Origin of the sequence: Microbulbifer echini (assembly GCF_041447225.1) — a bacterium.
GTDB classification, from domain to species: Bacteria; Pseudomonadota; Gammaproteobacteria; order Pseudomonadales; family Cellvibrionaceae; genus Microbulbifer; species Microbulbifer echini.
The window spans coordinates 173,015-229,341 of the sequence record NZ_JBGMEL010000002.1 but is presented as its reverse complement, the minus strand read 5'-3'; the positions used below and the strand labels follow the sequence as shown (position 1 = coordinate 229,341).

Below are 56,327 nucleotides of genomic sequence, written 5' to 3'. Positions count from 1 at the left end.
CCAGGGAGAAGCTGGCACGTTTGGAGGACAAGGTGGAAATACTCGAGCAGGCACTCGCACAAAGGGAGCGCAAGTCCGAAGACTAATTGCCCTGAAGCCGCCACATCAAGGATGACAATGTGAGCCTTTCAGTTACCTATACACGCGCGCAACTCGGTGTCAGTGCCCCACTGGTCACCGTTGAGACCCACTTGGCCAATGGGCTACCTGCCTTTCATATCGTCGGCCTGCCAGAGGCCGCCGTCCGCGAGAGCCGCGACAGGGTGCGCAGCGCCCTGGTCAACAGCCACTTTGAATTCCCCCAGCGCCGTATCACCGTCAATCTCGCACCCGCCGACTTGCCCAAGGAGGGGGGGCGCTACGATCTCGCTATCGCCATTGGCATACTAACGGCCTCTGGACAGGTTCCTACTGGCCCTCTGGATCGCTATGAGTTTCTTGGGGAACTGGCACTTACCGGTGCACTGCGCCAAGTCAGTGGTGCACTTCCCGCAGCCATCGCCAGCGCTGCTGCAAAGCGTAAATTAGTTGTCCCCAGAGAGAACGGCAGCGAGGCCGCACTGGCCGGCAGCGAAGTCGGTAGTGCCAAATCACTACTGGAGGTATGCGCAGAATTGCACGGCAGAGAAAAACTGCCCCGCGCCGAACAACAGGCCGAGCAAGCAATCACTTACTGTGCAGACCTTGCAGATGTGCGCGGTCAACTCAAGGCGAGACGCGCCCTAGAAGTGGCTGCCGCGGGTGGCCACAACCTGTTATTTTACGGCCCGCCGGGAACGGGAAAGACTATGCTGGCGAGCCGCCTGCCCGGCATCTTGCCGGCACTAACCACCAGCGAATCGATAGAAGTTGCCGCAGTCTACTCCAGTGCCGGTTTGCCCCACCAGCGTCAAAGGCCATTCCGCGCACCGCATCACAGCGCCTCCCCGACCGCCTTGGTCGGCGGCGGCAGCACCCCCCGCCCCGGAGAAATCTCGCTGGCCCACCGCGGCGTATTATTCCTGGATGAGATGCCTGAGTTTCCACGTCACGCCCTGGAAATATTGCGTGAGCCTTTAGAAAATGGTGAAGTACGCATTTCCCGCGCACGCGCCCAGGTCACCTTCCCCGCACGCTTCCAACTGGTGGCCGCTATGAACCCCTGCCCCTGTGGCTATCTGGGAGAACCACGCTGTCGCTGCACACCGGATCAGATAGACCGCTATCGCAACAAGTTGTCCGGACCATTATTAGACCGCATCGATATGCAGGTGGAAGTTGGCGCAATGAGCGCGGTGCAACTGCAGGACACGCCTGCCGGCGAATCATCCGAGTTCGTAAGAGAGAGAGTCTGCGGCGCCCGGCAACAACAGATGCAAAGACAGGGCACAATCAATAGCCTGCTTAAAGGCGTCGAACTTGAGAAATACTGTGTACTAGGCGACAGGGAAAAACTTCTTCTACGGCAATCCGCAGAAAAGCTAGGGCTCTCCGCACGCAGCTACCACCGGGTACTCAAAGTGGCACGCACCCTCGCGGACCTAGCCAAATTGGAAAAGATTGGCACCGCGCAGATAGCCGAGGCTTTGGCCTACCGCAATCTCGACAGACGCCAGGCCGCTATCCCCACCCTCTAAGGTGAATTGCTAAAGCCATTCACCGCTAGTAAGGGCCTGCCCCCGTCTGCCTGAGTAGCTCTTTATGCATTAAGTCATTGACGCTTCAAAATATTTAGTTACCATGGTAATTAACATTAAGCTTACTGCGAAATAGCCATGAATAGCCATCTTTTCATCTTTGCCAGGATTTCACCTAAGCCTGAGTGCTTCGACAAAGCGAAACAAGCCATCCTTTCCATCGTTCCCGACACTTTAGAAGAAGAGGGTTGCCTCCAGTTTGTTGTACACGAGAATAGTACGAGCTTGCTTTTATACGAGGAGTGGCGCAGTCAGGAGGATCTCGACAAGCATTATGCTATGCCCTATATCACACCGATCTTCGAAGCCTATAAAGAATGGCTAATAGGGCCTGTAGAGATCAACAAATTACAGAAACTGGTGTAGCTCCCCTATGTTTTTTCTTAAAGAGTTACCCACACAACAGATGGTCGCGGGGTACGCAAAGACGTTCTCTGTAAAGGACCCCAACACCGTTCAGAATGCCCTGACCATGATGCGAGATGCGAGCCTGTTACTTCGGTCGCTTGAGAGCTATTTTACCGAGCACGCCACTTCCCAGCTGCGTTTCCTGGTAATGATCGTTATCGACCGGGAGCCAGAAAGGGATAGTTTACTGGCTTCTGAGATTGCGGAGCGTATCGATGTTTCCCGGCCGGTGATGACACGCACCCTGAAAAGTATGCTAGAGGATGGGCTTATTACCATGGAAGCAGATTCCAGTGATGGCCGGGCCAAATGTGTAGCTATCAGTAAAGACGGGAAGAAATTTTTAAAGCAAATATTGCCAGGATACTTCCAGACAATATCCAGTTTTATGAAGGATCTAAAACAATGAAGAAACCAATACTGCACGCCCTGTGTATATGGGCACTGGTCTACCCAATTGTCACTCTATTACTACTGGCGATACAGGCACTGGGACTACAAATTGCAGTCGGCTTCAAAGCCCTGATAATGACTGCAATTCTGGTACCTTTAATGTATTTTTATCTTGTGCCAAAGGTACATCAGTTTTTGGCCCGCTGGTAATTCAGCCAGGCCAATACCGTTAATACCAATTGCTAATTAACCGTAATTTTTTCGGCCGCCAGCTGTTGATTTAATTTTTCTTCCGCATTCTCGGCATATTGACGACAGCTCACTGGTGTTTTCTGAGCAGCTGTGTCTTTAAACTCCCAGCCACTGGCAGTTGCGTGAGGGGTCAGTAGTAAGTCACAGGGTAAATCGCGTACACGGGCATAACTGGCACGAAAATCTTCTACGATATTGGGGTAGCGAAGATTATCAATCAACTGGTAACCCGGAGCCGTAAGACTATCCACATAGGCAATATCAGTGACCTTACCCTCAACACTATCCTCCCAGGTCCAGGCCATACTGCCTGGAGTATGGCCTGGGATAAAGTGTACGCGGAGGCGCAAACCCCCGAGAACAACTTGCTCGCCATTAAGCAGGATACGATCCGCCTTTAAGGACGGATATAAAATTTTATCGGCAAAATGAATATCATTGGCGCCACCGCGCGCCATCAATACAGCAGATTCCGCATTTGTCACTATTTGAGCCCCAGTAACGCGCTTTAACTCAGCTAAAGCGCCTATATGATCTGCGTGGGCATGACTGTGCAAAATTAATTTCAAATCGGCGGGTGCGACTCCCAACCCGCGCATATTCTCCAATAAATGTTCAGCACTCTGTTCCATGCCACCATCTATTAGAATCGCGCCTTCTTTGGTTTTTAATAGCAATGAGGTAATTCCCTTAGTACCTATTTGCCATGTTTTGTCTGCAATCTTTAAAGGCGCTACCGGCTGGCGCCAGGACTCCGGCACTTTATAGGTTTCCAGTTGCGGCAGTACCGAAAAATCCTCCGCAGTGGTAATACTGGAAAATATTCCCAGCACCAGAGCCGCTATTTTATCTGTGAGGGCCATCTATTTTCCTCTTATTATTCCAATAAGTATATTATTCGGCGGTATCTGGAGTACACCCGGGTGCTCCATCGCGGACAGTAATCGCCAACCACCCAGCTATACGCTCAAATACTTGATTCCGGTGATTTACACCGTCGGTATCCGTCATATAGTGGTCGTAGCCCGGATATTCCCAATAGGTGAGTTCACAGCGCCCCGCTGAAGTGTACGCATCACGCGCCGCACGACCAGAACTGACCGGTGAAGACTTGTCTTCTGTGCCCTGGATTAACAAAACGGGGGAGTGACTCTTGAGTAAATCATTGACTGGCACCCGATCGACAACATCGGCCCACCAGCGCATAGAGTTTCCGCCCCAAACTTCTGCGCTTTTGGGGTTGGCTCGGGCAAAGTTGAGCTTGGCATCCACCTCTTTAGCCACATGGGGAGGAACCAAGCTCTTTAGCACTTTCGCAAATGATTCCCCCAGACCACTGGAAAAGACCACCGCGGCATCGGGATTCAATCTGGGCGCCAGTCGGGCAACCAGATCACCACCCTCGGAGCCACCGAAAAGCACCAGCTTGCCATTCCACCAATCGTCTCCCCGTAACTCATCAACCACCTGGACTACATCTAACGCACGCTGCTCAACCGTGTGGTTGGCTATGTAATCCTGGGAGCATTCTTTAAATTGATCCGTAGGGCTATCGGCATGGCTAACACCATATTTTTCCACCAGCAATATGGCATAACCCGGAGCTATTTCCTTGGCTTGCTGAATTGTTGAATTTTTAATAGCCGGAAGACAACCCGAGCCCTGGGCGATCAGAAACATACCCTGCTGCCCGCTACGCGATGGTCTCTCTACCGACCAGTGAAGCAATGAGCCATCCGGACGCTTGCTGACTTTCTGAATAGGTTCAGCAGAACTATGAATCGCAATACTTACTAAGAGCAAACCGATCGCTGAAACCAAGCCTGACCTTGCAGAAAACCACCGTTCCATAGCGAGAACTCCTTGCGCCCCGCCATAAGACTATGACGAGGACATTGTTAATTGATGTCTTGGAAAGAGGAGCGACAGAGAAAAGCCGCCCCCATCTCCGAACCCATCAAAATACAATGGTTCCCAGGCTTGTCGAAATATAAATTACCGCTGTGGAATTATTTAGTAGCGCACATCTTTTCCCACGCATTCGCGCTTATTCGGTACAAACAATGTTGCAAAAGGGGGTTTTCCGCTGGGACCTGTGGATGTGCAAAGACCAGAGAATCCCGCCGCATACCCAAGCGTTCCATTACCCTTTGGGAGCGAATATTTTGCAGAGGCGTAAAGGAAACCACTTCCGTGAGGTGCAGGGTATTAAATGCTACTTCCAGGGATGCGCGCGCGGCTTCGCTGGCATATCCCTTTCCCCAAAAAGGGTGCGCTAATCGCCAGCCAATCTCTACCGCCGGGGCGAAGGGCAGGTCATCGGTCACGTTTTTGATACCGACAAAGCCGATAAATTTGCCAGTTTCTCTAAGCGCCAACGCCCAGAAACCCCAGCCATATTTTTCAATATGGACCTTGCAGCGATCGACACCGGCATCACTCTCCTGTCGCGTCAGCAGTGCGGGAAAAAACTCCATCACCCTGGGATCGGCATTCAGTTCGGCAAATGCAGGTTTATCTTCCTCACGCCACTGGCGCAATTGCAAACGTTCGGTAATAGGTTGTATTAATTCAGGCATTGGAAAATTACTATTTCGTTTTTTCTTTCTGCAGGAAAACTTTAGACGGTGCGACCATAAAATCACACTGCTCCAGCCATTCACGTTGCCCTGGATATGCAGCCGCTACAAAGCCCAACTTCTCGTAAAGATTGCGTGCCGCAAAATTAGTACGCAGGACAAATAGGGAGCACTCGGTTGCATCCAGAGTTCTAGCACCGGTTTGTGCAAGCCGTATTATCAGGGCTCGCCCTATTCCGGCCCCACGATGATTCGGAGTGACAATTAAGCGGCTCAGATGGCATCGTCCCAAGTGTTGATAATACTGGCCGAAAGCCAGTGCATCGCCGCTGCTGTCCTGAAGCGTATAACTGGGCAGCTCCGGCCAGCGGCAATCCTCAAGGAAAGACGCCCTCTCCAAAGGGAAACGGAACTTAGGGCCGCCCCACTGTTGGCACTGCTCTCTATCCGGTAGCCAGGACATCAATGTTGGGAATTGCCACTCCTCTATGGGCTTCAGGCTTAAACTCTCCACGGCAATTCTCCTTAGACTTACTTGCGACTCTTAGCTAGCCACCGATCCAACTGGTCGGCAAAGGCTTTGCGGTCCGCCTGGTTCAGTGCCGGTGGGCCGCCAGTATGTACACCACTGGAGCGCAGGGTATCCATAAAATCCCGCATATTCAGGCGCGCGCGGATATTGGCTTTAGTGTAACGCTCACCCCGTGGATTGAGGGCCTCGGCGCCTTTGTCGATCACTTCCGACGCCAGTGGGATATCACTGGTGATAATCAGATCTCCCGCATTGCAGCGTTGTACGATTTCGTTATCGACCACATCGAAGCCGGCGGTAACCTGTAGGGAACGTATATAGCGAGATGGTGGTACCTTTACCGATTGGTTTGCCACCAAGGTCATTTCTGTGGCGGTGCGCTCGGCAGCGCGGAACAGAATTTCCTTGATGACTACCGGGCAGGCATCGGCATCGACCCAGATTTTTGTCATGGTTGTACAGCCTTACGGATTATGTCGGGCGGCGCGCCCTCATCGCACTTCTTGCAGTTCAGTGGATAGCCCAGCATGGAATCTCGCCCCTTTCCGGTAATCACCCAGGGCCTGCTGGTCCAGGGCGGATTGTGGCGCACATGCTGGAAATGGTCACAGGCAAGTTCGGCTACCCAGTGGTCTTCTTCATCCAGGTGATAGCCGGCGATGGGTTGCTGCATGGAACAAAAGATTCAGTGAATAAGGCGCAGTTATAGTCAATTCCACCAGCAAAGTACATCTGTGGCCGGGCGTTCGCACTCATGCTGGGAGGATTTGAGTCAAGGCTGATAGAATCCCCCGCTTTCTCGTCACGCAAAGATGCAACCCCATCTATGACCCAGCTCAACCCCCGCCAGTCTGAAGCCGTGAAGTATGTCGATGGTCCCTGCCTGGTGCTGGCCGGTGCCGGCTCCGGCAAGACCAGCGTGATCACCCGCAAGATCGCCTACCTGATCGAGCAGTGTGGCTACGCCGCACGCAATATCGCGGCCCTCACTTTCACCAATAAGGCCGCGCGGGAGATGAAAGAGCGGGTGAGCAAACTGCTGGCGGGCCCCGATGGCAAGCGCTCCAAGGCGAGTCACGGCCTCACCGTATCCACCTTCCACAACCTGGGTCTGAACATCCTGCGCAAAGAGCACCGTGCCGCCGGCTTTAAACCCGGCTTCTCCATCTTCGATGCCGAGGATGCCCGCGCCCTGATCAAGGAGTTGATGCTGCGCGATGGCGACCTGGATACCGACCTGCTCGACCGGGTGCAGAACCAGATTTCCAACTGGAAGAACGACATGCTTACCCCGCGCCGCGCCCTGGAACAGGCGCAGAGCCCTGGTGAACAGGCCATCGCCATCGCCTATGACCGCTACTGCGTAGCCCTCAAAGCCTACAATGCGGTCGACTTTGACGACCTGATCCTGCTGCCGGTACAGCTGTTCGACAAGGATCCGGAGTTGCTGCAACGCTGGCGTAAAAAGATCCGTTACCTACTGGTGGATGAATACCAGGACACCAACAATTCCCAGTACCTGCTGGTAAAACTGTTGGTGGGTGGACGCGGTGGCCTCACCGTGGTGGGCGACGACGACCAGTCTATCTACGCCTGGCGCGGTGCGCGCCCGGAGAATATGAGTGCGCTCAACACCGACTTCCCCAACCTGCGCCTGATCAAGCTGGAGCAGAACTATCGTTCCACCAGTCGTATCCTCAAGGTGGCCAACCACCTGATTGCCCATAACCCACACGACTTCGACAAAGCGTTGTGGTCCGATCGCGGCCTGGGTGAGGAGATTCGCGTGCTCAAGGTGGCCAATGAAACCGAAGAAGCGGAGCGGGTTGCCAACGAAGTCTTTCTGCAAAAGAGCCGCCGCGGCTGCAAGTTTATGGATTTTGCCGTGCTCTATCGCGGCAACCACCAGGCGCGCCTCCTTGAAATGAAGCTGCAAGAGCATCAGGTTCCCTACCAGATGTCCGGAGGCACCTCCTTCTTCGCCCGCGCCGAGATCAAGGACGTGATGGCCTATCTGCGCCTGCTGGTAAACCCTGACGATGACAATGCCTTCCTGCGTATTATCAACACCCCACGCCGCCAGATCGGCACCAGCAGCCTGGAGGCTCTGGGCAACTATGCCAAAGGCCGCGAGGTCTCCATGTTCAAAGCCTGCTCGGAGCTGGGCTTTAAGGAGCACATCAACGAGCAGGGCTACGAGCGCCTGAATCGCTTCGCCCTGTGGCTCGAAGGGGTGCAGCGCAACTGTCGCGATACCACCGCCAATGGCGCCCTGCGCGAAATGCTGGAAGATATCGACTACGCCGGCTGGCTCTCGCAAAACGCCAGCAGCGAGAAGGTGGCCGAGAAGCGTATGGAGAATGTGTATTGGCTGCTGGAAAGTCTCAACAAGATTATGGAAGGCACCGACGATGAGCTGGAGCAGGACATCCGCCTGGAACAGGCCATCTCCAAACTGATCCTGCGAGATATGCTGGAGCGCCAGGAGGAAGAGGAAGCCACCGATAAGGTCAGCCTGATGACCCTGCACGCCGCCAAGGGCCTCGAGTTCCCCCACGTATTTATGATCGGCATGGAAGAAAACTTGCTGCCGCACCGCAACAGTATTGAAGACGACAATATCGAAGAAGAGCGCCGCCTCACCTACGTGGGCATTACCCGCGCCCAACGCACCCTCACCATGACCCTGGCGGGCAAGCGCAAACAGTTCGGCGAAACCCAGGACACCACACCCAGCCGCTTTATTGACGAATTGCCAGAAGAAGATGTGTTGTTGGAAGGATTTGGTAAGGCGACGCCGGAGCAGAATCAGGCGAAGGGAGAGGAAACTTTAGGGTCTTTGTTGAGTATGTTTGATTGAGGCTGCAAATGCAGCCTCAACTTCAATGACTAAAAGCACTATTGGGAAATAATCACCATGGAGCCCGTTTTCTGATCAATTTCCACCACACTATTTGGAGCATTCGTTATCCCAAACAAGCGATCTCCATATTCAGCAAAACCTGATATCAAAATTGATACATTTGTTCCTGCATATGGCTTCTTTACTAACCGACTAGTTTTTAGGTTATATTCAAAATACCCTGTGTACTTATCTCTCGGAATAAATAACAGCCGCTCTTTGTCTTCGCTGAGGAAAATATGCTGGATATACGGAACATCTGACCACTGATCCTCACTGGCTAAAATTTTTCTATCCCCAGTATTTAAATCAACCTCATATAAAGTGGTAATTGCTCCAGTTTGATGTCCTAATGCATAAACAACCCCTGCATCAAAATTTGTTTCAATGTCACGCAGCCCATTCCAATCAGGACCAGAGCCAGCGCCCAAAAAACTACTAGATAAAATAGATTTTGTGCCCGTATTAACATCAACTTTAAGCAAATAATCCATATCATTAATAACAACAGCCGTTACGCCTTCAGGATCAACATCAATCGCATTTGATAATTCAATTACATTGCAACAACCAACGTCAGAACTAATAAAAACTTTTCTATCCCCAGTTGTAGCATCAACTTCTTTGAACGAATCATCGCCATAGTCAGCCACAAAAATTCGGCCATCACTTGTAATAGTTACATCTCTTAAATCAGAAAACTCAAGGCCAGATCCAGTATTTGGTCCGGATAAAATTTCTCGGTCTCCGCTATCAATATTAATTGATAACAATTTTCCACCAAAATCAGACCATATCGAAGAGTCGTGAACAATTAGGCGATTTAAAAAAGTATCGTATCTGATAGTTTTCTCAGCATTACCTGCTAATGCTGGACCTTGACCACGATAGCCAGAGGATACTTGTTTTAGTGATTTTTCTTTTAGATCAATGCTATATAAGTGGCCAGAACTGTAAGATAGTATATATGCCAAATCATTTTTATGATCAATTTGCAAACCAGAAGTTAGGAAATCTGCAAAAACCTCTTCCTCTGTCATCTGATCAAAAATTTTTTCGATCTTTTGTTTAGCCAAATCAAAGCTATATAAATTCTCAGCCCCCTTAGGAGTCAATTCAGACTTGGCTAATAGATATAATTTTGACTCTCTGGAATGAGAGTCAACAGATATGATCTCAGTAATCTTTTCATCAGACTCATACAAGTTAGAAAGCAGCGTACGATCACCTGTATCCTTATTTACTTGAATTAGGTCAGAACCAGAAATCGCGTAAATTAACTGATTATTTACTACAATCAATGCATCAGGATTTAACTCAGGGCCAGCACCCTTATCAAAATTAGATACAGTGTCAAAAATTCCTGTACTCGGATCAAAGGATTGGATACGACCATCTGCCCAATAAAGCTTCCCTGATATAGGATCAATATCAAGAGCAGAAATATAGGAGCTTCCTGCATAAAATTGCTGTAATACCTCTCCAGTCTGGTGAGATAATTCAACTAAATTATCGCCAGCCATTCCATAAGAAAAAGCCGATAAGAGGAAGGTGAGTTTTGCTTAGGAGAGAAACAAAAAAAGGCCGCTCAATAAGCGGCCTTTTCGATAGCGAATAAACGGCTTACTTACTATTGTCTACCATATAGTTCACGGCAGCCTTCACTTCGTCATCGCTGCAATCCATACACAGACCCTTAGGTGGCATGGCATTGATACCATTGATGGCATTGGTATAGAGAGTATCCATACCTTTAGCGATACGCGGAGCCCAGGCAGCGGCATCACCAAACTTGGGTGCGCCCGCGATACCTGCCGCGTGGCAAGTGGTACAGCTCTTGTTGTAGATATCTTCACCGCTGCGAGCACCGCCGCTCGCTGCTTCAGGAGCCGCCGCTACAGCCGCCGCGCACTCCTCACCTTTCATGCAGGTTTCACCCGCCGGAGCGATGCGCTCCGCAATTTCCTCATTCACAGACTGCTGGGCCACTGCCGCAGCCGCACTGACGGCCAGTACCGCCACAATACCTAAAATACTCTTCATGCAATTCCCCCAAAGGACCGAAGTGAAATGGCCCGTAGACTATCGATTTACTGCCGCAAACTTCTACGCCGCGCATTATAAGCACTGCGTCGCCCCCTGCCAAAGCTTACGTAACCCCGCCATAAGTCCTTTCGCACGCCCCTCCCCTTCTGTATAATCCGCCTCCCATTGGCACAGATAGCCAAATCCGCCCGTAGCTCAGCTGGATAGAGCGTCGCCCTCCGGAGGCGAAGGTCAGAGGTTCGAATCCTCTCGGGCGGGCCATATACAAGAAAGCCCGCTTATGCGGGCTTTCTTGTATATGGCTCACTCCCAGGCTTTGTTCGAACTCAGGTTCGACTCGGAGGCAGCAAAGCTGCCGCAGAGTAGCGAGCCCAAAGGGCGAAGCTAATCCTTGCCATGAAAAGTGCGGCTACCCCAACGGCACCCCCAAAGGCTCAATCACTACCTGCTCCCCAGCCTCCACACTGCCAGTCTCCTGCGCCAAAACAATAAAGCAGTTAGCCGCAGCCAGGCCGGTAAGAATGTGACTCCCCTGGGTACCAACCGGCTCTACCACCAGCACACCATTGCCATCGGTGTGGTAAACACCCCGTTGGAAATCGGTACGGCCAGGCTTTTTCTTTAGTGGTTGTAACAGCTTGGCCTGCAATGTATACGGGCCATTCCACTGATCGCCTTGCATGACGTGCAAGGCGGGTACGGCGAGCTGATAAAACGTCACCAGTGCAGAAACCGGGTTACCCGGCAGACCGAAGAATGGGGTTCCTTGCAGGAAACCGAAAGCGAAGGGTTTGCCGGGCTTCATCGCCACTTTCCAGAAACCGATATCGCCGAGTTCTTCCAACACTTCCCGCGTGTAATCCGCCTCACCGACGGAGACGCCACCAGAGGTAATAATGGCATCGGCCTCTTGGGCCGCGCGCCGTAAGGCATCGGTGATGGCCTGTTTGCTGTCCGGCAAAATACCCAGGTCCAACACTTGCAGATCCATTTGGGCGAGAGCCGCCAACAGAGCAATGCGGTTGCTATCGTAAATATCCCCTTTTGCCAGAGCTTCACCCGGCTGGCGTAGTTCGTCGCCGGTGGAGAAGAGCGCAATTACCGGTTTGCGCAACACGGTAACCGTACCGGCTCCGGCGGCGGCAAGCAGGGCGATATGGGCAACACTGATGCGCTCTCCGGCCTTCAATAGAATGGAGCCTTCAGGGACATCCTCGCCACAGCGGCGAATATGGTCGCCGGGACGGACTTCGCAGGTAATACGAATGGATTCGTCCTGGGCAGCGACATTTTCCTGCATCACCACGGTATCGGCCCCGGCGGGGAGAGCGGCACCCGTCATAATGCGCACGCAAGTACCCGGATTAACCACACCGTCGAAGGGCGCTCCCGCAAAAGACTTACCGATCAGTTCCAGCGGCAGGCCACTGGCCAGGTCTTCAAAGCGCAGGGCGTAGCCATCCATAGCGGAATTATCGCAAGGCGGCAGATTCACACTCGACGAAACCTCTTCGGCGAGTACTCGACCGGCCGCCTGGACCAGCGGTAGGGTCTCGGTACCATGAACAGGGCTCAGCGCCTGCAACAGTTTTTCGCGGGCATTCTCTATGGGCATCAGGCCCGGCTGACTACAGCAATCGGTGGTGGGCATAGGGATATTTCTCTTACTTCATTCCTTTGCAGTGGGGCGAAACGCGTCAGTGGCCTCGGTTTTGCGATTCCGGGCGCTTTTGATTGACCATCCACACGGCAGCTTCCACGCGGGAACGCATGCCCAACTTTTTCAGTAAATGTTTCACGTGAACCTTTACCGTGGCATCACTGATGTCCAGTTCACGGGCGATTAACTTGTTACTGAGGCCATCGGCGATCAATTGCAAGATCTGATATTCACGACTGGTGAGCGTGGAGAGGGTATCCGCACCAGAATTATCCGGTTTGCGCAGGGCCGAGGCGAGGATCTCGGTAAGGCGTTGGCTGATGGCGAGCTTGCCGTGGGTGGCTTGGATCACCTGGTCGAGAATATCCTCGGGCTCCATATCCTTGAGCAGGTAGCCATCGGCACCGGCGCGAATGCAGGACACTACGTCGGCATTGTTATCGGAAACCGTGAGTATCACGATACGCGAGGCCACATCGGCGGCACGCATCGCACGCAGGGTATCCAGCCCATCCATACCGCGCATATTCAAATCCAGCAGGATAAGGTCTGGCTCATATTGTTTGGCCAGTTCCAGGGCTTCCTCGCCGCTACTGGCCTCGGCCACCAATTCCAAACCGGGCTCCATGGCAAATAATTGCTTGAGACCTTTGCGGAACAGCGGGTGGTCATCGACCATCATTACCGTGGCAGAAGAAGTCATTGGATATCCTGCTTCATTGGTGAAATTGGTTTAAATCTGAACAGTGACTTTACCATAGCGTCCGGCGGCTGCGCTTACTCCCAAAGAGGTAGCCATTCGACGAGCACAAAGGGGTTACTTACTGTTGGTAATTGAGTAGGCTCATCCACCGGCCCATAGTGGCTGGACGAATCGTTTCGAGAAGGAGTGGCCGCCGTGTCTGACATTTACGAGTGGGCCCCGGAGGACAGCAAATTCTGGCAGTCCAAGGGCAAGAAAATAGCAAACCGCAATTTGTGGATATCCATTCCCAGTTTACTGTGCGGCTTCGCCGTGTGGCTTTACTGGGGCATCATTACCGTTCAAATGCTTAATCTCGGCTTTCCCTTTGCCAAAGCCGACCTATTTACTTTAATGGCCATCGCCGGTCTTACCGGGGCCACTCTGCGTATCCCCAGTAGTTTCTTTATCCGGCTGTTCGGTGGTCGCAACACCATTGTATTTACCACCGCATTATTGATGATCCCCGCCCTCGGTACCGGTATCGCACTGCAGAGCAAGGAAACCCCACTGTGGGTCTTCCAGCTGCTGGCACTGTTGTCTGGTATTGGCGGCGGTAACTTCGCCTCCTCCATGTCCAATATCAGCTTCTTTTTTCCCAAGGAGAAGCAGGGTTTGGCTCTGGGTCTGAATGCGGGTCTGGGTAATTTCGGTGTTACCACCATGCAGATTCTGGTTCCGCTGTTTATGACCGTTGGTGCTTTCGGTGCTGTCGGCGGCGATCCCATGACACTGGTAAGCAGCTCAGGCTCTCTGATTGGTAAGGTACCCGCCGGCTCAGAGGCCTGGATTCAAAATGCCGGTTTTGTGTGGCTGTTGTTTTTAATACCGCTGGCCTTTATCGGCTGGTTCGGTATGAACAACCTGCGCACCGAAGAAATTACTCCGGATGTGGGCAGTACCCTGGGCGCCGTCATCAAGATGACCTTAATGCTGGGCATCGGCCTGATTACGGCCGTAGTCGGTCTCTGGCTTTTATTGCCCGAAGCCGCCAACGGCTCGGGCTGGGGTGTGCCCAAAGAGATCGTGCTGGTACTGGTCATCACCGCCACCGTATTTGGTCTGAAGTTGCTGCCCGGCGAGATCCGAACCAGTCTGCAGCGCCAATATCGCATCTTCAATAACAAGCATACCTGGGTGATGAGTGTGATTTACACCATGACCTTCGGCAGCTTTATCGGCTTCGCCGCCGCCTTCCCACTAGCGATCAAGGTCATCTTCGGTTACAGCCACGTGATGGTGGATGGCGTTATGACCCACGACACCATCAACAGCAATGGTCCCAGTGCCCTGATGTACGCTTGGATGGGCCCCTTTATCGGCGCCCTGATTCGCCCAGTCGGTGGCTGGATTTCCGACCGTATCGGCGGTGCGCTGGTTACCCAGATCTGTGCGGTCGTCATGGTGGGTAGCGCCCTGGGTGTGGCGTATTACATGAAGGCCGCCTACGCCTCGGCCGCCCCGGAAGAGTTTTTCCTACCCTTCTTCCTGCTGTTCCTGCTGCTGTTTGCCGCTACTGGTATTGGCAACGGCTCTACCTTCCGCACCATCGCCATGGTATTTCCGAAGGAACAGGCCGGTCCGGTATTGGGGTGGACTTCTGCGGTCGCCGCCTACGGTGCCTTCTATATTCCCAAGGTTTTCGGTGAGCAGATCAAAGCCACCACTCCGGAATACGCACTGACGGGCATCGCCATCTTCTACGCGGTCTGTTTAGTGGTGAACTACTGGTTCTACCTGCGTAAAAACGGCGAATTCTATAACCCGTAATTCGTTTTCACTCACAGGACACCGTTGCTTCGGGGAGGTTTTTACCTCCCCTTTTTTATGGCACACACGCACCTTCTATAACTTTTTTACACGTGTACTTTGGCGTGGGGGATTATTGCGGGATCGAAAAAACCATCATAAACCGGCGGGGCTACCTGCCTTAAACTGGGCAAAGTAGGTAGAACCCTCACGCAGTTGCAAGCGCTCACAGGAGAGCTGGGAGATATCGGCGTAAAGCACTTGCTCAGCCAGCGTGAGTTGCAAGCGCGTGCGACCATCGGCAAGGTGCTTTTTACCGGTCAGGGTGACCGGCAGGCAATTGAGAATACTGGACAGGCCCGGTTTTTCTACGCTGAGGCTGATATCTCCAGCCTCCAATAAAAAAACAGCGGTATCGCCTTTGCGATAATCACCGGCCACTCTGTCTGCATAGATGGAAACGCCCCCCAATTCCAAGGTGAGCAAGCCACCACGCAGAGATTCCACTCGCGCCTCAATCCGACTGCGAAAGCTATCGCCCACAGCCTTAGAATCCAAGTACTTAGCAACCTCGAAGAGAGGGAGCGGAGCCGATAAATCTGCAGACTGCATCCACAGGCAGCGCTGGGCCAACAGTTGAACCTCATCGAAGTCGTGGCTGGTCCAGAGTACCAGCGCCGGATAGCGAGCCCAGAAATCCCGCAGGGTGGGCAGTAAGCTCCGCAAAACCTGAGCGCGATCCACCGCCGAGAGCGGCTCATCAAACAGCTGTAGTGGTGCATTGTGAAAAAGTTGGCGCAGCAGGGCCACCCGCTGCGCCTCACCGCCGGACAGCAGCTCTACCGGTTGGTGTAGAAGCGGAGCAATACCAAAAGCCTTCAGCAGCTGCTCACACTCCTCAGCGGGTAATGGCCTGTGGCTGTATTTACGAGCCAGGGCCAGGTTATCCGCCACCGATTGCCCGGCAAACAAGCGGCTGTCCTGAAAACCTAAAGAGGCAGCCCTTTTGTGGGTGGCCAGAGCGCGGCGACCGCGCTGCCAGACCGTATTGGCAAAAGTGATATTGCCACGGCAACGGCGCTGGCCAGCCAGGGCCGCCAGTAATGTGCTCTTGCCGCTGCCGGAGGGCCCGGTGAGACCAAAAACGCCAGTGGCCGGTAGTGTTAGTTCCCAGGGCGTAGCTGTATTTAACGAGGTCACCAGGCCCTCAACGCTGAGCCCGCAAGAGTCTGAGGTGGAAGTCGTGGTTCCGAACAGGGGTAAGGTGATTTCCATTAACCAACGACCCCCATAATCGGCTTAGCGTGTTCGCTGTTTGATCCACGCGGGGCCAAACTATGCCCCAGCCAACGGGCAGCGAGTAAGAGTACGGTGGTAATCCCCATCAACATCAAAGCCAGCCGGTGCGCCGCTCCATACTCCATCGCTTCCACATGCTGATAGAGGGCGATGGAAACCACCTGGGTTTCACCGGGGATCGCGCCACCAATCATCAACACCACGCCGAACTCGCCCAGGGTGTGGGCAAACGTTAAAGCGCAGGCACTGACAATCGCTGCGCGACTCGCGGGCAAGAGTACCTTCATAAGCGCCGCCCAGGGCGGAATACCCAGTGCGGCGGCGGCCTGGGTGAGGCGCTGGCCATTGGCACTAAAGGCGGCCAGCAGCGGTTGCACCATAAACGGTAGGGAATAAAGCACCGAGGCAAAAACCAAGCCTGTAAAAGAGAAAACCAAAGGACTGCCAAACAGTTGTGACAGCCACTGGCCGGTGGCGTAATTGGGGGAAAACAACAGTAATAAATAAAACCCCAATACAGTAGGTGGCAGCACCAGCGGCAGGGTGATTAAGACTTCAACCCCGTGACGCCAGCGGCTCTGCCACTGGCTCAACTTCCAGGCCAGGGGTACGCCGATGATAAACAGCAGTAAAGTGGTTAAGCCGGCCAGTTTCAGGGTCAGCCACAGGGCCTGCCAGTCGGCAGCGGCGATATTCACAATTCATCTCCTCCGGACTGCGCCGGTAGCAAGCCGTAACCCAACTGCTGCAATTGCGCCTGTACTTCGGCTGAGCGCAAATAATCGGCGAGAGCCCTCGCTTTTTCAGGTCGGCGACTTTGAGTGGGAATCACCAGCTGCTGTTCAATGGGGCTATACAGACGCTGCGGCAACAACCAAAAGTTATCCCGACCGGCTGCTTGCATCTGGCTGGCGGCGACAAAGCCCATCCGGGCATTGCCGGAATCCAGCATTAAATAAGCTTGTCCGGCATTGTGGGCGCGGGCTAACTGAAGTTGTTTTTTACTCCACATCCCCAGGCTTTGTAGGGCCTGCTGGGCGGCGCGACCAAAGGGCGCAACCTTGGGGTCGGCGAGGACAATTTTCTCCGGCCAGGTTTGTAATAACCGTTCGATATTCACTTCGGAATCTGGGTGCCAGAGCGCCAGTAATCCCAAGGCGTAGGTGTGGCGGCTTTCTGCCAGCGCGCCACCCCGCTTTTCCAGAAGCTCGGGCCGCTCGCGATCGGCGGAGAGGAATAAATCGAAGGGGGCGCGGTGTACTACTTGCTGGTAGAGCACACCGGAACTACCGCTACTGAGCTGCACCGAGCACTGGTCACTGCACTCAAATTCCGGCAACACCTGCTCCAGCGCCGGACGAAAGCTGGCCGCCACCGCAACACGCAGGGTACAGCTATCCGCGTTTACTGGCAGCGCATTCGCCACCAATAAACCACCTAACAACAGGATCAGCCGGCGGACCACTTTTCCATCTCCACGGCATCGCTTTCGCGGGCTTCGACCCAACGCTCGCTCTTGCCGGACGGATCTGAAACCGCTTCGCGTTTCCAGAAAGGTACCTCGGTTTTGAGACGGTCCATAAGGTACTGACAAGCGGCAAAGGCCGCCTGTCGATGGGGGCTGGTGACGCCGACAAAAACAATCTCGTCGTTAATCTGCATGGGCCCAACCCGATGAACAATAGCGATTCGGCCCAGGGACCAACGACTGCGCGCATCGCTAATAATGCGCTGCAGGCTTTTTTCCGTCATGCCCGGATAGTGTTCGAGGGCCAGGCCACAGACATCGCTACCGGCACTGAAGTCGCGCACTGTGCCCACAAACAGGGCGCAGGCGCCATCGCCACTGTTGCCCTGCAGGGCCGAATATTCAGCGGCCACATCGAGCGGCGTCTCACGCACTTCAATACGATCAACAGCTTTCATACCAACACCACTAACCGCCGGTCACCGGCGGGAAAAATGCAACTTCATCCCCGCTATTTACCATCGCCTCGGGCTCCGCCAGCTCCTGATTCAGTGCCATACGGATATCGTCCCGCTGCAGCTGAGCGCTCCAATCCGGGTGTTGCTCACAAAGGATTGTCCTCAGGTCGCCGAGACTGCCGGAAAAATCCCCGAGGGTAATTTCACCCGTACCCAACTGTTGGCGTAGGCGTGCGAAAAAAAGAACCTTTACCATATTGTTTACCTCTGAACTTTTTCCGCGTCTGCCGGCACATCACCGCGCCAATCGCCGCGCTTGCCACCGCTTTTCTGCAACAATCGCGTGGGGCCGATTTCCATCGCCGGGTCCACGGCTTTGCACATATCGTAAATGGTCAGCGCCGCTACGGAGGCCGCCGTTAAAGCTTCCATCTCTACACCGGTGCGCCCAGCCAAGCGACAGAAAGCGGTGATATACACGCTGTGTTTTTCTGGCTGCAATTCGAAGTCCACCCCTACCTTGGTCAGCGCCAGCGGGTGGCATAGGGGAATTAAATCCGAGGTTTTCTTCGCAGCCTGGATACCGGCGATACGAGCTACAGATAAGACATCGCCTTTCTTATGAGCCCCCTGGCTCAGCAATGCAAAAGCCTCCGCACTCATGCAAATACTGCTCTCAGCTAGGGCGCTGCGGTCGGTAATGTCCTTCTCGGTAACATCCACCATGCTGGCTTCGCCGCGCTGGTTTAAGTGGGTTAACTGGCTCACGAATTACCCTCGGCTCTCACAGGGCGCGCTGGTAAAACGCACATGGGGAATAAAGTTGCAGGGCTTATGGCGGGCATCCAGCTGCTCGAGCAATATACCCTCCCAGGCCGTGCGGCAGGCACCAGTGGAGCCGGGCATGCAGCACACCAGGGTGCGATTGGCGAGGCCAGCCAATGCGCGGGACTGCACCGTGGAGCTGCCGATATCCCCTAAAGAAATATGGCGGAACAGCTCGCCGAAGCCGTCGACGGTTTTATCGAACAGCGGCGTCAGGGCCTCGGGGGTGGAGTCGCGCTCGGTAAAGCCAGTGCCGCCGGTGACCAACACTACCTGTACTTTGGGGTCGGCAATCCAGGCGGAGGCCACCGCGCGCATCTGGTAAACATCGTCTGGGGTAATGCGTTTATCCGCCAGCTGGTGACCGGCAGAAGTCAGGGCTTCCACCAGATACTGGCCGGAAGTATCGGTCTGCTCGTTACGCGTATCGGACACGGTAAGCACCGCAATATTGAGCGGTACAAATTCTTTACTGGCGTGTGCGGACATAGTCAGTGTTCTCTTAAAAAACGGTTTTCGGATATTTTATCCGGCATCGTCAGGCCAAGATAATCCGCCGGCGTATTGATGTTGCGAGACCAATCGCCAGCATTTTTTATAGGAATGGAGTTGGCTTCCAGGTGACGCAGCAGTGCGCCGACGGAATTGCGCCTGCGGCCCTCGATAGCACCGCGCAAATAATCCAGGCACTTAGCGTTGAGAGGTAACCACAGCGGGAAAAAAAAGTGGTCAAAGTAACAGGGACGGCCGCTTCTCTGCCCCTCAGCCAATAATTCGGCGAGGAGGTCCCGACCCAGTAATGGCATATCCACCGGGATCACCAAGGCGGCATCGGCACCGGTCGCTTGGACCACCGAATAGAGTCCACCCAAGGGCCCCTGTTCCGGTACCAGATCTTCGATACCGCCGGGACGTGTACCGCTGGTCACCACTTGGGTTAGAGGCAATGCCCGCAAAAGCCCCTCGGCATGTTGCAGGAAGCTGCCTCGCTCAGGGTGTGCCAGCAGGGCCTTATCGCGGCCCATGCGGCTGGAGCGGCCACCGGCGAGCACCACGCCGATGGTCGATCCGTTGGGATTCACCTTGGCCATACCCCTAGCCCCCGAGCATTGCCAGGTTGCGGGTGGCACCGGTGAACCCCTCGTGTAACTGATGGCCGGCCGTCTTATCGACAATCAACTCGCGGATATGCGCCGCCAGGGCCTCGCTGTCGCCGGCGGCAATTATTTCGCGCATATCGAAGCCCTGATCGGCAAACAGACACAAATGCAGCTTGCCCTGGGCGGATATCCGCAGGCGGTTGCAGCTCGCACAAAAATCTTTGCCATAGGGGGTGATCAGGCCGATGCGCCCGGCATAATCCGCGTGGAAATACTCCCGCGCCGGGCCGGCATCTCGGGTGCGGATCACTTGCTCCCAACCCTCGCGCAACAACAGAGTTTCAATATCGTCACCGGACACATGATTGCTGACAAAAAAATCGCGGTTGTCGCCAGTGCGCATTAATTCGATAAAACGCAGAGTCACCGGGGTCTCACGAATCCAGGCGAGGAAGTTATCCAGTTCGGCCAGGTTGTACTTGCGCATCAACACGGCGTTGACCTTGGTATCGATACCCAGCGCCAGGGCGCGGTCCAATCCCGCAAGGGCTTTATCGAGGCGGTCGTGGCCGGTGATATGGTGGAATTGGGCTGGGTCGAGACTGTCGATACTGACATTGACCTGATCCAGTCCAGCGCGGTGCCAGTCGTCGATCTGGCTGGGCAGGCGATAGCCGTTGGTGGTAATGGCCAGGCGACGAATCTTGTCGCTGGCACGCACCGCTTCGAGCATTGGTACCAGGTCCTTGCGCAAGGAGGGCTCACCGCCGGTCAGGCGCACCTTTTCTGTGCCCAGAGAAGCGAAAGCACGCACCAGGGTGCCCACCTCAGCGACTGACAGTGGATTTTCCCCCTCAAGGGAGCGACCGCAGCCAATACCCTCGGGAAGGCAGTAGTTGCAGCGGTAATTGCAGATGTCCGTCACGGACAGGCGCAGGTAGTAAAACCTGCGGCCAAAATTATCTTGTAACATTAAACGCCTTTCCAATGTCGGGAGGCCTCGCAGTTTCCTGTTAGACCCTGGTGGCCGTTACGGCCACGGTCCCGGCACCCTGCAGCGATTAAGAAAAACTGCGCTGTTTAGGTAGCGGGACTCGGTGTTTAAACTGATGTCAGTGTATCAAGTTGGTTAATTTATGCTTGGGTCAAAGGTGGTACTCCCTCGGTGCTCTTGGTGATGCCGATCGCCTTGTGGGAACCTAGCAAAAAGCGGAAATTCTGTGGGCAGAGCGGACTAAAACCGGAGAATTTTTTATAGAAATTAACCGACCGCTGCAGAGTAAAACCCCGGCCTAAGCCGGGGTCTGTCTATCGGGTGATGAAAGCCAACTTAGAAATTGGCGGTCACCATCAGCCAGAACTTATCGGTATCCAGCTTGTGATCGTCGGCTTGGTAGGAAGCGTATTTCACCAGTGCAGAAATATCTTCAGTGAGCTTGTGCCCATAACTGACATTCCACTCGTGGCCATAATTTGCAGAACCTTTATTCGCATCGAAATTGTGATAGGCCATATTCAGCTTGCCACCGGCAATTTCCATTGCACCGCTGATATACAGATCTTCGACACCGTCGTCAGGTGTTGACAGGAATTGGTCGGCAAAACCCTGGAATTTGTGCAGGGTGGCCAGTGGGGTTTTAAAACCGACATCGTTATCGGAGCCCAGTACCTCGTAACCGAGTTTTGCTGTGACCGGACCCAGATCGGCTCCCACTTCCGCCAGATAGTAATCGGCGCTGTAGTTTTGCGTGTTGTCACCGGTATCACCCTGACGCGCGTAGCTCAGGTTGGCGTTTATCGGTCCGAAATTCCCTTTGTAATCTACTCCATAGGTGCGGCTGGCATTTTCAACGAAATTTTCTAAATCCAGGTTGTAAACGAAACCGCTGACTTTGTGGTTTTCAGCCACTGGGTAGCTGGCATGGAATAGCTGGATATTGCCTTCAAATTCAGCACCGGCGCTATCTTCACCAAAAATGCGGTTTACGTTGTACACGTAGCTGTAGTCCAACTGCAGGCTGTCAGCACTGCCGTACTGGTAGCGTACGCCATCGTAAGTCTGCTCGTTCTGTCTCCAGCCGACGCCGCCGACAAAGCGCTGCCCGTCCAGGTTAATACGCTGGCGGCCAGCGGTAATTACGGAATTTTCACCGCTATAACGGATATAAGCTTGGTTAACTTCGGTACCATCCGGATCGGCAACTACCGGGTAATTGTCTTTACCATTTACGGTGGAGTTGTAATTATCGTTGCCGACGGAAGTAACATCATCCATCTCAAGAAAGCTGGTAAAACCGTTGTAGCTGCCGCTGCGCCAGTTAAGGCGGGTTCTCAGCGTAGAAGCGGTTGCGTCTCCATTAATGCCGTCCTGGTCATAATCTTCCTGGTCGACAATCTCCACGCGATAACGCAGATTCAATCCGACCTCACCAGATTTCAGCGCGTCGGCAAGTGTGGCATTTTCACCATCCTGCGCAGCAGCCTGTAGTGCAACAGTGCTGCAGGCCCCCAGCAGTAAAGCACCAAACAGTTTGGAAAATTTGGAAATGGTCATTACGCTTTTCCTTTGCAACAACAAATTTAACAGTGACAAATTACAATTTTTCAGGTGTGGTTGAAACCACATTTTTTTCCGACAGAAATCTTCCTGACTCTCATGTCTTACCCACAGGTAATTCCAATTTGGTAGTGGGCACTACCTATCCGGCAAGGCCACAGAATCCGCGCTTTCTTCCTGCAAAAAATTATTTTCACGGGCGAAAGCCAAACGCTGTTGATAACCTTCCCTCCGGATAGCCAAATACATAGCCAACATACAAATTGCGAGCACACCGTAGAGCAACATAAACGCCGCACTGTGAATACCAACCAAATCCTGTGCGATTCCAAACATCACAGGCAGGGTAAAACCACCCAACGCACCAATCGTGGCCACAGTACCACCGACGCTACCCATATGTGCCGGAAAATTATCGTGCAGCGTTTTGTACACAGAGGCGCGACCAAAACCCTGAGCAATACCGATCACCAATAACAACAGGGTAAACAGCTCAATACCCACCTCGATATTTAAATGCACATCCCGTTCCACCCCGTGAATCGTCATACTGGTCGGGGGGTAACTGAGGAAAAAAAGGCATACCAGGCAAGTCCAGAAAACACTCCAATTTACCGTGCGTGCACCATAGCGATCCGCAAACCAACCACCCAGGGCGCGCAGCGAACTGGATAGCGCCACAAACAGCAGCGTCAGTGCCATCGCCGCCGGCGTACTGACTCCGTAGACCGCCAGGTAGTAATTGGGCAACCACAATAAAAGTGCAAGAAAGCTGCCGAAAACAAAATAGTAATAGAGTCCATAGCGCCACACCTTGATCTGCATCAGTGGACGTAGATGGTGATGAATATTCACCTTGCCCCGGCTGCGCATGTAGCGGGTTTCTTCCGGTGCAAAACATTCGAATAGCACCAGCATAAGTACTATGCCGAAACCGTATACCGGCCCAATCCATTCTCGCCCAAACCAGTTCTGGATAGCCGGTGCCAAAGCCAGGGTAATCGCGGCTCCGGCATTGCCTGCACCAAAAATGCCCATCGCTGTGCCCTGCTGCCTCCTTTCGAACCACGGGCTGATATAGCGAATCCCCAACACGAAGGCCACACCGGAAACACCCAGCCACAGGCCGGCCAGCAGGTGGGCTCCATAGCTTTCGATATAGGGCAACAGAAATAACACCGGCAACAGTAATAACATTTGCAAAAGAATGAGTTTTTTCGCCGAAACGTATTCCACCAACAGCCCCGCGGGGAAACGCAACAGTGCCCCGCTCAGGATGGGCGCCGCGAGTAAGATGCCGTACTCGGTAGCGGAAAGATTCAGCTGCTCGCGTATCTCCACCCCAAGCACGGCATACAGCGTCCATACCGAAAAATTAGCGGCAAACATGGCCGAGGCAAACATCAGTGCGCGCCCGGCAAGTTGCTGTGTATATTGCACGACAGGCTATCTCCACTTGTTCAACGTTCAGACAAATTTTTTGCCCTTCAAGCGGATAATCCGACCTCTGAGTCTCCGCTTGGCCAGAAGAGACATTGCCACCGAGGCAAATTACCAAAGCGTATCCGGGCGCTTACCTGCAAGATGCCTAAAAACCCCTAGCCCGACAATTACTCCCAAAAACCAATGCCTTATAAGACAATTTCTTGCCTCTACTCACCATGGGGTAAGCATTGCTCTAGAGGCTGCATCGCACCTGACACAGTGCTAATCCAAAAGGATTAACTTACGCTGCTATTGCGTGGATTCCGCCACGGACTACCCCCTTTGCGCGCTTTTCCTGTGACGCTGCTCAAATACTATCGACCATATCCCTATCCACCTCTAAAAATTTCTGAGAAGCCGGAGAAAATAGTCATGAGTCAATCCAGCGGCCTCAATTTATTTCATTGGGGCGATCCCAAAATAAAGACGCTGCACGTTACTTGGTTTGCGTTTTTCCTGACTTTCGTGGTGTGGTTCTCCCATGCTCCGCTAATGGTCTTTATCAAGGAAGCGTTCGACCTCAGCAGCCAACAGGTAAAAGCCCTGTTAATCCTCAATGTGGCACTGACCATCCCCGCGCGTATCATTATCGGTATGCTGGTGGATAAATTCGGGCCGCGCCTGGTGTACAGCGGACTGCTGATGACCTCATCTTTAATCTGTTTGGGCTTCGCCACCGCAGACAGCTACGAATCCCTGGCCCTGTTCCGCTTCCTGCTGGGTTTTGTCGGTGCCGGTTTTGTGATTGGTATCCGCATGGTGGGTGAATGGTTCCCAGCCAAACAAGTGGGCCTGGCAGAAGGTATCTACGGCGGCTGGGGGAATTTCGGTTCTGCCGCCGGTGCCATGACCCTGCCCACCCTCGCCCTGATGTTCGGTGGCGAAGACGGCTGGCGCTACGCCCTGGGCCTCACCGGCGTGCTCGCTGGGATTTACGGCATCCTCTACTACCGTGTTGCCCGCAACACGCCTAAGGGTTCCACCTACTTCAAGCCCAAAAAGAGCGGCGGCCTGGAAGTCACCAGTAAGCGGGATTTCTACTTCTACCTGCTGATGAATGTGCCCATGTACCTGGCACTGGCGGCGCTGGCTTACAAATTGTCTCCCAGTGGCGTAGCCCTGCTGAGCCAGAATGCCACCTACGTGATGTGGGGATTGCTGGTAGCACTGTTCGCTTTCCAAACCCGTATGATCTGGAATGTAAACAAAGAGCACCTGCGCGAAGGCGTACCCGAGCTGGAGAAATACAACTTCAAGCAGGTAGCCATCCTGGACCTGGCCTACTTCGTCACCTTCGGCTCAGAGCTGGCCGTGGTTTCTATGCTGCCCCTGTTCTTCCTGGAAACCTTTGATGGCTTGAGCCCCGTGAAGGCCGGCCTGCTCGCCTCTGGCTTTGCCTTTATGAACCTGGTGGCCCGCCCAACCGGTGGATACTTCTCTGACAAACTGGGACGCCGCCGCAGCCTGATGTTCCTGATCGGCGGCCTGGCAGTGGGTTACTTTGTACTGAGCCAGATCAACGGCGGCTGGTGGATTCCCGCAGCGGTAGTTGCCACCATGTGCTGCTCTTTCTTTGTGCAGGCCGGTGAAGGTGCCGTGTTCGCCATCGTGCCCCTGGTAAAGCGCCGCATGACCGGGCAGATCGCCGGTATGGCCGGGGCCTACGGCAACGTGGGTGCGGTTACTTTCCTCACCGCCCTGTCTTATGTCAGCTACAGCCAGTTCTTCCTGATTATCTGCGGCGCAGCAGCGGTGATCTTCTTCGCCTGCCTGTTCCTGGAAGAGCCCAAAGGCAATATCGCCGAAGTGCTACCGGATGGCACGGTGCAGCTGATCAGCGTGGAATGATCTGGAAAGAGTGATCGTAAAGCAGTTATCCAGCAACAAACGCAAAGGAGGGCCAATGGCCCTTCTTTGTTTTTCGCCGCTGGTCTGAGGGGACGAAAAGAGAGTGGAGAAAGCTGTGAGCGAAACCAATTCCGGGGTGCAAACAGAAACCGAGGTAAACCCCGAAGCCCAGACACCGCGATTGAGCCACGGCCTCTGCACCCGTGCCGGCATCAAACCGCAGAACGAAGATGCCGCAATCTATCACTGGCCAGCCAGCCCGCACTTACAGGAATACCTGGGCGCAGTCGCCGCACTGGCCGATGGAGTCAGCTCCGCCGAAGCTGGTGCCCAAGCCAGCCACACCGCCACCGAGCAGTTTGTGCGGGACTATTACAAGGTGCCGGACACCTGGTCTGTCGCCCACGCCGGACAGAAAATCCTCGCCTCCATTAACAGCAAGCTATACCGCAAGAGCCACGACTTCCCCCAACAGGAAAAGGGCTTCCTCTGCACCTTCTCTGCCCTGATTTTTAAATCCCGCACTGCCCACTATTTCCATATCGGCGACAGCCGTATCTATCACCTGCGCGGTGACAACCTTAAATGCCTCACCCGGGACCACAACATCACCCTGGCCCACCGCCAACAGATGCTATCCCGCGCGCTGGGCATGGATACCGGCCTGCAAGTGGATTACGGCCAGCTCAGCCTGGCTAAGGACGATGTACTGCTAATTACCAGCGACGGCGTGCACGACTTTATCCAACCGGATTTACTGCGCGAGCTGCTAGCAGAGTCCCAATTAAGCGAACAGGAAACAGCGGAAACCCTGGTGCGCCTCGCCGAGGAAAACGGCAGTGACGATAACCTCTCCGCATTAGTGGTAAAGGTAAAGGCACTGCCACAAACCACCCTGGACGACTACAGCCGCCAGCTTACCCACCTGCCCTTTCCTCCGGAGTTGGAACCGGGCATGGTATTGGATGGTTACCAGGTAGAGCGGGAGCTGTTCTCCTCCCAGCGCAGCCAGCTGTACCTGGTGCGCGACAGTGCCACCGGGGAAATCCTGGTAATTAAAACCCCCTCGGTAAATTACGAGGACGATATCCACTATATCGACCGCTTTATTCAGGAGGAGTGGATAGGCCTGCGTATTCGCAGCCCCCAGGTAGTGCGCCTGCACCGGCAGACCCGCCCGCGCACCGCGCTCTATTACCTGATGGAGTATGTGCAGGGCAGCACCCTGGAGCAGTGGATCACCAACAACCGCTTTCCCAAACCGGCGGAAGCGTTTCGCATCCTTAAGGAAATTGCCACCGGACTACAGGCCTTCCACGATCAGGAAACCATTCACCAGGATTTGCGCCCGGCCAATATCATGATCGACGGCGACGGGCGGGTAAAAATTATCGACTTTGGCTCAGTCTACGTAGCCGGCAGCGCCGAGATTTTCCGCCCCCTGGAGCACCCAGAAGCGCTGGGCACCGCCAGCTATTCCGACCCCCACTATATCCTTGGGCACAACAGCGGTATTCGCGGCGATATCTATGCCCTCGCCACTATTGCCTACGAAATGTTTACCGGCGAACTGCCCTACGGCGAGGAAATCGAAAACTGCCGCTCCCACGCCGACTTCGAACGCCTGCGCTACCGCACCGCCAGCCAGTTTAATCCCGTAGTCCCCATCTGGTTCGACCGCGCCCTGGAACGCGGATGCAGTATCGACCTGGAACAGCGCTACTCCACGCTAACGGAATTTATGCGCGACTTGGCTAATCCGAACCCGGATTACTTGCGTGAAGATCCTACAGAGAAAGGGGATGCCTCTTTGTTTTGGAAGATTCTTTGCGGGATTTGGGTGGCTACTTTGTTGGCGGTGGCGGCGTTGTTTTCTTCTAGTGGTTAAGGGCCCATTTTGAGTAGCGAAGCTTGATAGATCTGTAATAGCTGAGCATCTCTGGTTGCCATTTGGTTGAAAATCTATAACCTTCCGCAAGGATGAACTTTGTCTTGCCTTGGGGCAAATGAAGCCAGCCATATGGTCAGCTCTGGGCACTTTAATCAGATATAAATATTTGAAGTAGTTAGAGTCATATAAGGAAATAGAGTGGAGCAGTTCAAAACAACGGAAGACTTAAGGGACTCGATCAAAAGGCTAAGTAAATGGTTTGCAAGGCCAATTGTCGAAGGTGAGCACCCAACACTGCATGTCAATCCAAGCAGTACTAATCGGGAAGTCGTAAATGGCATCCAGAGAGATGATTACGTTTTCTCCGGGTGCGGCAACTGGATTATCCCTTCAGCAGAACACGGGCTCTCATTTTCTGGCCACTGGCAGCACTTAAAGGGTATCCACCGGATGAAGTCTAAAAGGAATCCGGGACAAAGAGTTCATGTATATTGGGTATTGGAAAAGGCTGATATTCCCGACGGTTTAGAGTTCATCGTAGATCCAACAGATAAAAAGAAGCAACATTACCTTCTTGCCGCCACAAAGAAAATGACCGTTTCAGAATTGCGCTCAAAATTAGAATGGGTCGCAGATAGAATGTCTGTAATTCGAGATGCACAGGATTCGTTATGATTGAATTTAGAAATATAAAAGAGAAAGAGCTATTGGTTCATTATGCAAATGAGTTTGGAGACTCAAATATTCTAAATATCATTGAGTCAGGTGTCAGTAGCGAATTAGAAGCAGCGGCTTTGGCTAAGTTCTACTGGAAAATAGTTGACGAAACAATTGAGGATAAAGATCTGGAGTATATTCTGGAAAGAATATACACAACCTTGCACATCCATTGTGGTAATAATGGGTACTCCGATGTTTGGGATAACGAAATACCTTAATCGTAGGCCCTAAGTACCACCAACTACCCTGAAATCTCTCGGCAGTAGTAAGAATAGAGGCACTGCCACAGGCCACCCTGCTGCCAACTTATCCACATCCCATTCCCCCGGAGTTGGAATCGGACCGCGAGGAAATCGAAAACTACCGCTTCCACGCCAGCTTCGAAAGCCTGCGCTACCACACTGCCAGCTAGTTCAATCCGGTAGACCCCATCTCTCTCGACCGCGCCATGGAGCGTGGGTGCAGTATCAAACCGAAACAGCGATACTACACCTTAGCAGAATTTTTGGGCGATCTGGCCAATCCAACCCCGGATTACCTAAGAGAAGATCTTACAGAGAAAGGAAGTTTCATTTTTTTGGAAGGTTGTTTGGCACTATAGCCCCAAATATAGAAAATGGTGCCCCGAATAGCTATGAAGCGCTTTGGTTTAGTCCATGGAATTGGATAACTATCACCAGTAAAATTTTTTTATAGTTTTTTACATATGGAATATATATTCATCGGTTTTCCTTATTTTCAATACCGGAGATCAAGAACGGCGTCATATTTCTACAATATCTTAAGGGCAAAGCCATTAAATTTTGATGAGTTAGTTCTTTAGCCAAAAGATACAAAATAACGGAAGACGTGGTAGCTAAATATAGCTACTAAATTAATTTAGTGACAGTCATCGCAAACATGCATATTTACTTGTCCTTCTGACTTAAACAGTTTTCAATTCTGGAAATATTCCGATAAGTGATATGATAATGATTCTTTGGGATGGTAGACATCAGAGGGATTAAGAGTGAAATTTGAATTTGGAGACCTATATAAGTTTACGGTCTCTTTAGGTGTAGTGATAGTCATACTTTCGACTTTGGCTCCTTGGCTTTTTCTAAAAGAGCCTTTTGATCTATACAGACCAGAAACGGAAATTAAAGCGCTTTCTGATACTGCAAAGGCTGTGGTTGCAAAAAGACAAAATGCTGTGTCATTCATAGTTGAATTTATTCCATGGTTCTCATCAATCGGATTTATTTTTGGCTCTATTTTCATTTACTTAGGATTGAAGAATTGGCACAGCAATCAAATTCACATTGATGAACAAACACGACTAGATGTTGAGATAAAAAAACAATCTCTTCGTAAAGCTACGAAAGATGAAATAGAAGAAAAAGAAGCTGTCGAGTATGAAGACTATAAAGTCGCAGAAGAATCTGATTTAGAAGCACATCTTGTTAGCTCACTTAGGAGACAGTACTCAAAAATAGAAGATCTTGCATACATGAAGTTTTCTGAAACCTACAAGGATAAATATGAGGTTCTCAGAAATATGATGGTTGCGGGAGTAGAATTAGATATCCTTTTAAAGGGTAAAAATATTTTCACTAAAGACCACATAATAGAAGTTAAATATATAAGAAAAGGGTTCAATTTTGGCTGGTTACGAGAAGCATATTTGAAAAATATATATGCAAAAAGTGTTTATTCTCAAATCACCAATAGATTACCAAATACATTATTGCTCATAGTAATTAACTCAGATGTATATAACGAAGAGAAGTATGATCGTTTGCTTAAGAAATTGAGAAATGAACAAGCAGGTAGAAAAGAAAAAGACCTTGTTCGTATGATTACTAAAGAAGATCTAGCCATATTAGACAGTACTAAACTACAAGAAACGGTGGCAATTTCCTAGCGAAAGTGTATGTGACAATCATTAATTTAGACCTTCGACATATTACCATTGGGTTATACATTTTTTCATTATATAAATTGAAAAACAGGAATCAGGATGTCCAAAAATAAAACAGAAAAAGATATAAGAAATCACCCTCTTGAACCATATGAACAACCAATGGTTTTTCTTTTTGATTTTGACGATACAGTTATAGAAAAACTAAATAAATTACGAATTAACAGTCAAAAAGGTAGCTTTGGCGCAGCTGTAAATGTCAACAATAAACAGCATGAAAAAAAGTATTTAAAACTTAATAATGACTATCCGGAGAACCTCCATGAATTTGACATAGTCATGTTGGACTTAACTAACAGCCACTCTAAAAACTACGTTTCTAGTCAACACCAATTAACTGGCTTATCCGGGAACTCAGCCCATGCTTTGTTGAGTACATATCCAGAACAGGTTTTCGACCCTAGGCCACTATCTATTAACATTGTCTCTGAACACCTAAGTGACATATTTGATAAGAAATCCTTTGTTATTGCCTTTTGCGGAAAAGAAAATATTGCTGACTACCAATTTGTAGAAATTACAGAACATGGAGCTAAAATAACTGGGCATGAGAAAGTTTCAAACTTTACGATCTACAAAGATTTCCCTAGATATAAATCTAGAAATGGTAAAAAAGTAAAATTGCCCGAGCAAGAATCAACATTATCACCACTATTTTTAAAGCATCTGAAAAACATTAACTTCGAAACAATATTTCATCACCCAACAGTTTGGAAAGATGGGAAACCTAAACTAGCAAATAACTTTTTTCCACTTCTAGTTAATGAAAGAGATGAAATCGTTAGTTATGCTCATTTTATTGAGGAGTCTATTGTCCTAATATTTCCTGACATTAAAGATAAACCCAACTTTGTATCAGAGCTTTTCAAAAGCTACTTACCGGAGATTAAACCCGAAATATTCCCATTTCATGGTGAATTTAAATGGCTAAATAGTGGCGACTATCCGCTTCCCGGTGAAACCGAGTTGCTGCAAGAAAGAGTGAAGTTGGAAGAGAAGTTTAATCAAGACATTGCTGAAAATGAAAAACAATTAGATTCATTGAAGGTTAAATACAAATTTTTATCTGACTTGATTACTGAGACTGGAGAAGCTCTAGTTTCTTCTGTAGAAGAATACCTTAAATGGTTAGGATTCGAATCTGTTATTAATCTAGACGATACAAATCCAGATCTTCTTGAAGAGGATATCCAAGTTGATTGTAAAGACCGGTTTTTGATTGTTGAAATTAAAGGTATTGGTGGGACATCTACAGATAAAGATTGCTCCCAAATCAGCAAAATCAAATATAGACGAGCTGAGCAACGAGGAAAATTTGATGTATTTGGACTATACATTGTGAACCATCAACGATATTTTCCTCCAAAAGCAAGAACCAACCCTCCTTTCACTAAAGACCAAATCAAAGATGCTGATCATGATAGCCGGGGGCTTATAACTACATATGATCTATATAAAGCCTACTTCCTTATTGAGAAAGGAATTCTGCAAAAATCTGAAGTTAGAGAGTCGCTATTTAAAACTGGATTAATTACTCTAGAGCCAAAGGGTATTACATCAATCGGCGTCCCACATGAATTATTTTCAAATGGTCTAGTTGCTATTGTAAACTTAAATAATACTGAAATAGTTGTAGGCGATATACTAATTGTTAAATCACAAGGAGAATACACAAACGCGATGATTTTATCTTTGCACGTTGATGATAAACAAGTAAACAGCTGTAAATCAGGCGAGGTCGGAATCAAGTTAGATCAGAAGCTAAGAAGGAACTCGGAGCTTTTTGTGAAAACAATGTCAACCTTGGACATCAATGGTTTTGAAGATAAAAAGCTTGATGTAGATATGTGCCTAAGTACTTCATAGATGGCATTTACTTCTCAAGACGAGCGGTAACACTATGCGAGAAATCTTGTTAAGAATTACAAAAATAACCACAATTTTATGGCATCAATAGATTGCACTATTAGAAGAAGTGTTAAGCGCGTATGCTGAGGGTTTAACCAGAGTTTCACAAGATAACAGTACCGTAATCGCTATGAAATACGCGGCTGGAACGACCTACGCTGGGTTCCAGCCTCCCTATAAATCGAAGGCCCTCATCTCGCGACTAAGTTCTCATCGATTTTAATTTCCCATAGTCTGCTCCTTTTGAACACGCAAATATATTTCCTCACGGTGAACGGCTAGAGATTTGGGAGCACATATTCCTATCTTCACCTGATTCCCCTTAACTTCCAATACAGTGACTGAAACATTGGTCCCAATCCTTAAGTTTTCACCAGTCCGGCGCTTTAAGATCAACATATTTATTTCCTACTGATACTCAAACCATGGGTGGACCTTCTCTGATAGAAGGCTGAGAAAGTAATACTTTGAGGAAATACGGGGTGGTGCGCGGGAACGGTAGGCATAGAAGAAAAAAAGGCAGGCACAACGCCTCCAGAGCTTGGGGAATCGCACCAAGCCGCTGAATGTACTCCACTTTATTGAAGACGAGCGGGTTTCTAGCGTATGATCCATATAGCCATTTTGATAGGTGGTTTATCAATTTGGTCAGCTGGCCCCTGGTGTTGCTGCACCTTGGGTCAGCGCCTTTTACTGTCTCTTACGTCACGCTACCGTTCTCCTGTGAGAAGATGGTTCTTTAGAAAACTCTTAGATGTCTTGATTCTCTCGAACCCCTTTGGCCCTTGGTCATCGGCCTTCAAAAGGCCACCCAATTCCGGCCAAAATACCAATAAATATCTATCGATTCTACGCAGCTTTGACACTAAAACAAACTGAATAAAATCCAATAAGATCATTTTTGTGCCTATATTTTTATGCTCCTTAGCTTAGATAATTTGCGTTATCCATAAGAGTGATGGTTTAGGTGGTTACTCCTTACTCGCTCTCACGTGAGAAATAAAAGCAATTAATTATTAAAACCGCCACTCAATGTGTCTTTCTTGTGTCTATAGAAAATATTCCAATAGCCCAGGTATTGCAGTGAGACATGTGGGGTTGTCCCTTTTTAGTCGCAATGCCATTCTCATAAAGCACTTAAAATCCCATTTAATCGGTACACTTGTTCCTATCTCTGCATAGGTGTTTTTTCGCTTGTACTGGATATCTTACCGATTGATATATCGGCTCTAAGTATAGTTATTTGCCATTTTGGCATTGGTCGACAAGTGATATGATCCAGCTTCAGTTGAGCACACTATTAAAGCTCTTTGGCAGGAAAGCATGAACTATAGAAATCTACTGTTAAAAAGAGGGTTTGGTTTCCATTAGCAATTCATAGCTAATGGAGATCTATATGGGGTATTTTCGACACCCTAAAACCAAGAACGAGATGAAGCAATACTATGCTTCGTTGGAAAATGAACTAGAGATCCCAATAAAGATTAGAAACCGTCGTCGGCCAAAATGTTTGCCAAACGCTTGGGACGACTACTTTCCTAGTAATATCACTAATCGTAATTGGAAGCTGTTTCGAAGGAAACAGTGGAAGGGGTAGTCATCCACTTTAACAAGACGCTCCTGCTGAAATCATAAGCTCCGGCTTTGACTCTACTTATGATTTCAGCAGCGCTTGGTGTTGTATTACACCAAGATTCAAATTAGGACGATAGTAATATTGGATACCATGAATTGCTCATGTAAATCTGGTAACTGGATCAAACTTTATGGGATCTTACAAACTAAGAGAAAATACCTTTTCAAATATAATGGAACTATTTTAATTTTAGTATAAGGAATACTATGGAAGCTTTAAATTTTCACAATTACCCCGCTGTTATTGGATACTACCAAGCTCTCAGAAAAGAAGTTTGGTCAATCACACAAGAGTCATGGCCTCAGTCATCAATAAAGGGCATTAGCTTGAAGACAGCAAGACTGGCTGACTCTTGGAAAGAGATGAGAGGAGCAAATCTAAGATCATCGAGAGCCAGTTGGGACTGGGAGCCAGAATTTAATGCATATCAGAAGAAGCCAAAAAGATATGAAATGTCAGTTTGGTTTGAGAATCAACTTTGCGGACTTTGTTATGGCTTTGCATCCAAGCATGGCACAAAGGTAAGAATGAATCTTATAGAATCCACACCGGTAAGACCAAACCCTTTGGGCGAAGGTGTCTTTCCAATATTGTCTTTTGGAGCTACTGTTTATGCCAACTTGATTAGTGCTGATGAGGTTTGGGTTTTAGACCCCGTAAAAGGTGCAATAGATTATTACGAAAACCAAGGGTTCTCAGCGCCTGAAATCTATCACGGAAAAAGAGTAGGAATGAAAAAATTATGAGTGACTATAAATTCACACAAGAAGAGAAGGATCGAATTAATAAAATCCGCTCAAAGATGAGGGAACATGCTGAAGATGTAAAAAAGAAATCAAAAGATACAACAATAGAAGAACCATCGGGAAAACAAACGAATCCAACAGAAATTGACCGTATGAGAGATCGAAAAAATGACGATTAAAGACAAACAGATTAGTAAGGAAGATATTAGAAAGTTTGTTGAGAAAAACAAATCTAAAATATTGCAAGAAGCTAAAGAGGTTGAGACGGCCATAAAGTCAAATAAATTAAAGAGCCAGCAGAAACTATGAATCTTATATAGAGTAGCTCTGTGTGACACAAGGTAATAAGCTTGGACATGCATAGATTTGTACATCAACACCTTGCAAGTACATGAAACAAAAGGTGTAAAATGCCATTTAATTATAAAGATCTTACCTATATTAGAGCTTCCATTCAGGCATATGAAGGCATATGAAGGCATATGAAGGCATATGAAGGCATTCTAAACCAAACAACTGAAGAAGAATGTGAAGAAGAAGAATTCTCAGAAATTCAAGATGATATTATGTATTTAGGACGCTTGTTAGCTCTAGTTAATCGAGAAATAGAAGAGGCTGAATCTTCGGGACCATCTTTAAATCCGGTAAGGTCTAGGGATTGATTTATAGCTATCTATCGCAAAGGTTAGAATTTGTTTCTTACCCATGATTACTTATAAGTTTCCTGAAGAAAAAGAATATGGAGAGTTCTACGCAAAGAAGTTAGATGACGAACTTAGCCTACAATTCCTTCAAAATGGCATTATTTTAGACAAATCTCAAGCCGAGCATATCTGTCATTTCTTTTGGGCTATGGTAGATGCATCCATTGAGGACGAAAATAACGGAGTAAAGCTTCAATGGAATGAAGGAGCTGAATTTTGGAACGAAAAATTAATGAACTCCATTTCGGCTCACCTTGAAGCCTTAGACTATGAAGAAGAGTGGGAAAACGAAGTCGATAAGCAATAGGCATGTCTAGGAAGGATAGAGCGCGCGCAGCCGCGATCTATCCAGATGTTGACGTCCTTAGCTCCCCGAGTAGATAGCATCTATGAGTGTTAATGAATTTCAATCCTGCTGATATATGTGATAACCAAATGAAGAAGATAGTGATCTTAATTTTGATGATGTTAAGCTTGTATACGTTCGGATTCTTTACTCAATCCTTAGTTTATTCTCAATTGGGTATTAATCTTAATAAGTATCTATATGCTCCATGGATCAAACATTTAGAAATGGACAACCCTATAAAGGTAATTTATAACAAAAGCGTAGAGTTCTGGTGTTCTCGTTTAGAAGGATGTAGTTATCCGGACCCTAATTTTTGATTGGCCACAGCATTTGAATCCATTTGTCCGTGAGATGTTATTGGTAATTAGGAGTATCATCCAATGAAATGGAGCAAGCTCAAATCTCTAGTTGAAGAAAAATTTTCTCCATCCCTGGATAGCCGCATCTCTATCAACAGTACCAGTTATGGAAACTGTTCATGTGGACATGCCTGGTTGACTCTTGATAAAGAGGTCATAGCAAACTTCTGTACAAGGGCCTTTTGGAATAGAGCGAATGGTAATTTCTATCGAAAAGATAATCGGTGGGTAACAGATTCCGATGTGCCTGAGCACGTAAGTGAAAAGCAGAAAATATCTTATGGTGAGATGGAATATGGAGAATTATCTCGGCAAGATGCCTATCAAGCCTGCTGGGAATTCGTTCATACCCTCAAAATTGATGAAGCTATAAACTCCGAGAATCCATTGATTCAATCCCTAGCCACACTGGATAAGCGTTTAGGAAAACGTAGGCTTAAAGAAATAGACACTTCGACTTTACACCCACTAGCAAAAAAATTGTTGGCCATAAGGTTGGAATCAGAGGGATTAAGGATTACGGTTTGCACATAAGATATTTGCTTCAACGTTATTCTGAAGATTTCAATTCCCTTGTTACGCATGAAATAATTGTTGAATACTAGGATAGATGTGTGAAAAAACCTAGGTTCATCCCAGGGTCTCGGATCTCATTTATAATGAGAGAATGACATTACTCGTAAACGCCCGATACTTACGATTGACAAGGATATAATACGGTCCTTCACATAGGATCACCTTCTTAATTTGCTGTCGCTGATGAGTCGCTACGGTAGAGTTTCTAGAAAATGCTTAAGCTAAGACAGTTTGATAAATCTGATATTAATTCAATAATGTTGTACCTTAATGATAATGAGGTAACGCGATATATAACAGATGCTATACCTCAACCCTATACAGAGAGTGATGCTCGTTGGTGGGTTGAAAATAGTGAGAGTTCAAGCCTAACAAAAGCGATCGAGTACAAAGGAGAGCTTGTAGGATGTATATCGGCTAAGGTGGGTGAGTTTGAATATAGCTGCAGCGCTGAACTGGGTTACTGGATTGGAAGGCAATTCTGGAGCAATGGAATTGCTACTGAGGCAGTTCGAGTCTTTACGGATATGCTTTTTAAATATACAGATATCGTCCGGTTATTTGTTTCTGTAGTTTCCATAAATGGTGCATCTATTAGAGTCCTAGAGAAAAATGGCTATTTGTATGAAGGTACTCTTCGAAAAGCGTCATGTAAAAATGGCCAATACTTCGATGAACATTTATATTCAAAAATTAGTGAATGACAATAATCGAAGCCAAGATCAAAGGTTTACTGCATGGCCCACCGTTTCACCACACGCTATACCCTATGACTGAGTTCTTACACAAATTTGCATGCTTCGATTGTCAGGTCGCCTTTAAGCGCCAGGCACTTGAGGATGCATCATCAGGCTCAGCTCATCAATCTGATTCAGACATCATCTACAAGTGTCCAAACTGTGGTCATCGTATGGCATTTATGGGGCGCAACTTTGCCGCACCATCTAAAAATGACTCATCCGGTTGGGCAGCAGCAAAAAGCCTCTGGGAAGCAGGATTTCGTTTTGTGGGTAACGGTTATCATGATGATCCCGCGTTTCCTAAAATAAAACCTGACGTTAACTCATTTATTGAGCAAAATCCTGAACATAAACAGAGAGTTGGTATAAAGCAGCAATGGAAAAATTATTCCTGACAAGCGTTTGTAGGTCCCCTGAGCAACATAAAAGGGGGTAGCATCCGTTTAGCACCAGCCGTACCTAAATCAAGCTATATTCCGGTAAAGAATGAACATCGAAGATAAGATAAAGTCAGTCGAGTGGAAACAATATCAAGGACAGCTTCGTATACCCACAGTAACATATACACCAAACTATTGATTTTTAACGGTTTACACCTATGATCAAAAGGAACAAAATAACAAGACATATACGGCCGCCATATATCCATTAGAGTAATTTCGCGACGGTGCTTGCTAACATGCTGATTCATCTATTTTTTCTGATTGGAGAGGCTTCCCACTCTGGAGATAAGTTAACAAATGATATGATGCAGCTTCTTTTGAATATCCTGTTAGAAGTAGCGAGATATGAGCGAAATTAAATATTTGAGTTTCAACGATGTAGATCCAGAAGATTTCTTGGCGGTTGTTAATGAAAAAGCATTGAGAAAGCATCTAATTGATCATGCGCTTTTTGATTCCATCAGTATTAGAGACTGGATGGAAGCCAAGATTAAAATAGAGTCAATGTCTGGTTGTCGTGTTCGAGCGATCTATATAGGCGGAATGCTTGCTGGTTGGTGTGGAATTCAGCCAGATAATAATGGCTTCGAGTTTGCAATTGTAATATCTCAAAAATTCTGGGGTTTTGGACGCACAATATTCAAAACATTAATGTGTTGGGCTAAAGAGCTAGGGCATAAAGAAATAGTATTTCACCTACTCGGAAGTAGGCCTGAATATAAAGCTCTTAATAGAATCGCCACCAAAGTTTATAAAACAGAGCTATTAGGACAGTGGTTTACGACGTATTATATTTCGGTAGATACGTAATGCCTAAAATAATTTCTAATAAGTTGTAGCAGTTTTCCCCTTCGGGGCCGGACACTCGTACTTCGCGCCGCTGTGCAAAGCGTTAGGTGTATAATATCAACGACCTCTTTGAGACATGATAATGAAGAAACTCAAAAATGAAAAAGAGTTAGTAAAAAAGGCTATAGCGCTTGGTACTGCATATGGTACCAAGCGAGGGGTGGTCGAATTCGAAGCTACCGATTCAGCTCACGAGAAACTCGAATATATTTATCGTCTTTTAGTTCACGATAAAGTAATTCAACCGCTTCAAGAAGACAAAATATCACAGAAGGCTATCATGCATCGGTTGGCAATTTGGGCTTCAAAGCAATGAGCGCTTTGATAAGGTTTTCACCATACAAGGCAATGTAGCGCGCACTAAGGTTGCTAGTACTGGACAAATTCTCCGTGACCTTTTTGTGCTTTAACGCTACGTTAGCACAAATAGGTCACTCCAAATTTTCCGATAATTGCGGCGTTAAACTCCACCCCACCTCAACCCCGCCTCAACCCCGCCTCAACCCCGCCTCTAGGCTAAGCCTTATAGGATATTTCTGTCCATCAGCTGGTAGTTTTGCCAACGGCTTCCTCCTCACGGTGTTGCAGTTGCCATTCGCTAGTAGTTAGCATTTAATGAAAGCCATTAAATGATGATCTTCCTACAGGAGATTTTCACGCCATTAGTTCACGCCCATGCTGGGCGTACCAAGCGCCTACAACCTGATCTCCGGCCACTGTCACCTTTTTACCAAAATCCCGGCAAAAAAGACGCCAGTAGCCTCCGGCAATTGAGGCGATTGTATCTTTCATCGTAATTGGCACTAATTATTATGCTCTTTAAGGGATCGTGTAAATGTAACCGTTGGCGGGTTGAAGTTCAGTTAGCTGGACCGCTCGAAGGTTTGAACCCGCGCGTTTGCGATTGTAATTATTGCCAAGCCAACCCATCACGTATTATAAGTGATCCAAATATGTTAGTGGTTTTCATTGGTGATGGGATTTTAACTAAACAAAATGGTGATCAGCTTGCTAATTTCTACCATTGTAGAACTTGTAATGAACTACTAGCCGTAGGCTGCACTATAAATGGTCAGCTTCGCGGAGCAGTAAATCCCAATTTATTGCAAGACGTGAATCAACTTGGCAACCCTATTCAAATTCAGCCAAGACTGTTGAGTGCCGGTGAAAAAATCGAACGTTGGGATAAGTTGTGGGGTGTCCTTAATGGGTTGTAAAAACATAAAAATCTAAGGTTGTCGTGCGCTTCGGGCTGCAGCTGAGGCTTTATGAGTCACGAATCACGAATCACGAATCACGAATCAGCGCGATCATGCCTTGGCATTTATATAGGAACTGATATGGATAGATCTGGTAAGTTCTGGGATAGAAAAGCAGAGGGGTATGCTAGGAGCCCTATTTCTGATGAGGCAAGTTATCAGAAGAAGCTCTCTGATACTCAAAAATTCTTTACGCCCGATATGAATATTTTGGAGTTTGGTTGCGGAACAGGGACTACAGCGATTCACCACGCTCCGCATGTACAACATATTGAAGCGGTAGATATTTCCGAAAACATGCTTGAGATTGGTCGAACTAAGGCCAGGAAAGCCTGTATCGATAATATTAAATTTACCAAAAGTACTTTAACCGAATTCAATGCTGAGCCTGCGATTTTTGATGCCATATTGGGTCTAAATGTTATTCACTTATTACCAGATAGAAGAGATGTTTTGGCAGAAGCTGCTAGAATCCTCAAGCCCGGTGGTGTTTTCGTGAGCAGTACCGTTTGTCTGGGTAATTCCTATATGCGGTTTATTAAGCACTTGGTACCTCTGGGAAAATTCATGGGCCTAATGCCTGATGTATTCATTCTAACAGAAGTAAAATTAGCGAAAGAAATTCAAGATGCTGGGTTTACCATTGAAGTCCAATGGCGCCATGGAATGCATAATATGGTAATTTTCATTATTGCGCGTAAAATATGAATGATCTTTCTAAAACTTCGTTATGTCTCCAGAAATACAAACCATACTTAGATACTTAACAGTGAGGATACTCAAATGAATACAAATGCAGTTTGTTGGTTTGAAATTTATGTAAATGATATGGTTCGTGCAAAGTCCTTTTATGAAGCTGTTCTCAAGCAGGAGTTAACTCGACTGGACAATCCTGATGAAGTAAAAGACTTTCCTCAACCCGAGATGTGGGCATTTCCAATGAAACAAGAGCCGGGTGCAAGTGGAGCAATTTGTAAAATGGAGGGTGTTGAAGCTGGAGGTAATAGCACTCTAGCGTATTTTGATAGCGAAGATTGTTCTGTTGAACTGGCCAGAGTTGAGCCAGCAGGTGGGAAGGTAGTAGTGCCTAAAATGTCTATTGGAGAGCACGGTTTTATCGCAATAGCGCAAGATACCGAGGGAAATAATATCGGTTTTCATTCAATGAAATAGCTAGTTATCGCCAGCAAACATTAATTCACATAACTGGTTACTTAAATATCGTACATTGCCTTCATCAAGGCACTAAGTTGTGCTCAAAATTAAGCCGGCTTACCCTATTGATGAAATTAAATTTAGTGTGGGATAGCTACGGCTAGCAATTATGTGCAGTTAACGTTTTTGGCTAGCCTTACTAAAGTAGCCCACTACCACCCCGTATCCAAAGTGCAACTGACAAAGCCGTTACACACCAAAGAACCATTTATCACAATGCAAGAGGATGGGTTTTGAAAGGATTTATAATTCTGACCTCCACTTTATTTCTACTCACCAGCTCTATCGCTTTATCAAGTAGCATAAGTGTGCAAAAAGTTTCTGAACACCTACATATCTTGAGTGGAAAAGATTACGGAACGAATATTGGCTTAGTAGCAACGAAAAATGGATTGGTACTCATTGATCCTATGCCAGGAAATAATCAGTTAAGTGCGTTAGATGAAAAAATTCGATCAATTTACGATAAGCCTATCTCCTTCATCTTAAACACACACGCACATTCCGACCATACCGGCGGAAATGCGCACTTTGAAAAGCAAGGTGGAAAACTGATAGAGAGCAGCTTCAATTTAGATGAACTCACTCACATTAAAGTCAAGTCTCATACAACAATCGACAATATCTATTACCATAAGGAAAGTAATTCTATATTTGTTGGTGATGTATTCGATACCAGCTGGCATCCAACATTTTATGCTGGCGGAATTAAAGGTTTTAATGAAGCCATTGAGGCCATTTTAAATCTGGGTGATGATCAGAGTTTGATAATACCTGGGCATGGCTCTCCAGCAAACAAGTCATCTTTGCTTGAATTCATAAAAAATACTTTTACATGGATAAATAAAATTCAAGAGCTTAACCAAAAAGGGTTGGGTGTGGAGCAAATAATGATTGACACACAAGTTAAGGATATTTTGGAAAAGTTCAATATAAATAACAAATCGCCATTCCTACCCCAAAAAGCTTATAAAAGATTTATAGAAAGAACTATTTCAGTGATAAATGATGAGAAGAGTATACGACATGCCGGTTCTCACGGTATCAAACACCTATCAGAATAATAGATGAAAGCAGAGACAATAGGTAAAAGCGATTATTTAACGCTGATTGAAATATGGGAGGCTTCTGTTCGAACTTCTCACGTTTTTTTTGCAGGAAGAAGATATTGTCATTCTTAAACCGCTCATCTTAGAACAATACTTCGGCTCAGTAGAGCTGATATGTGCAAAGAATGAAGATGGAAGGATTTTCGGATTTTGTGGAGTTCTTAATGGGAATATTGAAATGCTGTTCATTTCGCCTGAATCAAGAGGCTCAGGTGTTGGAACTTTTTTAACAAGGTATGCCGTTGAAAATCTAGGTGCTACAAAGTAGACGTCAACGAACAGAACCTGCAAGCCCTAGGGTTCTATAAGCATTTAGGTTTTACGGTAGTCGGTAAATCTCCCCTAGACGGTCAAGGAAGGCCGTATCCTCTACTGCATATGGAGCTTGATAAAATTAATAAATTTAGGTGAGCGGAAAAATCACTTCGACTCATTAATTTACAATTGCTAATGACGTTTTTTATGAAAATTCTTGTAGCTCTTTTTTTATACTGATTAGCCTGAATATATCAGCTTGTATAATTTCCCCTGGAACGGTTGCTCTTCAAAACCCTCAGAAAATTATTAAACGTTCAAAATCTGTATTTAAAGGCAAATTTTTATCTTTAATGTATGTCTCAGCATACCTGCAGGTCGCCAATTTTGAAGTGATAAAAGTGTATAAAGGGGAAAAGAAGGATTTTATTTCAGCAGTACATGATTATGATAATAACTGCACCTCAATAATACCGGGTGACCAAGTTGGGAGAAATTTTTTTGTCTTTATCACAGAGGGCTCTGGTGAAAAAGACGATTTATATACGCTTATTTCTACAAAAAATTATGACTTTATTGATGGTAATTTCGTTGTAAAGTCTAACAGACTGCGCGAAGAGCTTGCCAAACGGAAGCGTCAAAAAATTCTGGCCAAGGAACAAATACAAGCTGATGAGCAGTAGTTAATTTCTATAAATTGTAACTGATATGAGTATAGCTGAAGACCAATGCTTGAGATTTCTATTGATTTTCATAAAATTGCACCTGAGGTGCAGATCAGGGGCGAGCTAGCCACATAACATTCTTAGGCTCGGTATCGGCTTTTCCATTGCGACTTTGCCTTCATTTCAAAGCCGTGTATACCTCGGGTGGTATACTGCGCAAAATTATTAGAAACTTGAAAAGAAAATAACTTAGGGCTTCTCTGATTAAGATACGCAGTGAAGCCTCACCCCTCCTCCGACACCCCACCATAAACATGATAAATCTCCGGCACCTGGCCGCGATCGTCCATCCGCATACCCAGATCTCGAATCAGGCCATCGCGAATATCGTAGATCCAGCCGTGCAGACTTAGGCGCTGGTTTCGGTCCCAGGCGTGCTGGACTATTTTAGTCATGGCCAAGTTTTGTACCTGCGCCATGACATTTAATTCGCACAAGCGCGCTGCGCGCGATTCTTCATCGAGGGATTCCAGCTCTTGCTGGTGGTGAGCGTAGACATCCTTGATATGACGCAGCCAGTTATCCACCAGGCCGCATTCGCTGTGACCCATGGCGGCCTGTACGCCGCCGCAACCGTAGTGGCCGCAGACCACTACGTGTTCCACCTTGAGTACTTCAACCGCGTATTGCAGCACCGAGAGGCAATTAAAGTCTGTGTGTATCACCACGTTGGCGATATTGCGGTGTACGAACAGCTCACCCGGTGCCATGCCCACAATTTCGTTGGCGGGTACGCGGGAGTCGGAGCAGCCGATCCATAAATACTTAGGTACTTGCAGACGACTCAGACGTTGGAAGAACTCCGGGTCCTGAGCCGTCTGCGCCTCAGCCCAGGCGCGATTGCGCGCGAACAGTTGGCGAATCTCTGCCACCTCAGTGGGCCTCCCCCGATAAATCCAGGCCGGAGATTTGCGCGGCCTGCACCATTTTTTGCAGGTAGTCGCTAGTCATCTGGCGGCGGCGTTTTTCAGTTAGGTATTCCTCGATTCGCTCCGAAACATATTCGAATTCCAGCGGGCGGCCCGGTTCGCACTGCTCCACATAAATCAGGTGCACGCCGTAGGGAGTCTCCACGGGTTCCTCTACCAAACCGGTGCCCTGCTCAAACACGGCGCGTTCAAAGGAGGCGACGGTATCGCCGCGCCCCACCTGGCCGAGGCTGCCGCCGGCTTCGGCGGAGGAACAGGCGGAGTGGGATTGGGCCAACCGGGCGAAAGCTTGCAGCGGGTTGGCATCGGCGCGTATCTGTTCCAGCAGCTCTGCGGCGCCAGCGCGTGCCTTGGCACAGGCGTCAGCGTCGTCCGGCGCCGCCGGGATCAGAATATGGCGCACTTCGGCGAGGGGGTCGGAACGGAATTTATGTGGGTGGGCTTCGAAATAGGCACGGCACTCCGTTTCAGTAGCCGGGTTCACCTGTAGCTCGCCTTTGAGCAGGTCGGCCACTGCCCGATCGAAGGCCTCGCTGTGTAGATCCTCATCGGCTTCACACAGGCCCTGCCCGGCAGCACGCTCACGCAAAAGCCAGCCGATCACCAGGGCCCGTGCGGCGCGATAAATCGCTTGGCGCGGTGAATCCGCAGACTGGTACTGCATTTCCTGGTAGATCAGGTCTGCGGGGATTTCACTGCCGTTGACGGCCACCGCTTCGGCCAACTCAAATTCATGCCCGGCGGCGTCGGAGGCCAGTAGTGCATTCATGACTCAACTCCTCACAGGCCCGCAGGCAGCGGGCCGGGTTAATGTTTGCAGGGATTAGCGCGCGGCCTTGGCGCGCACTACCTGATAATTGCGGCGGAAGTACTGCACCGGAACACTCCACACGTGTACCAGACGGCTGAAAGGGAACAGCAGGAACAGGGTCATGCCGAGGAAAATATGCAGCTTGTAGATGATATTTACGTCGGCGATAGCCGCTGCGGCTGCGGAGCCATCGAGGGTGACAATGGACTGAGCCCAGGTCATCAGTTTGAGCATCTCGGCGCCATCCATATGGCCGGCGGATACCACAATACTGATCAGGCCAAGGATTAACTGGGCGTAGAGCATCAGCAAAATGGCCAGATCCATTTTGGACGTGGTGGCGCGCACCCGCGGGTTGGTGAGGCGGCGTTTAACCAAAATAGTGAGGCCGATAAAGCAGATCACCCCGAAGAAACCGCCGATCCCCATGGCCATCAACTGCTTGGTGGGGGCTTCAATACCCAGGAAGTGCCACACCGCCTTGGGGGTCAACAGGCCAACAAAGTGGCCCATAAGTATCGCGATTACCCCGATATGGAATAGGTAACTGCCAATGCGCAACTGTTTACTTTCCAGTAACTGGCTGGAGCCTGTGCGCCAGGTGTACTGGTCGCGGTCGTAGCGAATCAGGCTCCCCACCAGAAACACCGTGAGCGCAACGAAGGGGTAAATGGCAAAGAGCAGCGTATTCAGATAGTTCATCTTGTTACTCCTGTGGGGCGGGCTGGGCAGAATTCTGCGCGGCATCTTTAGCACTGGGGGCCCAGGTTAGGGGCTGACCATCGCGGAACTGGGTGGCGCTGGGCCGTGTGATGGACTGGTCGCACGAGTTGGCGCCGGTAAAGCTGACCACCTCTTCCTCCCAGATTTTGTCCAGGGCCTCGGGAGTGTCGTCGCGCGCTTCACTGGCCACCTCTTCCTTGAGCGCAGCCAAATCGACAAAGACCCCGGCCTGCAGCAACAGCGCATCCATCAATAGGTGATAGGGGCTTTCACGCTTGGATAAGCGCGCGCTCAGCAGAGCGATCACATGGGTAATATCATGCACCCAGCCGTAAGCTTCTTCGCCTTGAGTGGCACAAAATTCCAGGTACGTGGGCAGGTAATCCGGCAGTTCGCGCTCATTCAGCTCCAGACCGGCGGCTCGGTAGCGGTTCATCAGGTCCACCATGGCTTGGCCGCGATCGCGGGATTCGCCGTGGATATGCTCGAACAGGTGCAGGGATACGGCCCGGCCGCGCTCGAACAGGCCGTCGTATTCACTCTGCCAATCGAGCGCTTCCATACGCTCGTAGTGGGAGATAAACGCCAGCAGCTTGTCCCGCAGAGGGGCATCCATATCATCGGATTCCGCGACCCAATTGGTCAGTTCATCCAGGTGTGCCACCAGCTCATCAGACGGGTAATCCAGCAGGCGGGCGATCAGGTTTAATACTTTCATCGGTTTTCTCCGCTCGACTTCAGTCGACTACTTTGGCCGGTATCACTTCGCGCACTGCCTGCTGCTTGCCACCAAAAATATTGGTGCTGTCGTTGCCGGTGCTACAGCCGTTGCCAAAGCTGAAGCCACAGGAGGACTTCATATCGTAGGCATTTTCGGCGTAGGCCTTGTGGCTGGAGGGCACCACGAAGCGGTCCTCGTAATTGGCCAGGGCCATATAGCGGTACATTTCTTCCACCTGGGCGACGGTCATACCCGCCTCTTCCAGTAGTTCACGCTCCTGTATGCCATCCACATGAATACCGCGCATATAGGCGCGCATTACGATCATCCGCTCCAGGGCGCGGGCCACCGGTTTCTCATCGCCGGCGGTGAGCAGGTTGGCCAAGTACTGTAGAGGGATGCGCAGGGTGGAGAGGTCGGGGATCTCGGCGCCGCGACCCACGGTAACGGTTTCCACTTGGCCGGCCTGAACGGCGTTCTGGATCGGTGACAGGGGTGGCACATACCAAACCATGGGCAGGGTGCGGTACTCAGGGTGCAACGGCAGGGCGATCTGCCAGTCGATGGCCATTTTGTACACCGGGGAGTTTTGCGCAGCTTCGAGCCAGGCTTCGGGGATACCCTCGGCGCGGGCGGCTTCCTGAACCTTTGGGTCAGTGGGATCGAGGAAAATATCGCACTGGGCCTGGTAGAGCGCCTTTTCATCTTCTACAGATGCGGCTTCCTCGATGCGGTCGGCGTCATACAGCAACACCCCCAGGTAGCGGATACGGCCTACACAAGTCTCGGAACAGATGGTGGGCTGGCCCGCTTCGATGCGCGGGTAGCAGAAAATACACTTCTCGGATTTACCGGTTTTCCAGTTGTAGTAAATCTTTTTGTAGGGGCAGGCCGATACACACATACGCCAGCCGCGACACTTGTCCTGGTCGATCAGAACGATACCGTCTTCTTCGCGCTTGTAGATGGCGCCGCTAGGGCAGGCGGAGACACAGGCCGGGTTGAGGCAGTGTTCGCACAGGCGCGGCAGGTACATCATAAAGGTGTTTTCAAATTCACCGTAAATGTCGGCCTGCACCTGTTCGAAGTTCTTGTCCTTTTTGCGCTTCTCGAATTCGGTGCCGAGAATTTCTTCCCAGTTGGGGCCCCATTCGATTTTTTCCATGCGCTCACCACTGATCAGGGAGCGCGGGCGGGCCACCGGTTGGTGTTTCTGCTCTGGTGCGTTGTGCAGAGTCTGGTAATCGAAATCAAATGGCTCGTAGTAGTCATCGATTTCCGGCATATCGGGGTTGCCGAACAGGTTGGCCAGCACTCGGTGCTTGCCGCCAATTTTCGGCTGCAATTTGCCATTTTGCTTGCGTACCCAGCCGCCGTTCCATTTGTCCTGGTTTTCCCATTCTTTCGGGTAGCCGATGCCGGGTTTGGTCTCGACGTTGTTGAACCAGGCGTATTCGACCCCCTCGCGGGAGGTCCACACGTTTTTACAGGTCACTGAGCAGGTGTGGCAGCCGATACATTTATCGAGGTTCAGCACCATGCCAATCTGGGCTCTAACTTTCATTGTTACACCTCCTCTCGCGTCGGCTCTTTGGCATCTTCGCCATCCAGCCAGTCGACCTTGTTCATTTTCCTGACCACTACAAATTCATCCCGGTTGCAGCCCACGGTGCCGTAGTAGTTGAAGCCGTAGGACTGCTGGGCGTAGCCGCCGATCATATGGGTGGGTTTCATCACCGCGCGGGTCACGGAATTGTGGATACCGCCACGGGTTCCGGTAGTCTCCGCTCCCGGTGTATTCACGATGCGCTCCTGGGCGTGATACATCATCGCCATACCGTCCGGCACCCGCTGGGATACCACGGCGCGGGCGGCGATGGCTCCGTTGACGTTGAAGATCTCGATCCAGTCGTTGTCTTCGATCCCCGCCAACTTGGCGTCGTATTCACTCATCCATACGATGGGGCCACCGCGAGATAGAGTGAGCATCAGCAGGTTGTCGGAGTAGGTGCTGTGGATACCCCACTTCTGGTGCGGAGTGATCCAGTTGAGCAGGATCTCCTTGTTGCCGTTGGGCTTCTGGTTGAGCACCGGTTGCACGGTTTTCAGGTTAATGGGCGGCTTGTACACACACAGGTTCTCGCCGAAATCGCGCATCCACTCGTGATCCTGGTAGAACTGCTGACGGCCGGTGATGGTGCGCCAGGGAATCATCTCGTGCACGTTGGTGTAGCCGGCGTTGTAGCTCACATGTTCATCTTCCAGACCGGACCAGGTGGGCGAGGAGATAATCTTGCGCGGCTGCGCCACGATATCGGCGAAGCGAATCTTCTCGTCTTCCTTGGGCTTGGCCAGATGGGTGTGATCGCGACCAGTAATTTTGCCCAGGGCTTCCCAGGCCTTCACCGCGACCTGGCCGTTGGTTTCCGGGGCCAGCGACAGAATCATCTCGGCGGCATCGACGGCGCTATCGATACGCGCGCGGCCATCGCGGGCGGTCTCATCCTTCCAGGTGCGGTTGAGCTTCTTGAGGAAGTCCACCTCGTCATCGGTATTCCAGCTGATGCCCTTACCGCCATTGCCGAGTTTCTCCAGCAGCGGACCAATCGAGGTAAAGCGGTTGTAGGTGTTGGGGTAGTCGCGTTCCACCTCGATCATGCTGGGCGCGGTAACGCCGGGAATCAGGTCGCATTCGCCTTTCCACCAAGCCTTCACCCCAAAGGGCTGGGCAATTTCTCCGGGCGTATCGTGGTGGATCGGCAGGGTCACCAGATCCTTCTCCACGCCCAAATGGCCGTCGGTCAGATCGGAGAATTTCTGCGCGATGCCCTTGAAGATGTCCCAGTCACTGCGCGCTTCCCAGGCCGGGTCCACCGCCTTGGTAAGAGGGTGAATAAAGGGGTGCATATCCGAGGTGTTGAGATCGTCTTTCTCGTACCAGGTAGCCGTGGGCAACACGATGTCGGAGTAGAGGCAGGTGGTGGACATACGGAAGTCCAGTGTCACCAGCAGATCCACCTTGCCCTCACTGGGGGCGTCATGCCAGGCCACATCTTCCGGTTTCTTGCCGCCTTCTTCGCCCAGGTCCTTACCCATTAGGCCGTGCTTGGTACCGAGCAGGTGGCGCAGCATGTACTCGTGGCCCTTACCAGAGGAGCCGAGCAGGTTGGAGCGCCAGATAAATAGATTGCGCGGGAAGTTCTGCGGATTATCCGGGTCTTGGTTGGCGAACTTGAGCGCACCGCGCTTGAGCTGCTGCACCGTGTAGTCTTTGGCAGACATACCGGCGGCGGCGGCATCTTTGGTCAGTTGCAGTGGGTTGATCCCCAGCTGCGGCGCGGAGGGCAGCCAGCCCATGCGCTCGGCGCGGCTGTTGTAATCGATGATGGAAGCCTGCCACTTGCTCTTGTCGGCCAGCGGCGAAACCACTTCCTCCATCTCCAACTTCTCGTAACGCCATTGGCTGGCGTGGTTATAGAAGAAAGAGGTGCCGTTCATATGGCGCGGCGGGCGCTGCCAGTCGAGACCAAAGGCGAGTGGGGTCCAGCCGGTCTGCGGGCGCAGTTTTTCCTGCCCGACATAGTGAGCCCAGCCACCGCCACTCTGGCCGATACAGCCGCACAACATCAGCATATTGATAATGCCGCGGTAGTTCATATCCATGTGGTACCAGTGGTTGAGACCGGCACCCAGAATCACCATGGAGCGTCCACGGGTTTTATCGGCGGTGTTGGCAAACTCACGGGCTACCTGAATCACATTCTCACGGCGACAGCCAGTCACCTTTTCCTGCCAGGCGGGGGTGTAGGGCTTGTCCTCGTCGTAACTCTGCGCACAGTTGGGGTCATCGAGGCCGTGCTCGACACCGTAGTTCGCCAGAGTCAGGTCGTAGACGCTGGCGACTTTGAGAATCTCACCATCTTTGTTTTGAACAAGCTTTACCGGCACCTTGTAGTCGATGACTTCATCGTGATCAGTGTGCTGGAAGTAGTTGTGTTCGTGGGTCTGGCCACCGAAATAGGGGAAGGCGACCTGCGCGATCTCATCGGCGCAGTCTTTAAGGCTGAGCTTCAGCTCCAACTCTTCGCCACTGCGGCCATCGCGCTGTTCGATATTCCACTTGCCGCGCCCCTCTTTCGCGGAGGGTTCTCCCCAGCGATAGCCCATGGAGCCCTGCGGCGAAACCAGCTGGCCATCGTGATTGACGCCGATGGTTTTCCATTCCGGGTTGTTGTCCTGACCCAGGTTTTCCGCCAGATCAGAGGCGCGCAGGAAGCGGCCCTGTACCAGCTTGCCGTCGCGTTCTTCCAGGGTCACCAACATTGGCATATCGGTGGTGGTGCGCACGTACTCGGTGAAGTAGGCGCTGGGTTTGTCGACGTGGAATTCTTTCAGGATGACATGGCCGAAGGCCATCGCCAGGGCGGCATCGGTACCCTGGCGCGGTGCCAGCCAGGTGTCGCCAAACTTGGAACACTCCGAGTAGTCAGGCGTAACCACACAGGTCTTGGCGCCCTTGTAACGCACTTCGCTGAGGAAGTGGGCATCCGGGGTACGGGTCTGCGGCACATTGGAGCCCCAAACGATTAGGTAGTTGGAGTTGTACCAATCGGCGGATTCGGGCACATCGGTTTGCTCACCCCAGACCTGTGGTGAGGCGGGGGGAAGATCACAGTACCAGTCGTAGAAGCTCAGGCAGTTACCGCCTATCAGCGACAGGTAGCGGGCACCAGCGGCGTAGGACACCATAGACATGGCGGGAATCGGCGAGAAGCCAGTCACCCGGTCGGGACCGTATTTCTTGGTGGTGTAGACGTTAGAAGCGGCGATCAGCTCGTTGACCTCATCCCACTTGATACGCACAAAGCCGCCCATACCCCGGCGCTCTTTGTAGGACTGCGCCTTGGCCGGGTCCTCGACAATACTGGCCCAGGCCTCCACCGGATCGCTGTACCTCAGCTTGGCCTCGCGCCACAGTTTTACCAGGCGCTTGCGGATCTTCGGGTACTTGAGCCGGTTGGCGGAGTACATATACCAGGAGTAACTGGCACCGCGCGGGCAACCACGAGGTTCGTGGTTGGGCAGGTCCGGGCGGGTGCGCGGATAGTCGGTCTGCTGGGTTTCCCAAGTGACCAGGCCGTCCTTAACGTAGATCTTCCAGCTGCAGGAGCCGGTGCAGTTTACCCCGTGGGTAGAGCGCACAATCTTGTCGAACTGCCAGCGGCGACGGTAGCCATCTTCCCAGTTGCGATCATCGTTGGTCTTTTCCCCGTGTCCTCCGGAAAAGGGTTCTTTTTGTTTCTTAAGGTATTTCAGTCGGTCCAGGAAATGGCTCATGCGGTACTCCCAGGGCATCGGAATGCGGTTAAAGCATCGGTTTAGTGGGAATATAAAAGGCCCTTTCCGTGGGATCACCTGACCACAAAGGGGTAGAACAGCGGTGAGCTACCCCTGATTAGGTAAAGAAATGACACCGACAGATGGCTAAGGTAGCGCAGAGCCCCCGGAGTGGCTGGGGCTCCGCTTAAAAAGCAGGAGTTAGATCAAATTTTGTGCAAAACTGGCGTTCTTTAGTGGTACTCACAAATTTGAGTGCTTGTTGGCGGCACAATAGGGACAACCCAGAATCGCCCGAAGGCCGAGTGAACGAGATATGCTGAACCGAATACGACAATCCATCGTCTACCGCATCGGCACTCTGATGCTGCTCACCGTACTCGTGGCCCTCAGTTCCATGGTGGCCTCATACATTATCTCTGACGCCGCCGAAAACGATGCCGCCGCAGTGAATCTGGCCGGCTCTCTGCGTGCCATGAATTACCGGCTCGCAGCAACAGCCCCATCCGGTGACAGTGAAGCCACAGCCACATTGGCCAATGAGGTCACTCTGCGCCTGACGCGGGTACTGAGTATTTCCGACTTCAACGCCAGCGACAACCTGCGCGCAGCGCACAACTACCGCAAGGTACTCGAGAGCTGGGAGGGGGAGATTCGCCCGCTGCTGGAGTCCATCGCGGCCGGCCAAAGTTCCATGGACTCACTGCAACTGGCGACACATTTAGAGCCTTTTATCGCAGATGTAGATACCCTGGTACTCGACTACCAGACCATCGCCGAGGAAAAAATTAGCCTATTGCGCTTGGTGCAGGTAGCTTCCCTATTCTCCATAGTCGCACTGGTGTACCTCTCCCTTTATATTTTGCACCGCTCCGTCGAACAGCCTCTCAAGCAACTGACCAACCGCTCCCTCAGCATTGCCCAGGGGGACTTCAACCAGCATCGTCTGGAGATCGACAGCGAAGATGAGCTGGGGGTGCTGGCGCGCACCATCAATTATATGAGCGACGAGATCCATGCGACCCACCGGGACCTGGCCCATCGTGTCGAGCTGAAGACCGCACAGCTGCAGAAGAGCCACGAAGCGCTGGATTTTCAGTACCGTTTGGCGCGGCGTATCAGCGAGGGACCCCTGGCCGGCGCAGAACTGGGGCAGTGGCTGGGCGAATTCGCCAACGTGGCCGACCTCAGCAATCTGGATTTATGCCTGATGACGCCTGAGGGCGAGGCCCCCTACGAGCACTTGGTAGAGGGTTACAGCAACAGACAGTGCAGCGGGAATGAGTGCCGTGTCTGTGTGAGTACCTGCGGTCCCTCCGATGAAGGTAATTTCCGCGTGTACCGCTTCCCCCTGGAGGTGGACAAACGCAACTACGGCGTACTGATGTGTACGCTGCCCAGAGGCAACAGTCTCGACGAAGAGCAGCAACAGCGCCTGGCCACCTTTGCCGACAGTGTCACCGCGGCTATCGCGATCAATGAGCGCGAGGCCCAGGAACGCCGTATGGCCCTGCTGGATGAGCGCGCGATTATCGCGCGGGAATTGCACGACTCACTGGCCCAATCCCTTTCCTATCTAAAAATTCAGGTGACACGACTCAATCGCGCTAACCGCAGCGAGCAGGTGGATAAAGCTAAGGTGGAGGAGATTATCACCGAGCTTAAAGAGGGTCTGGATTCCTCTTACCGCCAACTGCGGGAACTGCTCACCACCTTCCGGCTACAGATAGGTCCCGGCGGCCTGCGCAATATTTTGGAACAGTCCATTTCTGCCTACCGGGAGCAGCACCCGCAGATCACCATTCTGCTCGACTACCACCTGGACGAGGTACCCCTCACCCCGCACGAGGAAATCCATCTGCTACAGCTAGTGCGCGAAGCCTCGCAAAATGCGGTCTATCACTCCCAGGGAGACATGGTGCAGATCAGCCTGACCCAGGCTGATAACCAATCTCTCAATGTGCGCATCCGTGACAACGGCATCGGCATCGGCAACGCACCGGAAAAACGCAATCACTTCGGCATGTCGATCATGCAGGAACGCGCCAGCAACTTGAACGGCAAGATGACTATTCGCCGACGCGAGGAGGGTGGCACCGAAGTGCAGTTCGATTTTATTCCCCTCTATGCCCGTGAGCGCGAGCTGGTTTGGAGAGAGACAGGCTAATAGGGCGCAGATATTTTCAATTGTCCTGCGAAGAATGGATAGCAACAGAGCTATTGGCGCATGCTCGCTCGTTCAGCGACTGAAACGTTTTATCAAAAATTTTTAGTGGCAGATGATTCTGGCAATTCGCCCATAAAGTCATAGCAGAACCTCCACGCTTCCAAGTGCGTACCCCATTCAGACTGAATTGATGCCCAGGATCTAGAAATCCCGCTGTTAATGTTACCTGCGAACAGGCAAAACGCTCCCTATATGCTAAAAGTCTTTATGCCTCACGAAGGTATCGCGGGCCAATTCCATTATGTGCAGATAAAAGTGGCAACAAAAATGCAATTTTAGTGGCCCGGCTCCCCAACCTTTGCCATACCAAGTGAACTTATCATCATTAAACAGGAGAGGTTTATGAAGCTCAGCGCATTATTCCGGGCCAACTTTTTCATACTGGCGCTACTCGCGCTCACCTATCCCGCTATAACACTTGCCGATAATCACAACAAGAACGAAAAAAAATCCACCGCATCCAAACAGTCCTCTGATCATGGCGCCTGGTCAGAGGCAGGTAATAGTGAAAGTTTAACTATTTTCAGAGCTTCACTCACTCCAGCGGAAGAGAAAACACTCAGCAACACCCCTGTGGACAAGCAGACACCAGCCAATGCCCGCGGGTATTTTTTGGGTGTTTATAACCAGAAAACCAATAGGTTGAATTTTATGATTGGATACAAAGATCTCTCTGGATCAGGAATGTCCATGTCGCATTTTCACCTGCGCTGTGCCGGCGAAGGTAAAGAACCCCCAATCTGTAAACCGGGCAGCCCCAGCGCGCCCGTCATTCAAACCATCTGTGGCATGCCGACGAAACCAGGCGCCACACCAGACTGGCCGGCAACTAAGGATAATCAAGGCCGCAAAGGGCTGGAGACAAAATGTTCCATGGGCACCAGTGGGGCTATTACAGCGCAATGGCTTGTGGAAGAACAGTATCGTGCAGATTTAATGAATGGAAAAGTTTACGTTAATTTGCACACCAAACTTAATCCAAAGGGCGAGGTCACCGGCTTATTAGAAAAAAGCCAGTAGGGCTTACAATCTGTAGAGCAACAATCATTCCGAGTACCTTGCCTTGTTCATAATACGGAAATCTCTGCAACTTTTTTTGGCCGTTTGTTGTAGCCTTCGATCTATTGCAGAAGTATCCAGAGATTTCCTTTCCATAACACACTCTTTAGCTATCCAACGGGTAGAATTTTTTGCACTGCCACTATAGATCGCATCTTGCTGTACCGGATCTAAACAGCTCAATAACTGCTTGCTAACGCAAAACCAGCCGGAGAAAGTGCTCACGATATTCACTACCGGCCAATTGCTGCCCCACATAACACGTTGAGCACCAAAGCATTGGAGAATATGCTGGAAATAGGGCTCGATAGCAATAGACATGGACCGCGACCCAGCACGAATTAGCAAGTCGGAAATTTGCAAAAAATATTTGGGCTTTTGGCCATTTCCTCTATCTGCCTAAACCAAAAAGTAGGACTTTTAATGTGGAGATCCGGCTTGCCGCCGTGATCAATCACTGTGTGAAATCCTGGGTAAAGCCTTGAAAGCGTAGGTTCGGTTTCACTCTTTGTTTCCGCCGCCTGAATGAGTACCGAATGCTTAATGCTATGTTTTTGTATAAATGGCATATAGTCTTTAGGCTGATAATTCCGTTGCAACACAGATAACTGTTCGTCAATCCAAAAATAGTCGCCGCAATCATAACGCCAAAAGTGTCGGTGACTACCTATGCGCATAAAGGGATTGCCATAATTTCAGGAAAGAAACATCATAAAAAAATAGCTTAGATAATGTCCGGGATAATCATTATTGCTTTTCTTCGATATCAGTTGGTACAGCCCTCAATTCCCATCATCCAATGCTCACAGATTTATTCCGGTACCGATTCTCTAGCGGATCACCTGAATACTTATCAGAAAATTCTGGCTTGACTCCAGCCTACAAAACCGTCCACAGACAGAACCAAATTATCGATCACCTACCGATACGCCAAAATTCCGTTGGTGCTTCCGTAATAGACCGAATTTTTACAGCCTGCACGAATAGTTTGAAGATGAAACGATATCCAAGATACCAGGACAAAGTGAGGAAAATCCGCAAAATCTGAGCGCCAACCTTCCTCTGGGCGCCGCCCACCTCAACCACCAGGACATTCA

The 56,327-nt window shown here is 50.1% G+C and carries 61 protein-coding genes, 1 tRNA gene and 1 riboswitch (1 of these 63 cut by a window edge); of the genes, 32 read left to right on the top strand and 30 right to left on the bottom strand.

Annotated elements, in window-relative coordinates; genetic code table 11:
* The 5 genes from ACCI51_RS03220 to ACCI51_RS03200 all read left to right on the top strand — a co-directional run.
* Positions 1-86, top strand: the 3' portion of a protein-coding gene (locus ACCI51_RS03220; protein ID WP_299580495.1) for an accessory factor UbiK family protein. It extends 157 nt beyond the left edge of the window; 86 of the gene's 243 nt are visible here — the last part of the coding sequence; the start codon falls outside the window, past its left edge; it ends in the stop codon at positions 84-86.
* Between the two features lie 33 nt (positions 87-119).
* The gene (locus ACCI51_RS03215) at positions 120-1,616 is read left to right on the top strand and encodes a YifB family Mg chelatase-like AAA ATPase (RefSeq protein ID WP_371842581.1); all 1,497 of its coding nucleotides are present in this window, start codon (positions 120-122) and stop codon (positions 1,614-1,616) included.
* Positions 1,617-1,754: 138 nt separating this feature from the next.
* Positions 1,755-2,042, top strand: a complete 288-nt coding sequence (locus ACCI51_RS03210; protein ID WP_371842580.1) for a putative quinol monooxygenase — start codon at positions 1,755-1,757, stop codon at positions 2,040-2,042.
* Between the two features lie 7 nt (positions 2,043-2,049).
* The gene (locus ACCI51_RS03205) at positions 2,050-2,493 is read left to right on the top strand and encodes a MarR family winged helix-turn-helix transcriptional regulator (protein ID WP_371842579.1); all 444 of its coding nucleotides are present in this window, start codon (positions 2,050-2,052) and stop codon (positions 2,491-2,493) included.
* Positions 2,490-2,687: a hypothetical protein gene (locus tag ACCI51_RS03200; protein WP_299580443.1), complete on the top strand. Its 198-nt coding sequence runs from the start codon at positions 2,490-2,492 to the stop codon at positions 2,685-2,687. Before ACCI51_RS03205 ends, ACCI51_RS03200 begins: the two co-directional genes overlap by 4 nt.
* A 32-nt stretch (positions 2,688-2,719) precedes the next feature.
* Here ACCI51_RS03200 and bla read toward each other — a convergent pair whose 3' ends face one another.
* The 6 genes from bla to ACCI51_RS03170 all read right to left on the bottom strand — a co-directional run bounded on the left by bla (position 2,720) and on the right by ACCI51_RS03170 (position 6,513).
* Positions 2,720-3,592, bottom strand: coding sequence for a subclass B3 metallo-beta-lactamase (bla, locus tag ACCI51_RS03195; RefSeq protein ID WP_371842578.1), 873 nt, complete (start codon positions 3,590-3,592; stop codon positions 2,720-2,722).
* A 31-nt stretch (positions 3,593-3,623) separates the two neighbouring features.
* Positions 3,624-4,580, bottom strand: a complete 957-nt coding sequence (locus tag ACCI51_RS03190) for an alpha/beta hydrolase family protein (RefSeq protein WP_371842577.1) — start codon at positions 4,578-4,580, stop codon at positions 3,624-3,626.
* 158 nt (positions 4,581-4,738) lie between these two features.
* Positions 4,739-5,308 carry a GNAT family N-acetyltransferase gene (locus ACCI51_RS03185; protein WP_371842576.1) on the bottom strand — a complete coding sequence of 190 codons (570 nt, stop codon included), beginning with the start codon at positions 5,306-5,308 and terminating at the stop codon, positions 4,739-4,741.
* 10 nt (positions 5,309-5,318) lie between these two features.
* Positions 5,319-5,822 (bottom strand): GNAT family N-acetyltransferase, encoded by a 504-nt coding sequence (locus ACCI51_RS03180; protein ID WP_299580431.1) that lies wholly within the window; start codon positions 5,820-5,822, stop codon positions 5,319-5,321.
* Between the two features lie 17 nt (positions 5,823-5,839).
* Complete coding sequence (locus ACCI51_RS03175) at positions 5,840-6,292, bottom strand: YaiI/YqxD family protein (protein WP_371842575.1); 453 nt, start codon at positions 6,290-6,292, stop codon at positions 5,840-5,842.
* Positions 6,289-6,513 (bottom strand): DUF3565 domain-containing protein, encoded by a 225-nt coding sequence (locus ACCI51_RS03170; protein ID WP_299580425.1) that lies wholly within the window; start codon positions 6,511-6,513, stop codon positions 6,289-6,291. Before ACCI51_RS03170 ends, ACCI51_RS03175 begins: the two co-directional genes overlap by 4 nt.
* 153 nt (positions 6,514-6,666) lie before the next feature.
* On the opposite strand from ACCI51_RS03170, the gene rep reads away from it, so the two are divergent.
* Entirely contained in the window at positions 6,667-8,700 is a 2,034-nt protein-coding gene (rep, locus tag ACCI51_RS03165; protein ID WP_299580422.1) for a DNA helicase Rep, read from the top strand.
* A 38-nt stretch (positions 8,701-8,738) separates the two neighbouring features.
* Here rep and ACCI51_RS03160 read toward each other — a convergent pair whose 3' ends face one another.
* On the bottom strand, positions 8,739-10,265 hold the full coding sequence (locus tag ACCI51_RS03160) for an NHL repeat-containing protein (RefSeq protein ID WP_371842574.1): 1,527 nt from the start codon (positions 10,263-10,265) through the stop codon (positions 8,739-8,741).
* 100 nt (positions 10,266-10,365) lie between these two features.
* A complete protein-coding gene (locus tag ACCI51_RS03155; RefSeq protein WP_371842573.1) occupies positions 10,366-10,785 on the bottom strand; it encodes a c-type cytochrome in 420 nt (139 codons plus the stop codon).
* A gap of 187 nt (positions 10,786-10,972) precedes the next feature.
* Here ACCI51_RS03155 and ACCI51_RS03150 point away from each other — a divergent pair.
* A tRNA-Arg gene (locus ACCI51_RS03150) sits at positions 10,973-11,049 on the top strand.
* 148 nt (positions 11,050-11,197) lie between these two features.
* Here ACCI51_RS03150 and moeA read toward each other — a convergent pair.
* Together moeA and narL are read right to left on the bottom strand one after the other, a co-directional pair.
* Positions 11,198-12,439 (bottom strand): molybdopterin molybdotransferase MoeA, encoded by a 1,242-nt coding sequence (gene moeA / locus ACCI51_RS03145; RefSeq protein WP_371842572.1) that lies wholly within the window; start codon positions 12,437-12,439, stop codon positions 11,198-11,200.
* Between the two features lie 46 nt (positions 12,440-12,485).
* Positions 12,486-13,151: a two-component system response regulator NarL gene (gene narL, locus ACCI51_RS03140; RefSeq protein ID WP_299580411.1), complete on the bottom strand. Its 666-nt coding sequence runs from the start codon at positions 13,149-13,151 to the stop codon at positions 12,486-12,488.
* Between the two features lie 195 nt (positions 13,152-13,346).
* On the opposite strand from narL, the gene ACCI51_RS03135 reads away from it, so the two are divergent.
* Positions 13,347-14,960, top strand: coding sequence for an MFS transporter (locus ACCI51_RS03135; RefSeq protein WP_371842570.1), 1,614 nt, complete (start codon positions 13,347-13,349; stop codon positions 14,958-14,960).
* 135 nt (positions 14,961-15,095) lie between these two features.
* Here the strand turns inward: ACCI51_RS03135 and ACCI51_RS03130 are convergent, their stop codons facing one another.
* The 11 genes from ACCI51_RS03130 to ACCI51_RS03080 form a co-directional block, all read right to left on the bottom strand.
* Positions 15,096-16,214, bottom strand: a complete 1,119-nt coding sequence (locus ACCI51_RS03130) for an ATP-binding cassette domain-containing protein (RefSeq protein ID WP_371842569.1) — start codon at positions 16,212-16,214, stop codon at positions 15,096-15,098.
* Entirely contained in the window at positions 16,214-16,936 is a 723-nt protein-coding gene (modB, locus tag ACCI51_RS03125; protein ID WP_371842568.1) for a molybdate ABC transporter permease subunit, read from the bottom strand. Before modB ends, ACCI51_RS03130 begins: the two co-directional genes overlap by 1 nt.
* A complete protein-coding gene (gene modA, locus ACCI51_RS03120; protein WP_371842567.1) occupies positions 16,933-17,703 on the bottom strand; it encodes a molybdate ABC transporter substrate-binding protein in 771 nt (256 codons plus the stop codon). The genes modB and modA overlap by 4 nt, the downstream gene beginning before the upstream one ends.
* Entirely contained in the window at positions 17,688-18,164 is a 477-nt protein-coding gene (moaE, locus tag ACCI51_RS03115; RefSeq protein WP_371842566.1) for a molybdopterin synthase catalytic subunit MoaE, read from the bottom strand. The genes modA and moaE overlap by 16 nt, the downstream gene beginning before the upstream one ends.
* Positions 18,165-18,174: 10 nt before the next feature.
* A complete protein-coding gene (gene moaD / locus ACCI51_RS03110; RefSeq protein ID WP_371842565.1) occupies positions 18,175-18,420 on the bottom strand; it encodes a molybdopterin converting factor subunit 1 in 246 nt (81 codons plus the stop codon).
* Positions 18,421-18,425: 5 nt separating this feature from the next.
* A complete protein-coding gene (gene moaC, locus ACCI51_RS03105) occupies positions 18,426-18,932 on the bottom strand; it encodes a cyclic pyranopterin monophosphate synthase MoaC (protein WP_371842564.1) in 507 nt (168 codons plus the stop codon).
* Positions 18,933-18,935: 3 nt separating this feature from the next.
* Positions 18,936-19,478: a molybdenum cofactor biosynthesis protein B gene (gene moaB, locus ACCI51_RS03100; RefSeq protein ID WP_299580387.1), complete on the bottom strand. Its 543-nt coding sequence runs from the start codon at positions 19,476-19,478 to the stop codon at positions 18,936-18,938.
* A gap of 2 nt (positions 19,479-19,480) precedes the next feature.
* Positions 19,481-20,080 (bottom strand): molybdenum cofactor guanylyltransferase, encoded by a 600-nt coding sequence (mobA, locus tag ACCI51_RS03095; protein ID WP_299580384.1) that lies wholly within the window; start codon positions 20,078-20,080, stop codon positions 19,481-19,483.
* A 4-nt stretch (positions 20,081-20,084) separates the two neighbouring features.
* Positions 20,085-21,062: a GTP 3',8-cyclase MoaA gene (gene moaA, locus ACCI51_RS03090; RefSeq protein WP_371842563.1), complete on the bottom strand. Its 978-nt coding sequence runs from the start codon at positions 21,060-21,062 to the stop codon at positions 20,085-20,087.
* Positions 21,051-21,201: riboswitch (molybdenum cofactor riboswitch) on the bottom strand. Its footprint overlaps the gene before it by 12 nt.
* Positions 21,202-21,419: 218 nt before the next feature.
* Positions 21,420-22,643, bottom strand: coding sequence for a porin (locus ACCI51_RS03085; RefSeq protein WP_371842562.1), 1,224 nt, complete (start codon positions 22,641-22,643; stop codon positions 21,420-21,422).
* A gap of 141 nt (positions 22,644-22,784) precedes the next feature.
* Positions 22,785-24,086 (bottom strand): MFS transporter, encoded by a 1,302-nt coding sequence (locus ACCI51_RS03080; protein ID WP_371842561.1) that lies wholly within the window; start codon positions 24,084-24,086, stop codon positions 22,785-22,787.
* Between the two features lie 417 nt (positions 24,087-24,503).
* Here ACCI51_RS03080 and ACCI51_RS03075 point away from each other — a divergent pair, with 417 nt between their 5' ends.
* The 6 genes from ACCI51_RS03075 (at position 24,504) to ACCI51_RS03050 (ending at position 32,416) form a co-directional block, all read left to right on the top strand.
* Positions 24,504-25,979, top strand: a complete 1,476-nt coding sequence (locus ACCI51_RS03075; RefSeq protein WP_371842560.1) for a NarK family nitrate/nitrite MFS transporter — start codon at positions 24,504-24,506, stop codon at positions 25,977-25,979.
* Between the two features lie 115 nt (positions 25,980-26,094).
* Positions 26,095-27,867: a protein kinase domain-containing protein gene (locus ACCI51_RS03070; protein ID WP_371842558.1), complete on the top strand. Its 1,773-nt coding sequence runs from the start codon at positions 26,095-26,097 to the stop codon at positions 27,865-27,867.
* 201 nt (positions 27,868-28,068) lie between these two features.
* Positions 28,069-28,545 carry a hypothetical protein gene (locus tag ACCI51_RS03065; RefSeq protein ID WP_371842557.1) on the top strand — a complete coding sequence of 159 codons (477 nt, stop codon included), beginning with the start codon at positions 28,069-28,071 and terminating at the stop codon, positions 28,543-28,545.
* A complete protein-coding gene (locus ACCI51_RS03060) occupies positions 28,542-28,808 on the top strand; it encodes a hypothetical protein (protein ID WP_371842556.1) in 267 nt (88 codons plus the stop codon). Before ACCI51_RS03065 ends, ACCI51_RS03060 begins: the two co-directional genes overlap by 4 nt.
* Positions 28,809-29,599: 791 nt before the next feature.
* Positions 29,600-30,493, top strand: coding sequence for a hypothetical protein (locus tag ACCI51_RS03055; protein WP_371842555.1), 894 nt, complete (start codon positions 29,600-29,602; stop codon positions 30,491-30,493).
* A 96-nt stretch (positions 30,494-30,589) separates the two neighbouring features.
* Entirely contained in the window at positions 30,590-32,416 is a 1,827-nt protein-coding gene (locus ACCI51_RS03050) for a hypothetical protein (protein ID WP_371842554.1), read from the top strand.
* Positions 32,417-32,677: 261 nt separating this feature from the next.
* Here ACCI51_RS03050 and csrA read toward each other — a convergent pair whose 3' ends face one another.
* The gene (csrA, locus tag ACCI51_RS03045) at positions 32,678-32,857 is read right to left on the bottom strand and encodes a carbon storage regulator CsrA (RefSeq protein ID WP_371842553.1); all 180 of its coding nucleotides are present in this window, start codon (positions 32,855-32,857) and stop codon (positions 32,678-32,680) included.
* Positions 32,858-34,300: 1,443 nt separating this feature from the next.
* On the opposite strand from csrA, the gene ACCI51_RS03040 reads away from it, so the two are divergent.
* The 10 genes from ACCI51_RS03040 (at position 34,301) to ACCI51_RS02995 (ending at position 39,176) form a co-directional block, all read left to right on the top strand.
* Positions 34,301-34,840 carry a hypothetical protein gene (locus ACCI51_RS03040; protein WP_371842552.1) on the top strand — a complete coding sequence of 180 codons (540 nt, stop codon included), beginning with the start codon at positions 34,301-34,303 and terminating at the stop codon, positions 34,838-34,840.
* Positions 34,837-35,019, top strand: coding sequence for a hypothetical protein (locus tag ACCI51_RS03035; RefSeq protein ID WP_371842551.1), 183 nt, complete (start codon positions 34,837-34,839; stop codon positions 35,017-35,019). Before ACCI51_RS03040 ends, ACCI51_RS03035 begins: the two co-directional genes overlap by 4 nt.
* On the top strand, positions 35,009-35,149 hold the full coding sequence (locus ACCI51_RS03030; protein WP_371842550.1) for a hypothetical protein: 141 nt from the start codon (positions 35,009-35,011) through the stop codon (positions 35,147-35,149). The genes ACCI51_RS03035 and ACCI51_RS03030 overlap by 11 nt, the downstream gene beginning before the upstream one ends.
* A gap of 173 nt (positions 35,150-35,322) precedes the next feature.
* Entirely contained in the window at positions 35,323-35,502 is a 180-nt protein-coding gene (locus tag ACCI51_RS03025; protein WP_371842549.1) for a hypothetical protein, read from the top strand.
* A gap of 43 nt (positions 35,503-35,545) precedes the next feature.
* The gene (locus tag ACCI51_RS03020) at positions 35,546-35,851 is read left to right on the top strand and encodes a hypothetical protein (protein ID WP_371842548.1); all 306 of its coding nucleotides are present in this window, start codon (positions 35,546-35,548) and stop codon (positions 35,849-35,851) included.
* A gap of 422 nt (positions 35,852-36,273) precedes the next feature.
* Positions 36,274-36,786, top strand: a complete 513-nt coding sequence (locus ACCI51_RS03015; RefSeq protein WP_371842547.1) for an SF0329 family protein — start codon at positions 36,274-36,276, stop codon at positions 36,784-36,786.
* A gap of 254 nt (positions 36,787-37,040) precedes the next feature.
* A complete protein-coding gene (locus tag ACCI51_RS03010) occupies positions 37,041-37,532 on the top strand; it encodes a GNAT family N-acetyltransferase (RefSeq protein WP_371842546.1) in 492 nt (163 codons plus the stop codon).
* Positions 37,529-37,963, top strand: coding sequence for a hypothetical protein (locus tag ACCI51_RS03005; protein ID WP_371842545.1), 435 nt, complete (start codon positions 37,529-37,531; stop codon positions 37,961-37,963). The genes ACCI51_RS03010 and ACCI51_RS03005 overlap by 4 nt, the downstream gene beginning before the upstream one ends.
* 393 nt (positions 37,964-38,356) lie before the next feature.
* On the top strand, positions 38,357-38,821 hold the full coding sequence (locus ACCI51_RS03000; RefSeq protein WP_371842544.1) for an N-acetyltransferase: 465 nt from the start codon (positions 38,357-38,359) through the stop codon (positions 38,819-38,821).
* Between the two features lie 121 nt (positions 38,822-38,942).
* Positions 38,943-39,176 carry a DUF5062 family protein gene (locus ACCI51_RS02995; RefSeq protein WP_152452014.1) on the top strand — a complete coding sequence of 78 codons (234 nt, stop codon included), beginning with the start codon at positions 38,943-38,945 and terminating at the stop codon, positions 39,174-39,176.
* Between the two features lie 338 nt (positions 39,177-39,514).
* On the opposite strand, the gene ACCI51_RS02990 is transcribed toward ACCI51_RS02995, so the two are convergent.
* On the bottom strand, positions 39,515-39,652 hold the full coding sequence (locus ACCI51_RS02990; RefSeq protein ID WP_299584811.1) for a hypothetical protein: 138 nt from the start codon (positions 39,650-39,652) through the stop codon (positions 39,515-39,517).
* Positions 39,653-39,813: 161 nt separating this feature from the next.
* Between ACCI51_RS02990 and ACCI51_RS02985 the strand changes: the two genes are divergently transcribed.
* The 6 genes from ACCI51_RS02985 to ACCI51_RS02960 all read left to right on the top strand — a co-directional run bounded on the left by ACCI51_RS02985 (position 39,814) and on the right by ACCI51_RS02960 (position 43,381).
* Positions 39,814-40,077 carry a hypothetical protein gene (locus ACCI51_RS02985; protein WP_371842543.1) on the top strand — a complete coding sequence of 88 codons (264 nt, stop codon included), beginning with the start codon at positions 39,814-39,816 and terminating at the stop codon, positions 40,075-40,077.
* 123 nt (positions 40,078-40,200) lie between these two features.
* Positions 40,201-40,827, top strand: a complete 627-nt coding sequence (locus ACCI51_RS02980) for a class I SAM-dependent methyltransferase (RefSeq protein ID WP_371842542.1) — start codon at positions 40,201-40,203, stop codon at positions 40,825-40,827.
* A gap of 75 nt (positions 40,828-40,902) precedes the next feature.
* Positions 40,903-41,292 carry a VOC family protein gene (locus tag ACCI51_RS02975; protein ID WP_252084102.1) on the top strand — a complete coding sequence of 130 codons (390 nt, stop codon included), beginning with the start codon at positions 40,903-40,905 and terminating at the stop codon, positions 41,290-41,292.
* Positions 41,293-41,567: 275 nt separating this feature from the next.
* Positions 41,568-42,398 (top strand): MBL fold metallo-hydrolase, encoded by an 831-nt coding sequence (locus ACCI51_RS02970; protein ID WP_371842541.1) that lies wholly within the window; start codon positions 41,568-41,570, stop codon positions 42,396-42,398.
* An 88-nt stretch (positions 42,399-42,486) separates the two neighbouring features.
* Positions 42,487-42,711 carry a GNAT family N-acetyltransferase gene (locus tag ACCI51_RS02965; protein ID WP_371842540.1) on the top strand — a complete coding sequence of 75 codons (225 nt, stop codon included), beginning with the start codon at positions 42,487-42,489 and terminating at the stop codon, positions 42,709-42,711.
* Positions 42,712-43,099: 388 nt separating this feature from the next.
* The gene (locus ACCI51_RS02960) at positions 43,100-43,381 is read left to right on the top strand and encodes a hypothetical protein (protein WP_371842539.1); all 282 of its coding nucleotides are present in this window, start codon (positions 43,100-43,102) and stop codon (positions 43,379-43,381) included.
* Positions 43,382-43,647: 266 nt separating this feature from the next.
* Here ACCI51_RS02960 and can read toward each other — a convergent pair whose 3' ends face one another.
* The 6 genes from can to ACCI51_RS02930 are packed head-to-tail and all read right to left on the bottom strand — an operon-like array spanning position 43,648 to position 51,944.
* Positions 43,648-44,295 carry a carbonate dehydratase gene (gene can, locus ACCI51_RS02955; protein ID WP_371842538.1) on the bottom strand — a complete coding sequence of 216 codons (648 nt, stop codon included), beginning with the start codon at positions 44,293-44,295 and terminating at the stop codon, positions 43,648-43,650.
* Between the two features lies 1 nt (position 44,296).
* On the bottom strand, positions 44,297-45,121 hold the full coding sequence (locus ACCI51_RS02950) for a peptidylprolyl isomerase (RefSeq protein WP_371842537.1): 825 nt from the start codon (positions 45,119-45,121) through the stop codon (positions 44,297-44,299).
* Positions 45,122-45,175: 54 nt separating this feature from the next.
* The gene (narI, locus tag ACCI51_RS02945; protein WP_299584828.1) at positions 45,176-45,865 is read right to left on the bottom strand and encodes a respiratory nitrate reductase subunit gamma; all 690 of its coding nucleotides are present in this window, start codon (positions 45,863-45,865) and stop codon (positions 45,176-45,178) included.
* 4 nt (positions 45,866-45,869) lie between these two features.
* Positions 45,870-46,604, bottom strand: a complete 735-nt coding sequence (gene narJ, locus ACCI51_RS02940) for a nitrate reductase molybdenum cofactor assembly chaperone (RefSeq protein ID WP_371842536.1) — start codon at positions 46,602-46,604, stop codon at positions 45,870-45,872.
* 19 nt (positions 46,605-46,623) lie between these two features.
* Positions 46,624-48,171, bottom strand: coding sequence for a nitrate reductase subunit beta (gene narH, locus ACCI51_RS02935; protein ID WP_371842535.1), 1,548 nt, complete (start codon positions 48,169-48,171; stop codon positions 46,624-46,626).
* 2 nt (positions 48,172-48,173) lie between these two features.
* Positions 48,174-51,944, bottom strand: coding sequence for a nitrate reductase subunit alpha (locus tag ACCI51_RS02930; protein WP_371842534.1), 3,771 nt, complete (start codon positions 51,942-51,944; stop codon positions 48,174-48,176).
* Positions 51,945-52,260: 316 nt separating this feature from the next.
* Between ACCI51_RS02930 and ACCI51_RS02925 the strand changes: the two genes are divergently transcribed.
* Both ACCI51_RS02925 and ACCI51_RS02920 read left to right on the top strand, forming a co-directional pair.
* Positions 52,261-54,111: a histidine kinase gene (locus ACCI51_RS02925; RefSeq protein ID WP_299584836.1), complete on the top strand. Its 1,851-nt coding sequence runs from the start codon at positions 52,261-52,263 to the stop codon at positions 54,109-54,111.
* Positions 54,112-54,513: 402 nt separating this feature from the next.
* Entirely contained in the window at positions 54,514-55,191 is a 678-nt protein-coding gene (locus ACCI51_RS02920) for a CHRD domain-containing protein (RefSeq protein ID WP_299584838.1), read from the top strand.
* A 380-nt stretch (positions 55,192-55,571) separates the two neighbouring features.
* Here the strand turns inward: ACCI51_RS02920 and ACCI51_RS02915 are convergent, their stop codons facing one another.
* Positions 55,572-55,907: a hypothetical protein gene (locus ACCI51_RS02915; protein ID WP_371842533.1), complete on the bottom strand. Its 336-nt coding sequence runs from the start codon at positions 55,905-55,907 to the stop codon at positions 55,572-55,574.
* Positions 55,908-56,327: the final 420 nt, after the last annotated feature.

What these genes read in the sequence shown, in the direction of transcription:
- moaD (WP_371842565.1), bottom strand. Translation starts at nt 18,420, where the DNA reads ATGGTAAAGGTTCTTTTTTTCGCACGCCTACGCCAACAGTTGGGTACG.
- csrA (WP_371842553.1), bottom strand. Translation starts at nt 32,857, where the DNA reads ATGTTGATCTTAAAGCGCCGGACTGGTGAAAACTTAAGGATTGGGACC.
- ACCI51_RS03025 (WP_371842549.1), top strand. Translation starts at nt 35,323, where the DNA reads ATGAAGGCATATGAAGGCATTCTAAACCAAACAACTGAAGAAGAATGT.
- rep (WP_299580422.1), top strand. Translation starts at nt 6,667, where the DNA reads ATGACCCAGCTCAACCCCCGCCAGTCTGAAGCCGTGAAGTATGTCGAT.
- ACCI51_RS03085 (WP_371842562.1), bottom strand. Translation starts at nt 22,643, where the DNA reads ATGACCATTTCCAAATTTTCCAAACTGTTTGGTGCTTTACTGCTGGGG.
- ACCI51_RS03040 (WP_371842552.1), top strand. Translation starts at nt 34,301, where the DNA reads ATGGAAGCTTTAAATTTTCACAATTACCCCGCTGTTATTGGATACTAC.
- narI (WP_299584828.1), bottom strand. Translation starts at nt 45,865, where the DNA reads ATGAACTATCTGAATACGCTGCTCTTTGCCATTTACCCCTTCGTTGCG.
- narH (WP_371842535.1), bottom strand. Translation starts at nt 48,171, where the DNA reads ATGAAAGTTAGAGCCCAGATTGGCATGGTGCTGAACCTCGATAAATGT.
- ACCI51_RS02980 (WP_371842542.1), top strand. Translation starts at nt 40,201, where the DNA reads ATGGATAGATCTGGTAAGTTCTGGGATAGAAAAGCAGAGGGGTATGCT.
- ACCI51_RS02930 (WP_371842534.1), bottom strand. Translation starts at nt 51,944, where the DNA reads ATGAGCCATTTCCTGGACCGACTGAAATACCTTAAGAAACAAAAAGAA.
- ACCI51_RS03205 (WP_371842579.1), top strand. Translation starts at nt 2,050, where the DNA reads ATGTTTTTTCTTAAAGAGTTACCCACACAACAGATGGTCGCGGGGTAC.
- ACCI51_RS03015 (WP_371842547.1), top strand. Translation starts at nt 36,274, where the DNA reads ATGAAATGGAGCAAGCTCAAATCTCTAGTTGAAGAAAAATTTTCTCCA.
- narL (WP_299580411.1), bottom strand. Translation starts at nt 13,151, where the DNA reads ATGACTTCTTCTGCCACGGTAATGATGGTCGATGACCACCCGCTGTTC.
- ACCI51_RS02990 (WP_299584811.1), bottom strand. Translation starts at nt 39,652, where the DNA reads ATGAAAGATACAATCGCCTCAATTGCCGGAGGCTACTGGCGTCTTTTT.
- ACCI51_RS03210 (WP_371842580.1), top strand. Translation starts at nt 1,755, where the DNA reads ATGAATAGCCATCTTTTCATCTTTGCCAGGATTTCACCTAAGCCTGAG.
- ACCI51_RS02950 (WP_371842537.1), bottom strand. Translation starts at nt 45,121, where the DNA reads ATGAATGCACTACTGGCCTCCGACGCCGCCGGGCATGAATTTGAGTTG.
- moaE (WP_371842566.1), bottom strand. Translation starts at nt 18,164, where the DNA reads ATGAAAGCTGTTGATCGTATTGAAGTGCGTGAGACGCCGCTCGATGTG.
- ACCI51_RS03005 (WP_371842545.1), top strand. Translation starts at nt 37,529, where the DNA reads ATGACAATAATCGAAGCCAAGATCAAAGGTTTACTGCATGGCCCACCG.
- ACCI51_RS03175 (WP_371842575.1), bottom strand. Translation starts at nt 6,292, where the DNA reads ATGACAAAAATCTGGGTCGATGCCGATGCCTGCCCGGTAGTCATCAAG.
- ACCI51_RS02915 (WP_371842533.1), bottom strand. Translation starts at nt 55,907, where the DNA reads ATGCGCATAGGTAGTCACCGACACTTTTGGCGTTATGATTGCGGCGAC.
- moeA (WP_371842572.1), bottom strand. Translation starts at nt 12,439, where the DNA reads ATGCCCACCACCGATTGCTGTAGTCAGCCGGGCCTGATGCCCATAGAG.
- ACCI51_RS02975 (WP_252084102.1), top strand. Translation starts at nt 40,903, where the DNA reads ATGAATACAAATGCAGTTTGTTGGTTTGAAATTTATGTAAATGATATG.
- ACCI51_RS03160 (WP_371842574.1), bottom strand. Translation starts at nt 10,265, where the DNA reads ATGGCTGGCGATAATTTAGTTGAATTATCTCACCAGACTGGAGAGGTA.
- ACCI51_RS03035 (WP_371842551.1), top strand. Translation starts at nt 34,837, where the DNA reads ATGAGTGACTATAAATTCACACAAGAAGAGAAGGATCGAATTAATAAA.
- moaB (WP_299580387.1), bottom strand. Translation starts at nt 19,478, where the DNA reads ATGTCCGCACACGCCAGTAAAGAATTTGTACCGCTCAATATTGCGGTG.
- ACCI51_RS03075 (WP_371842560.1), top strand. Translation starts at nt 24,504, where the DNA reads ATGAGTCAATCCAGCGGCCTCAATTTATTTCATTGGGGCGATCCCAAA.
- bla (WP_371842578.1), bottom strand. Translation starts at nt 3,592, where the DNA reads ATGGCCCTCACAGATAAAATAGCGGCTCTGGTGCTGGGAATATTTTCC.
- ACCI51_RS03010 (WP_371842546.1), top strand. Translation starts at nt 37,041, where the DNA reads ATGCTTAAGCTAAGACAGTTTGATAAATCTGATATTAATTCAATAATG.
- ACCI51_RS03130 (WP_371842569.1), bottom strand. Translation starts at nt 16,214, where the DNA reads ATGGAAATCACCTTACCCCTGTTCGGAACCACGACTTCCACCTCAGAC.
- ACCI51_RS03060 (WP_371842556.1), top strand. Translation starts at nt 28,542, where the DNA reads ATGATTGAATTTAGAAATATAAAAGAGAAAGAGCTATTGGTTCATTAT.
- ACCI51_RS02985 (WP_371842543.1), top strand. Translation starts at nt 39,814, where the DNA reads ATGTTAGTGGTTTTCATTGGTGATGGGATTTTAACTAAACAAAATGGT.
- ACCI51_RS03050 (WP_371842554.1), top strand. Translation starts at nt 30,590, where the DNA reads ATGTCCAAAAATAAAACAGAAAAAGATATAAGAAATCACCCTCTTGAA.
- ACCI51_RS03190 (WP_371842577.1), bottom strand. Translation starts at nt 4,580, where the DNA reads ATGGAACGGTGGTTTTCTGCAAGGTCAGGCTTGGTTTCAGCGATCGGT.
- ACCI51_RS03020 (WP_371842548.1), top strand. Translation starts at nt 35,546, where the DNA reads ATGATTACTTATAAGTTTCCTGAAGAAAAAGAATATGGAGAGTTCTAC.
- narJ (WP_371842536.1), bottom strand. Translation starts at nt 46,604, where the DNA reads ATGAAAGTATTAAACCTGATCGCCCGCCTGCTGGATTACCCGTCTGAT.
- ACCI51_RS03000 (WP_371842544.1), top strand. Translation starts at nt 38,357, where the DNA reads ATGAGCGAAATTAAATATTTGAGTTTCAACGATGTAGATCCAGAAGAT.
- moaA (WP_371842563.1), bottom strand. Translation starts at nt 21,062, where the DNA reads ATGTTACAAGATAATTTTGGCCGCAGGTTTTACTACCTGCGCCTGTCC.
- mobA (WP_299580384.1), bottom strand. Translation starts at nt 20,080, where the DNA reads ATGGCCAAGGTGAATCCCAACGGATCGACCATCGGCGTGGTGCTCGCC.
- ACCI51_RS02920 (WP_299584838.1), top strand. Translation starts at nt 54,514, where the DNA reads ATGAAGCTCAGCGCATTATTCCGGGCCAACTTTTTCATACTGGCGCTA.
- ACCI51_RS02995 (WP_152452014.1), top strand. Translation starts at nt 38,943, where the DNA reads ATGAAGAAACTCAAAAATGAAAAAGAGTTAGTAAAAAAGGCTATAGCG.
- ACCI51_RS03155 (WP_371842573.1), bottom strand. Translation starts at nt 10,785, where the DNA reads ATGAAGAGTATTTTAGGTATTGTGGCGGTACTGGCCGTCAGTGCGGCT.
- ACCI51_RS03200 (WP_299580443.1), top strand. Translation starts at nt 2,490, where the DNA reads ATGAAGAAACCAATACTGCACGCCCTGTGTATATGGGCACTGGTCTAC.
- ACCI51_RS02925 (WP_299584836.1), top strand. Translation starts at nt 52,261, where the DNA reads ATGCTGAACCGAATACGACAATCCATCGTCTACCGCATCGGCACTCTG.
- ACCI51_RS03030 (WP_371842550.1), top strand. Translation starts at nt 35,009, where the DNA reads ATGACGATTAAAGACAAACAGATTAGTAAGGAAGATATTAGAAAGTTT.
- ACCI51_RS03185 (WP_371842576.1), bottom strand. Translation starts at nt 5,308, where the DNA reads ATGCCTGAATTAATACAACCTATTACCGAACGTTTGCAATTGCGCCAG.
- ACCI51_RS03170 (WP_299580425.1), bottom strand. Translation starts at nt 6,513, where the DNA reads ATGCAGCAACCCATCGCCGGCTATCACCTGGATGAAGAAGACCACTGG.